Raw genomic sequence first — 56,988 nt, 5'->3', positions numbered from 1 at the left:
TTCTTCACATTGACGGCATTGCAGATCCAGCCAATGTCCAAACCGTTAAGGAACGGATAAAAAGTATTCAATTCGATGCGCTTACCGATAGTTCCTACATCGTCCAATTAATATCCGATAATAAAAATTCACCCTTTCCGCAGCTTCTGGATTCGGAGCGTCCGGACAGGGTAACAGCCATTTTGGCAGAAGGGAAAATTGCCATACTCGTTGATGGGTCTCCGCATGCGCTGATTGCACCAACAACGCTGGTTGAATTCTTTAGTTCCTTTGAGGATTATTTCCTAAATTGGATGTTATCCTCATTTTTCCGACTGATTCGGCTGTTCGCCGTTGCGTTTTCTATTTTAATTACGCCTATTTATGTTGCAACCTTATCGTACCATTATGAACTCATACCAAAGGATTTAATGAATACCTTAGTAACCTCCCGGCGTGAAATTCCGCTCCCTCCCATTTTGGAAGCCTTATTTTTGGAATTGACCATTGAACTACTTAGGGAAGCGGGTGCACGTCTTCCGACCAAGGTTGGCCAGACGATCGGTATCGTAGGCGGTATCGTTATTGGAACGGCCTCTGTCGAAGCAGGGCTGACTAGTAATGTCCTCCTGATTATTGTGGCGCTTGCTGCACTGGCATCTTTTACAACTCCTGTTTATAAAATGGGTAACGCCATTCGTTTACTGCGTTTTCCCTTTTTGTTTTTTGCAGAACTTTGGGGGCTGCTTGGAATCGTTTTTTGTTTTTGCTTCTTAATGGCACACTTAATACGGCTTACTTCTCTCAATAGGCCTTTCTTAGAACCAATATATCCACCAAGAGTAAAGGATCTTAAGGATTCTCTTATTAGGCTCCCATTCAGCAAACAATCTTTAAGACCGGATTATTTAAGGACACAAAACCCTGTTCGTTATACCGTAAAAGAAAAAAAAGAAAAAAGAGATATTGACGAATAGGAGGCGGGTGTTGGGCTATGGAACAAGTAGTACCTGAAAAAGCAAAAATATCGCCTTTTTTAGTTTTTTTTCTAGTTCACACTATGCAGGTAGGGGTCGGCGTCCTTGGCTTTCAGCGCATTATCGCCCTGACCGCTGGATATGACGCATGGATATCGATTATTATTGCAGGTTTAAGCATCCATATCATTCTTTGGATGATTTACAAAATTGCAGAAACCGTAGATGGGGATATCGTATCAGCTCATACTTTCGTATTTGGCAAGAAATTGGGCAAACTCCTGTCCCTGCCATTTGTTTTATATTTTTCCCTTCTCGCTGTCACGCTGCTACGGACCTTTATTGAGGTCATACAAGTATGGATGTTTCAAGATCTTAGTCCCTTTTGGTTTTCCCTAGCTTTTTGTGGTTTAGGGATCTACATTGTTTTCGGAGGATTTAGAACCGTAACAGGGGTAGGATTCTTTGGAGTCGTTCTTCCAGCCTATTTATCGTTCACTTTTTTGTTTACCATTCCGTATGCTGATTTCCGAAATTTACTTCCTATCTTTGATCACTCGATCAAAGATTTGCTTTTGGCAGCTTATCAAATGTCTTTCACTTATCTTGGCTATGAAATATTGTTGTTTATTTATCCGTTTATCAAGGAACCGAAAAAATCTAAGAAATGGGCACATCTAGGCGTCCTTTATACTACTTTACTTTATACGTTGCTTAGCATTATAACTTTTGCCTATTTTTCAGAGGTACAGCTGCAAAAGAATATTTGGTCAACCTTAACCATGTGGAAAATAGTAGAAATGCCTTTTGTAGAGAGGTTTGAATACATTGGCATTGCCAATTGGAATATCGTTATTCTCCCAAATTTTTGTATTGCTATTTGGTGTGGGAGCCGGATTTTAAAAAGAGTGACCAATTTAAAGCAAAAAAAGGGAGCTATTATCATTTGTCTGGTCATTCTAATCGCCATAAATATTTTTAATACACGGGAAGTCATTAACACCCTGACTACCTATACTGGAAGAATTGCTTTTTTCATTAATTATGGATACATCCCTTTACTCTTTTTTCTGGTGCTTCTCGTGAAGAAGGTGAAGCAAAAATGAATAAAATCATGATGTCCCTTATTGTCGTTACCATTGTTCTTGCCGGGTGTGTTCAAAAGGAGATCTTGGACGATGTCAATCTTGAAACTGGAAGCGCCTATGATTATGTTGGTAATAAGATCCGCGGAACGGCATTAGTGCCTGTCTATTTACCAGATAAACACGTGGAAAATAAAACCTTCACGGCCTCTTCTACATTAAGCAGAGACTTTTTAAGAGATGTGCAGCGCCAATCTCCAGATCCGCTCGTAACAGGAAGCCTTAAAGTGGTCCTTTTTGGTGAACGGCTTTCAAGAAAAGGAATTTTAGAACTTATGGATGCATTTCAACGCGATCCTAGCATAGGTGCAGGTCTTTACCTCGCTGTAACAGAGGGTGAAGCAAAGGATATAATTGAAGGTAATTATGGAAAAAGAGGAAATGCTGTTTATTTATCCAATCTCATTCGTCATAATATGCTAACAAAAGATGTTCCCAAAACAAACCTTCAACGTTTTTTATTTGATTTTTATCAAAAGGGGAAAACACCTTATCTTCCACGAATAAGAAGCATTGAAGAGGATCAAATCGAAATAAGCGGAATGAGCTTTTTTAATATTGGCCGTGTCGTGGATACCGTTCCAGCTTCGAAAATGTTCTATTTCAAGCTGCTTGTGGACAACTATAGTAAAGGAACCTTAAAGGTGAAAGTGGGCAAGGAAAGTGCAGCAATTGAAAGTATCCGTTCTAAATACAAAATGCAGCTTGCAGCAAGAAATCCATTAACAGTAAATGTACAGCTTAAGGTTAAAGCGGTGTTAAATGAATACTCCGGCGAACGCGTTACTTCAAAGGAAATTAACCAAATAGAAACAAATCTGCACAAGAACATTGAAGTTGAATGTGAAAAGTTAATAAAAAGGTTTCAGGCAGAAGATATTGATCCTGTAGGATTTGGACATTTTGTAAAAAGCCGGACAAGAGGATTTAATTTTAAAAAATGGGAAAATGTTGACTATCAACATCTAAAAGTGAACGTCCATGCAGATGTATCGATTACGGAATCAGGGGTCATTGAATAATCATTGTGTTAAGACCTTTTAGAAAGTGTAAATTATAAACGTTAAAACATATATGTGTGAAAATAAAGCTGTCCTATATTTTTATTATTAATTTTGTATAGGACAGCTTTTTACTCTAAATGTAATTGTCTTTTTTAAAGTTATAGTCGAGCAAGCATTTAATATATTGCATGTCCCTTTCATTTTCGGATAAAAACCTCATTTACTTATGATACGGTTCACATGCCTTAATCCTCATCCTTCACATCTAAATCCTCAGGAATCGGTTCGCTTAGTATTTCTTCTATTAAATGTTTATACTTTTCCATCTGTTTTAAATGGGTGTTGAATTGCTCTTTAAATATCAAATAGTTCTCACCATCATATAGAGTTCGAATCTTCTTCTGTTGGATCAGGCTTTCGACCGTCGCCTCCGGAACAGACAAATATTCTGCTGTTTCTTTTATCGTTAGATACAAATGTAATCAATCCTTCTATTTAAAATAAAATTCGCTGAACCATCCTGCCCGCTCTTCCTTTTGTAGTCACCGCCTGTGACAGCGAGTTGAGGATCGCTTCCTCTGCAGCCTCAGCCGCTCCTGCAAAAAGCTGATTCATGATTGGATGGTCTTCGCGAAGCTGGATTCGGGATTCTAAGCCATCCACTGAAAAATGTTCGATTTTATGAGCTGTTGAAAATGCAATCACAATATCTCCACTGCCATGGCTAAAATGACTGCCTGTCCGCCCAAGGCCGATTCCGCAGCGTTTGGCAACGCGCCGCAGCTGGCGGTCACTTAGCGGGGCATCGGTCGCGAGGAGCATGATAATGGAACCATCGGAGGTTTCAGAAAGTCCCTTCTCTTTTGCATTTCGAAAGGCTACTAGCTCTTCCTTTTTCCCGAAATTGCTTAATACAAGACAGCCAATCGTATAACCTTCAACCTTTCGTGATGAAGAACCGATGCCTCCTTTATAGCCAAAGCAAATCATTCCTTTGCCTGCGCCAACGGCCCCTTCATCTACTTGACGGTCAGATGCACCTTTTATTGCTTCGATTGCATGCTCCGGTTTGACAGGAAATTGACGGATGGAATTTAAATAGCTGTCATTACATTCTCCAACCACGACATTTATCGTTCCAGTGGTATCGCCAATTTCCGGATTCTCCGCTAGCATATACTCAAGCGTTCCTTGTGTTACCGCAGGCACGGCAAAGGTATTTGTTAACATGATAGGCGATTCGAGCACACCTAATTCATTTATTTGCACGAGACCTGTTGTTTTTCCAAAACCATTAATCACATAGCTAGCCGCTGTTACTTTTTCTTTAAATACATTCCCTTTATGGGGCAAAATCGCCGTTACCCCTGTACAGGCATAATTCTCTCCTGACTCATCAATGGGGAAGTCCAGTGTAATATGTCCCACTATGACACCTTCGACATCCGTAATACAGTTTTTCAACCCCGTTGAAAGCAAACCAATTATTTTTCCGGCTTCCCTAATTTTCATCGTCCAACCCCGGGACGCCGGTCGAGGAAGTTTTGGCAGGCAAATCCTCTTACCTCTTCTTCGGAATAGTATTTTAAAAGTTCATTAATAAGGTTTTGGCTTTTGGATGCATCCTCTAAATCCGTAATAAAGGTAGCAATTCCATCAAAATCCGAACCTAAACCAATTTGCTTTTCACCGCCTAACGAACAAAAATGATCAATATGCTTCACAAGATCAGATATCGATGCTTTTCCACTTTCATTAATAAATGGCGGATTGTAAACAACATGAATCATGCCGCCTTTTTTAAACATGGCAGTTGCTTGCTCGTCTGTTAAATTGCGGGGATGGTTACAAAGCTTTTTGGTATTCGAGTGGCTGGCAATTGGGTATTTAGCGATCTCGATCACGTCCCAAAAAGCTTTTTCGCTTAAATGGGATACGTCTGTGAGAATTTGATGCTCATTGTTAGAATGAACAATTTCTTTCCCAAACAGAGTAAGACCGCCTCCGCGCGGCTCTCCTGCCCCATCTGCAGCAAGATTGGCGTTGTTCCAGGTCAGTCCGACGGAACGGACGCCAAGCCGGTAAAGAATGCGCAGCTTAGTCAAATCATTGCCGATTGCATCAACGCCCTCGAGTGTAAGCATCGCACCGATTTGCCCAAGCTTTAATTGATCAAAATCAGACCAATTTTTCATATGCACCATATCCGGGTTTTTCCCTAAGACTTCCGTATAAAAATAATCGATTTGTTCAAGAACCACTTGGAATTTTTGCTCTGAATTAATCTCCGGTTCGATAAAGATGGCAAAACATTGAACCTTGATTTTCCCTTGCTGTAACCTGGTTTTATTGGTTTCTAATTCAGGGGCATCACTATATCGTAAAGATCCTCTTGCTTCCTGCAATTTCATTAAAGCATCACAATGCAGATCAATTATGTACATTTTCGGTAAACTCCTTTTTTTAAAATATTATCATATCTAAAAGGTAATGGCTAAACTATCCAATGACCGACATTCTTTATTAAAAAGCAAAAAGCTAGCCCTTTTTGTGAAGGCTAGCAGCTTTATCAATTCCTTAATTTAATATTTTCTAAGAAACACCTGCTCTTTTTCAAACAATTTTCCCCTTATACTCTCGTGACAGAGGTTCATTAGTTTTTCTACTTCCTGTGTTGTATTTCCTAGTACCCTGAGGGCAAACCCTGGAACTGACAATTTTGAAAGACCAAATCTGAGTCCTGACAGAGAGTGAAAAATTTCATGAAGTTCTTCTAAAAATAATCGATCCACTCGATAATCAATGACCAGCATTGTACCAAAATGAGTATACCCCTCCATATACCCAATCCCTGTAATATCCTGATCGGGCTCTATCTTGATATGATCAAATACAATTAATTGATCTTCTTGATAAATCTCTAATTTGGATTGAAGCAAATCATACCGAAAGAGTGTCCCATCCGGAGCCCATCCCGGGGTTAAAATATCTGCAAAGATTAATGATGCCCCGTGCTCCATCCTAATCACAGTCCGCTGCTTAAAACGTGCCTTTTGGTAGGCAATAATCGGATCGGGTAAATATTCTAAAATACTTCCTTTTTTCAAGAAAATCTCCATTTCTTGAAAAGCAGGCAGGTCACGGGTTTTATATATCTTCGTTGAAGATTGAGTTGTAACTACGGCTTCAGCTCCTTTTTCCAAATGGATTTCCATTTTATAAGAATCGCCTTCAAGGTAGCCCCCGCCAGGGTTCATCACGTAAAGGTACGCCTCTCCGCTCCGTGTTAAATAAACAGGTCTCGTAATTTTAAAAGCTCCTTCAGAATAGGATTCTCTTAAAATCGTTTTCTCATCTTTCCTCTCACAAACTAGCTTTAAATATCCTGTACGCTTCTCCACTTATCCTAATCCTGCCAATAAAGCATTTTTCTTAATCCAGTCAATGACATCATGAACACCGATATCCTTTTTTAAATTCGTAAAAATATAAGGCTTTTTCCCTCTAGCTGCCTTTGTATCTGCCTCCATTACTTCTAAGCTTGCCCCGACATATGGTGCTAAATCAATTTTGTTGATGATAAACAAATCAGATTTAATCATCCCTTGGCCGCCTTTTCGAGGAATTTTTTCCCCTTGGGCTACATCGATAATATAAATCGAAAAATCGACAAGTTCCGGACTAAAGGTAGCTGCCAGATTGTCTCCTCCGCTCTCAACAAAAATAAGCGACAAATCCGGATGTTTTTCCTTTAATTCATCTATGGCAGCAAAATTCATCGAAGCATCTTCCCGAATCGCTGTATGCGGGCAGCCTCCGGTTTCGACACCGATAATTCGCTCCTCAGGCAGGACACTGTTTTTTATTAAAAATCGGGCATCTTCTTTTGTATAAATATCATTCGTAACAACCGCAATTTTACATTCATCATTTAAATATCTCGTTAATCTTTCAACGAGCATGGTCTTACCCGCGCCAACCGGTCCGCCAATGCCTATTCGGATTGGTTCCATCTTCATTCCTTCTTTCTCTCATTTTATGACATAAACAACCGAACAAGCAGTTGTTCGTGACGCATTTGCGCGATTTCCAGTCCCGGCGCAACAGCCCCAAAATCGTCTACATCCAACGTTTCAATTTTTTCTATTGTTTTTAGCAAATAGGGCTGCACTTCTACCAGAATGCGCTGCCCGTCTGTTTGTCCGAGCGGAATTCCACGAACGCCATTTTGAACAAGTGTTACAATCGTAGAATGTAGGTAAGTCAGGATCGCTTGTTTTTTATCGATTTGTAAAAAATGGCTGATCATGGCAAATGCAATCGCGGGATGGCCGAAAGCTTCCTTCATTCGAATTTTCCCTATATATTCACCCAATAAATGAATTGAATATAAATCAATCCCCATGCGAACCAGCCTCTCCCCGATCCGTCTGTTTGCTTCCCGAGCCTCTTCAGGCATATTTTGAACAAATAATTTACGATCCAATTTCCATATTTCACTTATTTCATTAGTAGACATCGCTTCAAAGGTCAATCGGCAGGCGAAACCATCCGTAAAGGTTAGTTGTTTTTCCAAAAAAATACGAACCCACTCAAAAAAGGTTTTCTTATTATGGACCGCTTCTTCCTGGATATAGGTTTCCAATCCAAATGAATGGGAAAACGCACCGGAAGGAAAATTGGAATCACCTAATTGCAATAAAGATAAAAGCTGATTAACCATGATGATGACCGATATGTCGAAACGCCTGCTTAACCGTTCGTTTTTCTCTAGCATAAGGGATTGCTAATTGTTGCAGTAGTTCCTCGACTAGATAATCATACTGGACGAGCATTTCCTCACCTTCAAATTGAGCAGGCAAATGGCGGTTGCCCAGCTGATGAGCAATTTCTCCCATTTGTTTCATACTCACCGGTCTGAGGACAAGCAAGTCGTCGGCCGTAACATTAACAATGATCATGTTTCGGTCATCCCTATACAAAATATCGCCATCCATCAAGTCCTTCGGTTCATTTAAACGGATTCCCACTTCCTTGCCATGGTCGGTTGTTACCCTTTGAATTCGCTTTACTAAATCATCACTTGTTAAATAGACTCTTTCAATATGCAGGCCATTAGAGCTCATTTTGGCAACATTTCCAACTATTTGTTCAATGATCATGGTTCTCCCCCTAAAATAAGAAATAGCGCTGCGCCATTGGCAAGACATCCGAAGGTTCACAGGTGACAAGATTTCCATCTACTTTTACTTCATATGTTTGCGGATCGACCTCAATCCTTGGCATTTCAGAATTGAGCTTCATATCTTTTTTCGATAATTGCCGGATGCCGTGAACCGGTTTGATTTGCTTTTTCAAGCCCAACTTTTCAGGAATACCAAGCTCAATCGCTGCTTTTGACAGAAAGGTTATTGATGTAGCGAACTTTGCTTTCCCAAGGGCGGCAAACATCGGGCGATACAGCACGGGCTGCGGTGTTGGGATTGAAGCGTTTGGATCCCCCATTAAACTGTGGGCAATCATCCCGCCTTTGATGATCATTTCAGGCTTAACACCGAAAAAGGCAGGATCCCAAATCACGAGGTCTGCCAATTTCCCCACCTCGACCGAACCGACCTCATCGGCAATGCCGTGGGTTATTGCGGGATTAATGGTATATTTGGCAATGTAGCGTTTCACTCTGAAGTTATCGCCGATTTCCTTATCTTCAGACAGTTTCCCTCGTTGCTTTCTCATTTTATCTGCCGTCTGCCATGTACGGGTAATCACTTCTCCTACTCTGCCCATCGCCTGGGAATCTGAGCTAATCATACTGAACACCCCCATGTCGTGAAGGATATCCTCAGCAGCAATTGTTTCTTTACGGATACGTGAGTCGGCAAAGGCAATATCCTCTGGTACATCAGGATCCAAATGGTGACAAACCATTAGCATGTCGAGATGTTCGTCTAAAGTATTTTTTGTATAGGGCCGTGTGGGGTTCGTTGATGATGGAAGGATATAAGGATGGCCGGCTACTTTAATAATATCGGGGGCATGCCCTCCCCCGGCGCCTTCTGTATGGTAAGTATGAATCACTCTTCCTTTAATGGCTGCCAAGGTATCTTCTACAAACCCGCCTTCATTTAAGGTATCGGTATGTATTGCAACTTGAATATCATATTGGTCTGCTGCCCGGAGACTAAAATCAATGGCGGAGGCAGTGGTTCCCCAGTCTTCATGAAGCTTAAGACCGATGACTCCTGCATTTATCTGTTCGATTAACGGGGCTTCGGCAGAAGCATTTCCTTTTCCTAAAAATCCAAGATTCATAGAAAATTCCTCAGCTGCTTCCAGCATCCGATGAATATTCCATTCACCCGGTGTACAAGTGGTGGCATTCGTTCCGGTAGCAGGACCTGTACCACCGCCAATCATTGTGGTAATCCCGGAGGCCAAGGCCGTTTCGATTTGTTGCGGGCAAATAAAATGGATGTGTGCATCAACACCGCCAGCTGTCACAATCATTCCCTCGCCGGCGATTACCTCTGTTGAAGCCCCTATGATCATATCGACTCCTTCCATGAGCAGCGGATTCCCACTTTTGCCAATTCCACAAATCCGCCCATCACGGATGCCAATGTCTGCCTTATAGATCCCTGTATAATCAACAATAATTGCATTTGTAATAACGGTATCCAAGGCACCCTCTGCCCTTGTCGCCAATGGATGCTGGCCCATCCCATCACGGATGACCTTACCGCCGCCAAATTTCACTTCATCTCCATAAACGGTTAAGTCTTGCTCGATTCCAATAAACAGATCTGTATCGGCAAGACGAACAGCATCCCCGGTTGTGGGGCCGAACATGTCTGCGTATTGCTTTCTCGACATCCGAAAACTCATGATTTGTTCTCCTTTCTTTCGTCCAACCAACCATCTGTTTTATTGTTTAACCCGTAGACCTCGCGCTTCCCTGCGAACGGAACAAGTACTATTTCTTTCACATCACCCGGTTCGAAGCGGACAGCCGTGCCTGCAGGGATATTCAAATGCATTCCAAACGCTTGGTCGCGTTCGAATTCAAGTGCGGAATTCACTTCATAAAAATGAAAATGCGATCCTATCTGAACGGGTCTATCTCCCCGATTTAACACCTTTACCCTAGTTGCGGTTCTTCCCTGATTACAGACAATTGCTTCATCCTTTAATCGATATTCACCCGGAATCATAGAATCATCTCTTTTCTTTTAAAAATAAAATCTATCGAATTGGCTGATGAACAGTTACAAGCTTAGTCCCGTCCGGAAAGGTAGCTTCTATCTGTATCTCTCGGATCATTTCCGGTATCCCTTCCATCACATCATCGGCTGTGAGGATTTTTGTTCCCTCACTCATTAATTGAACGACCGATTTTCCATCTCTTGCCCCCTCCATGATTTCAGATGTAATCAGGGCGACAGCTTCGGGATAGTTTAGTTTTAATCCCCTTTCTTTTCGTCGTCTCGCTAAGTCTCCTGCGACAACAATTAATAATTTTTCTTGCTCCCGCTGTGTTAATTTCATTTCGTTCCTCCTTTTTCGATTAAACTTCACACTTGATGGTAGTTATTCTAACACCGACCGTTCAAAAGTTAAAGGGAATTTTCTGTAAATTTTAAAAACTACCTATTTTTAATTATTTTAGATTTATCAAGTTATCACATACTCTTTTTATCTATATTTAACCAAGGACAACAAAAAAACAATGTTAGATTTAATAACATAAAACTATTGCTTATAAGATTTTATTTATAAAATTACTTGAGGTTAAGAAAAGCTGATGATGATTACATGAATATAACAGAGAGGTTTATTCATATGGTTACTATTAGAGAGTTAAATAGATTCGTTAAACGGGACAATTACGGATGAAAGGAAGATCATGATGGAAAGAGCCATGTACTATGGAAAAGGTGACGTTTTCGCATATAAGACTTACGTTAAACCCCTTCTCGGCGTTCGAAAGATTCCCGAATCCAACTTTAGCGGACGTAATAATATCGTGTTTGGATTGAATGCTAAAGTGAGTGTGGGCGGGAAGGACTTCCTTCCTTCTTTTACAAAAGGAGACAATTCATTAATTGTAGCCACTGATTCGATGAAGAATTTTATCCAACGCCATCTGGCAAGCTATCAGGGAAGCACCATCGAAGGTTTTTTGTCCTATACGGCAAAAGCTTTTTTAGAAAAATACCCGCAAATGGAGACCGTAAAAATTATCGGTGAGGATTTGCCTTTCGAGACCGTTTCCGCCTCTTCTTCAGCAGGGTTAACAGAAAGTGACCTCGTCTTTAAGAGGTCGTTGAATGAAGCATCAAAATCCATGATTGAGATGGTCCGTACAGAAGGAGGTACCATGATTGCCAACCATTCCAGCAGCATTATTAAGCTTCAGCTAATTAAAGTACGCGGTAATTCCTTTGTAGGCTTTGTGCGGGATGAATATACTACTCTCCCTGAAGATAGTAACCGGCCTTTATTTGTCTATTTAAATATTAGTTGGAAATATGAGAATGTGATAGACTCATATGGCGAAAATCCTTCTTTATATGTGGCATCTGAACAGGTTCGCGATATTGCCGCTTTCGTTTTTCATGAAACAGAGACTCCTTCTATTCAAAATCTTATTTATCTTATCGGCTGCCGTATCTTAGAAAGATTTCCTCAATTAATCGAGGTAATGTTCGAATCGCAAAATCACACCTGGGATACCGTTGTCGATCATAGCCCTGACACTTTAAGCAAGGTATACACTGAGCCGCGCCCTCCGTATGGATTCCAGGTGTTTTCCGTACTAAGGGAGGATTTGGATAAAGATAAGGCCGACGAAAATTCGCTTAAAAGTACGCCGCAAGGAAGCTGATACCATGAACGGTTTAACAACTCACGTTCTTGATTTAGCCCATGGCAAGCCGGCAGCAAATATAAAAATTGAATTATACCGTTTAAATAATGGCACTAGAAATCTATTAAAAGAAGCGATGACGAATGCAGATGGCCGAATCGACCAACCCCTTTTATTAGTTGATCAAATGGTGTCAGGTGAGTATGAGCTTTTATTCTATGTAGGCGATTACTTTCATCAAAAGGGATTGCCGCTGCAGGATCCGCCTTTTCTAAACAAGGTGTCTGTGAGAATTGGTCTTGCTGATTCATCCCTACACTACCATGTACCGCTTCTGGTATCACCTTGGGGATATCAGGTATACCGTGGAAGCTGACATAATCCGGATGGCCAATCATGACCATCCGGAATTTTCCCTTGTTGCGAATAGCAGGCGCAGCAATATTTCTTGCCGCCTCCATTAAAAGCGGATACCCTTCCAGAAGGACAGAAGGATATCTGCACTTATCTATTGTGGTTAACACGCCAAGGCGAATGACGGGATGGCTGCCATCCGTTTCTATGCTGCAGCCTTGCATTTCCTTTATTCGTTCCAAACTAATTAAATGGTCCGGGCAGTCCAATCCTTTCTCCCATTGAGTTTGCAGCAGCGTCCCCCCGGCAATATAACAAGCATCAGTGCCAAACTTCTCCTTTAATCGCCATGCTTCCGCTAATTTTTCAGGCATCCACACTGTCGGTGAGAATTGTGTTGCAGATTCCTTTCTAATCATGGTCTTGCACAGCCCCTTTCACCCTATAATAATCCTCCATTGTGTCAATATCCCAAAAATCGCTTTCGCTTTCATAGTTCACGAGCAGACTTTTTAATGATGCTTGCTTTTTAAATAATTGGCGTGCTCCTGCATCACCTTCAAGTTTCAGCAATTCCGGGAAAATCTCAATCGAGAAGATAATCGGAGGTCTAGGAATACCTTGGAAGCTTGCTGCAATGAACGGGAAATTTCTTTGTTCTTGGCGAAGCTTTCCAAATCGTAAAATTAAATCATTAATAATAGTGAAGGAAAGAGAGGGTTGATCTGCCAAAAGGATCATAATCCCGATTGGCCTCAGCTCCATCGCGGCTCGAAGACCACATTTTAAAGAATTTGATTGTCCTTTATCTGCATCCGTGCATTTGATTTGGGACCATCGATCTCGATATGAACCCCGAAAAAGCGAGGCATCGATCCAATTTAGAGAATCCTCTTCCCTCGTCACCACGATGATATGATTAAGTTGGGAATTTACTGCCGCTTGCAATGATGAATTCCCAATAGTAGTAGAACCGAACGGAAGGCCAAGCTTATCGGTCCCCATTCGCCTGCTCATCCCCGCTGCAAGATAAACCGCAATGATTTCATTTTCACTCATGAAATGACCACCTTATCATCTCTACTATTTTCTTTTGTATTAATTCCGCTAGTACCGGTGAATTTTTTGAAACGGAACTTCACTTTGCCATTTATCAAATATATGCTAAACTCTTACAAAAAATCAGAAACATAGTATACATCGGTAAATTTTTTGGCCGTCGTTTTACCGGTTTCCACTCTAAAAGCTCCAATAGGAATGATATATTTATCCAGCTCCAATTGTGTCCAAACAAAAAAACTCAGTAAGTAATAGATACCTACTGAGCTTTAGTTATTGTTATTAAATTTTGGAAAACGGATCAAGTTTATTCCTTCAATATTATATAACTACCGATTCTTGTTTTTTTATCTTTCTATTATAATATCGTTCTAAAACATGTCCATTTAATGAGGCTAACACTTGTTGAAACAGCATGCCGACCACTACAGGGACGGCTACAGCTGCGGGAAAATAGGAAACAGCAATGACTGCCCCGGCACTAATGTTTCTCATTCCGCCGGTAAAGGTCAGTGAAATAACGGTGTCCCGATCGCCATGAATAAGGCGTCCAATTAGAAACGAAAACAAATAGCCCGTCAAAGCGATGAAAAAGACGACCAATGTGATACTTACCAATTTTAGATTAATATGTTTTAAATATGGAGCCACAACAGCCCCATTCAGCAAAACAACAAAGCCAATGCTAATTTTTGAAAAAGGAGCGAGTCTTGACCCTAGAGTGTCTTTAATTCTCCCTCTTGTCAGCTGATTAAGGAACATGCCAATCAGGGATGGGATGACGACCATTCCTAATAGCCCCTTCATGATGCTGAAAATGTCCATTTCAATTCTTTGACCGATAAAAAGCGAAAGCGAATAGGGAACGATGATGGGGGATAGTAGCGTATCGATTAATATAATCGATAAGGTCATCGGAATATTCCCTTTGTAAATCGAAACCCAAATGAAGCTAGTCACGCCGGTCGGGATAACCATAGCTAATGTCATCCCTGTAATGGTGTAAAGGTCACCTGTAAAGGCAATATGCCCAACACCCATAGCCCAGATTGGCATGACCACATGCAGCAGGCCCATCGCCATTAGTACAGGAAAAGGATGGGAGACGACCTCTGTCAGCGATTTGAAATTTGAGCTTAAACTTCCGGCAAAGGTCATAAAGGCAAAGATCCATGGTATGAGAAAGGATAAGTCCTTTAGATAGCCGGTTAGCAAAACTCCAAGTACAACGCTGACAGGAGTAATCAAGGGCATTATTTTTTCTAGTTGCTTATTTAACTTTTGCAGCATTTATGTCACTCCGGCTTAATTTCACAGTGTTTTTTATATTCCTTCCAAGCAGTAAGACCGCCCTCAAGAACCCTCACTTTATAACCGAGGCCATCCAGGATATTGGCGCATTTTGCCGCTGAATTCCCGGTTGTACAGGTCACGATAAATTCATTCTCCTTAGGTAAGGATAATGGTTCACCTGTTTCTTCAAGACCAAAAATCACGGTTTTGGGGATATTTTTAGAGCCCTCAATATGGAATTCTTGAAACTTCTCGTCTGCTCGTACATCAAGAATCTCAAGCTTACTATCCTCAGTTAATTTTTTCTGCAATTCCTTCGGCGTAATTTTTTGTATGGTCAACGTAAACACCTCCACTACAAGAATAACACAAATGCCAATTAATATTCGTCCATCAAAACAATTAATGGCGTTGAATTATTCAACTTTTCCACAACCGGATAGTAGAAAATATCGTAAAAAATTGGTATTATCATAGGAATACAGTTTCAAAGGTTGAATTGAAAAATTTGTTAAATCTACGAAAGAAGTGGGGAATTTGGAAAAACAACAGAAGTACCGGATTTATTTACTTTTAGTTTTCGTTATGATGGCATGGGGCATAAATGTCATTATGACGAAGGTAATCGTGGCAGAATTCCTTCCGGTAACGATTACTTCCCTTAGAGTATTTACTGCAGGAATCAGTGTATTTATTATTCTTTTCTTTTTAAAAAAAGTAAGGATTCCGACCAAAAAGGAATTTCTTTATATCGTCTTTGGATGTTTTTTTAATGTGGTCGGCCATCATTACTTTTTATCGATCGGCCTCTCTAAAACCTCTGCCTCAAACGGAGGACTTATTTTAGGCCTGGGGCCCTTGCTCACGACCATCGTTGCTTTCTGCTTTCTAGGAAATAAAGTAACCGTTTGGAAGATGTTAGGGATTATCCTGGGTTTAACGGGTGTGTCCTTTATCGTGATGGAAGGAAGTGGCGGTGTTAGCGGAATTTCACTTGGTGATTTATTTGTTTTTTTAGCCATCCTTTCACAAGCGATTAGCTTTGCAATCATTAAAAAAGCTTCCGCCACCTTGGACCCCCGCCTGATGACCGGCTACATGCTGGTTTTCGGCTCGATCATTCTGTTTATTATCAGTTTATTTAAAGAACCACATGGTTTACAGGGGATAACCCATGGATCCATGGGAGTTTGGCTCATTTTCCTGGCCTCTGCCATTTTCGGCACAGCCATTAGCCATACAATCTATAACTATTCTCTTGGAAAAGTAGGTGTATCTGAAGCAGCTATCTTCATAAACCTAAATCCTTTCTTTGCACTAATAGCAGCAGTTATGTTTCTTGGAGAAAAAATCACTTTACCGCAAATATTGGGTTTTGTTTTTATTATTATCGGCGTTTTGTTTGGTTCAGGGGCTTTAGAAGAATATTTCCTGCAATCCAGGCAAAAACGAGAATCAGTTTATTTGAAAAAAGTGAAGAGCTCCTCCTAAAACGCCTGGACTCTAGGCGTTTTTTTGCTGGAACTCAACTAACCCAGTTGTCATATCGTATAGTGCCTTGTGTTTTTATTGTGGAAGGAGTGTTTACGTGTATTACAACCATTACCCTTTTTCTTCCTACCCTCCTCCGGCCCATGGGTATGTTATTAATCAGCCCTTCCTGAGAACCTATCCACCAGCAGATGTTAAAATTTTTTCTCATTCAGTTAAGTCTTTTCGGTTTTTAATGGAACAAGGAAGTCGTTTGTTGGACCGCTTAGAAGATGAAAGGTTCGCAAAGAAAATCATGAGTGCGGCCCAGCAGGGAAAAAAAGCCGAAGTAGATCATTTAATCAAGTCCATCGGCTTAAAGGCTTTTATAATAACAAGGTTTACTCCTACCGGTGTCATTTACGAGCTTAGCACCCATCCAAACTCAAGCAGCCCTGTCAGCTGCTGTACATTAACCGTATCGATGAAGTGGGGAACTTAACCTTTATATGCCAACAGACAATGTAGTGATTCGACTTGTCTGTTGTTTTTTTGTCTATACAGTTTTAAAAACATGGGAGATTTTCTTCCAAAAAGATAGAATTTAATGGCTTGATAAAGAATAATGTATTCCAAGATACACAGTTAGCCAATACTGGAGTGATATAGATGACAGATTTTCTTTTTATGGAAAAAGCGGTTCAAATCGCATTAGAAAATGTGTTAACGAATCATGGCGGGCCTTTTGGGGCGATTGTAGTAAAAGACGGAAGAATAATCGGAACGGGGCGAAATGAGGTAACAGCATCAAATGATCCGACGGCACATGCCGAGGTGCAGGCAATCAGAGCTGCCTGCGTCTATCTAAATGACTTTCAATTAAGTGATTGTGAAATTTATACCAGCTGTGAGCCTTGTCCGATGTGTTTCGGCGCTATTTATTGGGCAAGACCAAAGGCCGTTTACTATGCCTGTACGAAAGAAGAGGCTGCAAAAATTGGCTTTGATGATCAGTTTATTTATGAACAGCTCTCCCTTCCAATGGAATCGCGTGATATAGTAATGAGACAGCTTACCCCAAAACAAGCTGACTTACCATTTAGAACTTGGGAAAACTCCCAAATCAAGATTGATTATTAATAAAAAGGATGTTGCCCATTGGAGAAATTATCGAGAAGAATTGCTGTAGCATCAGGCAGGGAACCTGCTGATATTGTGATTAAGAACGGCAAAATTATTGATGTTTTTAACCTGGAGATCATAGATGGGGACATAGCGATTGTGGACGGATATTTTGCAGGAATCGGAAAATATCCGGGAAAAACCATCATTGATGCAAAAGGCAGTTATATTTCACCTGCGTTCATCGATGCCCATGTTCATATTGAATCTTCCATGGTAACCCCGATTGAGTTTGCAAAAGTACTCCTGTTACATGGAGTAACCACGGCTATTTGTGATCCGCATGAAATTGCCAATGTTCTAGGGGTCGAAGGCATACAATATATACTCGACTCTTCAGAAAACCTCCCATTTGATTTTTACATGATGCTTCCTTCCTGTGTTCCGGCAACTGAATTTGAAAATGCAGGTGCCAATCTTAAAATAGAAGATTTAAAGCCTTTCTATGACCACCCGCGTGTTCTTGGATTAGCCGAGGTAATGAATTTCCCGGCTGTAAAGAATACTGAAAATTCCATGATGAAAAAATTACTCGAAACCCAAAATGCGGGTAAAAAGATTGACGGCCATGCTGCCGGTTTATCCCCCAACGACTTAAATGTCTATATGGCAGCAGGCATCCGGACTGACCATGAGAGTACGACTGCGGAGGAAGCAAAGGAACGGCTGCGAAAAGGAATGTATTTGATGATTCGCGAAGGTACCGTTGCGAAAGATTTGCTGCAGTTAATCAGTGCTGTGAATGATCGGAATGCCCGCCGTTGTTTATTTGTCACGGACGATAAGCATTTAGATGATCTGGTTCACCAAGGAAGCATAGACCATAACGTACGGTTAGCCATTGCTGAAGGAATTTTCCCGCTTACCGCCATTCAAATGGCCACTCTCAATGCGGCAGAATGTTTTGGACTTGAAGAAAAAGGGGCGATTGCACCGGGATACAAAGCCGATTTCTTGTTTATTAATAACCTTGAAGCACTTCAGATCACGCATGTTTTTCAGAATGGAAAAACGGTTGTCGAGAATGGCAGCTTGGTTCATTTTTCCAAAGGGATCACCCTAAAAGAAAACCCGCGATTAAAACAGACAGTCAACTTTCATGATCCAATCGAAAACGATTTATCCATTCATTTAAAGACCAATAGAGCAAATATTATTGAAATCATACCGAATAGCCTTGTCACACGACATATTATTGAAGAAACGGACAGATGTGAGAGCGGATTTTTTCAGTCATCAATAAAAAAGGACCATTTAAAACTGGCGGTCATTGAGCGCCATCATATGACGAAAAATATTGGCTTAGGGATTGTGAAGGGATTAGGATTAAAAACAGGAGCGATTGCGACGACGATTGCTCATGATTCTCATAATCTCATTATTGCAGGTACGTGTGATCAGGATATGATTGCAGCAGCGAAAGCTATTAAAGAAATACAGGGCGGTCTTATTGTTGTAAATAATGGGGAAATTATCGGGGAGCTGGCATTACCAATTGCCGGTTTGATGACAGACTGTTCCTACAAGGAAGTTTATTCAGGTCTAAATGATATCAATCGAGCTTTAATGGAGATCGGAGCCAGCGGCCAATTCAACCCCTTCTTAACCTTATCCTTCTTAGCACTTCCGGTAATTCCGGAATTGAAGATTACGGATAAAGGATTATTCCAGGTTTCTAAATTTAAACACATCAGCATTGATTGTATGTAAATGTTTACTTAATATTTATTTAAACTGTTTAAAAAAAGTGGTTTCCCTATTGAACAGGGATACCACTTTTTGTTAGAAATTCCTTCATCTGATCCGCCGGTAACGGTTGACTATAGAAATAGCCTTGTCCGATCTCACACTCATTTTGCTTTAAAAAATTCACCTGTTCTTCCGTCTCGATTCCTTCTGCAATGACATTAAACTGCAAATTCAGTCCCATATCAATAATCGTTTTGACCATCATTCCTTGATTGGAATGATAGATAATATCATCAACGAACGATTTATCAATTTTGATTTTATCAATTGGAAGATGTTTCAAGTAGCTTAAGGAAGAATAACCTGTTCCAAAGTCGTCAACTGAAAGGAGTACACCTATCTCCTTCAATTGATTTAGAATAAGGGCTGACCTTTCAATATTTTGCATAATACTTTCAGTAATTTCTAATTCCAAATACTTTGCCTCAAGGCCAACTTGATCAAGAATGCCGGAAATATAATCGATGAGATGGTCATCCTGGAATTGTCTCACGGATACATTTACTGCAATAGGAATATGCGGTAACCCTGCATCCTGCCAGGCTTTAATTTGTTCACAGGCTTTACGCAATATCCACTTTCCAATTGGCACAATGAGCCCCGTTTCTTCAGCAAGCGGAATAAATTCTGAAGGAGGAATAAAACCGTGCTCGGGATGCTGCCACCGAATCAAGGCTTCGATGCCTACAATCTCCCCAGTTCCTATAGTCACCTGAGGTTGGTAATAAAGGGTAAATTGATTTAGCTCAAGTGCTTTTCTTAATCCGTTTTCAAGTTCCATATTTCGAATCGAAAATCCGTTATGATTAGACGAATAGAAGCGAAAATTATTTTTCCCTAGCTCTTTAGCTTGGTACATAGCAGTATCTGCATGTTTTATCAACGTTTCCTCATCGGTCCCATCATATGGATATAGACTTATTCCAATACTTGGTGTGACGAAAAACTCCTGATTATTTATTTCAATCGATTTTGCAAATTTATCCAAAATACGTTGTGCTATATTTGTGACGATCTCCTTAGTGGTTTCTTCCAGTAAAATAATAAACTCGTCACCACCCTGGCGGGATACAAGTCCATCTTTTCCTACCGTATCCTTTAACCGCTTACCTACTTTTTGCAGCATTAAATCTCCGATTGTATGCCCCTTTGTATCATTTATCATCTTAAAACGATCTAAATCTAAAAACAAAACGGCTAGATTTGGGGGATCCTGTTTGTTCAATAGTTCATTTAGATATTTTCTAAAGCGGTTTCGGTTAGGCAGTCCTGTTAATGTATCATAATAAGCCAGATTTTGAATGGTTTTCTCTGTCCTCTTTCGCTCTGAAATGTCTCTTCCAACTACTTGAATGGCAAATCTGCCTTCATAAAGGATACGCGTAGCAGCCATTTCCACATCAATACTTTCTCCGTCCAGTCGTTTAACCTGAAATTCAAGGCGGATTTTCTCCTTATTATGATGATCAATCGTATTTAGCTTATTTTTTATGTCTTCTACGACATGCATTGGTGCAAAATTCAACGAGGACTGGCCAATTAATTCTTCCGGACTGGCAGCACCTACCAGAATGCCTCCGGCTTCGTTAATATATTCAATTTTGTCCCGGCTGACAACCGCAATGATATCCGGTGACATCTCTACTAAGCTTCGATAACGGTCTTCACTTTCTTTCCGGTCCGTAATATCAAATAATACACTATTAAAATCAACAAAGTTGCCCTTATTATCAAGAGTTGGAAAACCCCGGTCCCGAATCCACCGTACCTCCCCGTCTGGTCGAATAATACGGTATTCACTTGTGACTGCCTCTCCTAATGCTATTTTTTTCTCTCTTTCCTTAACAATGTAAAGATCATCAGGATAAATCACTTTTTTCCATAAGTTAAGGTCTTCATAAAAATCATTTAAAGAGTAGCCATACAATTTTTCAATTCCAGGGGTGATAAGGAGCGTATCCGTTTTTAAATCGTGAGACCAGATGGCTACATCGAGAGTATCAAAAATATTTTTCAATTTTAACTTATTTCGTTGAAGCTCATCGTTTGTCTTTCCCATCTTATTTAAAGTGAATATTAAAAGCAGCAAGGTTCCAATTAATACCACGATAGAAGTAAGCTCAATGAGCTTGGCAGACGGAAACAAGATTGGACCTACCTTATCCAGCAAAACCGAAAAGAGGATTAACCCTAAAATGAGTATCCAATTAAGTGAAATTTTTATATTTGTGGTCCTCATTTAAGTTCCCCTCTTATTTTTACATTTAACGAGATTTTTCGACTAATGAAAAAGATTGTTTATCTTTAAAATATCAAAATTTAATCGACTTAACAATCGTATGATTTGATATAAAAAGAGATTCTGATGTTCTACCACTCTAACTTAATGATTAAAGAAGAACCAAAAATTCAACCGAATTTCTACCGCCAATTGAGCGCTTAAGGACAAGATGAATCCGTAGCGTTACGTGACATGTAATAACTGAAACCGATATAGGCAACAGTGTGCCATTAATTTTTACCTCCTGTATCTCAATAAACCATATCTTTGCTAGTTTAAACAACATTGGGTAATCTATAAAGGTTACCGTTATTGTCGAAATGCAGCAAGTTTTAACGAGGTGGAAGTAATGAATAAAGGCTGGATATACGTCATGTTAACCTGTCTGTTTGAATTAATTTGGGTTTACGGATTTAATGAAGCACAGAACTGGTGGCAGTGGGGAATTGTTATTTTGATCATCTTTCTCGACTTTCACATTCTCCCGAAAGCATGCAAAAACCTGCCTACAGGTACGGTATATGCCGTTTTTTCAGGTGTGGGGACAATCGGAACGGTGTTAATGGATATCTTTCTTTTTGGAGAAAGCTTTACTACTAGAAAGATTATATTTGTTGCGATTATTGTAGTAGGTGTTATTGGGTTAAACCTGGCAGATAACAATGATGAAAAAGAAGCAGTGAAGGGGGCCGCTTAGCATGGGCTGGTTGTTTGTTATTCTAGCCGGAACATGTGAAATTATCGGGGCTGCCGGGCTAAAATTATATAGTCAACGAAAAACAATACGAAATGGGATTCTTTATATCGGAGGATTTGGTACTTCCTTTATCTTTTTATATTCATCCTTCCATTATTTACAAGCAAGTATCGCCTATGCCGTTTGGATTGGAATCGGGACAGCCGGTGCTGTGTTAATCAATATGTACCTTTTTGGAGAATCAAAAAACGTAGGCCGTGTTTTCAGCGTCATTCTGATTTTAATTGGTGTAATGGGGTTAGGGGCACTTTCGTAATGGCTTACCACATAGGCGGCACTCTTCGATAGGTTATCATTCGCCAGATCCATTCTAATGGACCGAAATAGAAAAAACTCAGCCATACTTTACTGAAGATGAGCTGGATGGCATAGATGGCTAAGCATACATACAATGTTTGTTGATAAGGAATGTGTCCGAACCAATTAAATAGTTTCCCAGCTAACAAAATCAGTGCTGTCTGTGAGACATAGTTAGACAATGCCATTCTTCCATAGCTTTTCAATGGGGATAATACTTTTTGTATGACGGAAAATTGCAGCAATAAGATTAGTATTCCTGCATAAAATGCAGAAATGAATGGACCTGCCATGATTCCAATCTGTAGAAATCTCATTGTCGGTATTGAGTTAGTTTTCCCCGCAACAAAGGGAAGGTTTGGGACATACTGGTACTGGCAGCATAGGCCGGCGATACTTAACGTAAACATAATCACCGTAAAAATAGTTACTTTCCTTACTTTTTGTGAAATGTCTTCAAATACCTGGTATTGTCCTGCAGCAAGCCCTAATAATATCAATGGCAGGGCCATAAAAACCTTTGCAGCGAAAATGGCCAAAACGATTAAAAGTATTCCCCCTAAAACGAGATTCACCTCTTTTTTTACTTTGTAAAATGGTAAGATCATCAGGCCGCAGCTTGCGTAAACCGTCAATGCCTCGCCCGGATGAAAAAGGAGGTGAACAAATCCAAAGACAAATAAGGCTAGAATTCTCCGTAAAAACAGTAAATAACCATTTTCCCCTTTCGCATTAGCTCTTGAAATAAAAAGATAAAAACCAACACCAAACAAAAAGGAGAAAATAGGATAGAACCGGCCTTCAACAAATAAATATAAAAAGCGTTGGTAAACGGCATCGGACGAATGTGGACTCGGAGACATAACCGATAGCAACGGAAGAATATTAACGAGAATAATCCCAAGCAGGGCAAATCCTCTTAAATAATCAAGTATTTCGATTCGTTTGTTTCGTTCCGTTGGAATCATGTATACAGCTCCTTCCCAAAAGTTATCATAACTCATTTTCAAACTCTACTCAAAAAAAGGGACGGATATTCAAAAATATCCGTCTCTCATTTGTGTTCGTGAAAGTTTTTATATTCCTCTCCCACCATCTACATTAAGGATGGTTCCCGTAATTTTTTGCGAGTGCGGGGAGCAAAGGTATAGGGCCGCTTCGGCAATATCTTCGGGTTCGATCAGTTTGCCAAGCGGAATGCTGCTTAGGAAAACATCTTGTTTTAGCTGCTCCCTTTCACCTTCGTTAGCTGAGATGAATTTTCCCAGCATCTCCGTGTTGGCCGGTCCCGGGTTGATGGCATTGACTCGAATGCCAAACGGGGCAAGCTCTAAAGCGAGTGATTTAGTTAACACCACAACTGCTCCTTTAGAGGCACAGTATGCATTTAAACCAGGGCGGGCCCGTTCTGAGGCAATCGAGGAGATATTCAAAATTACACCTTGATTTTGCTTTTTCATATAAGGTACAGCGTATTTGGCTGTCAGAAAAATGGACTTTGCGTTTACATTCATCAGTCGATCCCAATCATCCTCTTCTAACTCTTCAATTGGAGTGAAGGCTTGCGGTAATCCCGCGCAATTAACGACGATATCAATTTTCCCTTCTCTTTCCCCGACATCATTAATCAGTTCTTGCACTGATTTTGCATAGCTGACGTCAACGCCATGGACGAAAGCTTTCCCGGTATTTTGTTCTTGAATAAGCAGGACAGTTTCAATCGCAGCATTTACGTTGATATCGGCAACAGCAACGGTTGCCCCCTCTCTTGAAAAAGATAATGCCATTGCTCGGCCCATTCCCGAACCTGCTCCGGTAATAATTGCTACTTTGTCTTGTAAAAGCATTTTGTAACCTCCATTTCGTTAAAAATTAAGGAAAATTTTCAAACATTTTTTCTCTTTGAGCTTTTTTGCAAATGTAGGTGTTTTATTTGCAAATCCACGTGTTTTATTTGCGAATCCACGTGTTTTATTTGCGAATTATTTCATTTACCGATTTAAAATAAATTCAGCACTACCATCCGCTCTTCCGTCATTTCTTCAATCGCATAACGCGGTCCTTCCTTGCCTAAACCGCTATTTTTCACACCGCCATACGGCATTACATCATTGCGATATGTAGACACATCGTTGACAATCACGCCGCCATACTCCAATTCTCTCGATGCCTTTAGGGCTATATTAATATCCCTTGTAAAAATTCCTGCCTGTAGCCCGTACTCAGATTGATTAGCTAAAGCAATCGCTTCATCAATCGTTTGATAAGGAATAATCGTAACAATCGGCGCAAAAACCTCCCTGCAAACAACCTTCATCTCTGGACTGACATTCGTTAATACAGTAGGATAAAAAAGAGCTCCCTCTCGCCGACCGCCAAATAGTAATTTGGCACCGGCAGCAACCGCCTCTTGAACCCATTCTTCCGACCGCCTTGCTTCCCGCTCCTCAATCATCGGGCCGACATCCGTTTCAGGATCTTTTGGATTACCTACTTTTAACTCTCTAACAATAGTAAGATATCGATTGGTGAATTCATCTAAAACATTCTGATGGACATAAATACGCTGAACAGCAATACAAGCCTGTCCTGCGTTATGAAAGCTTCGTCGTGCTGTCTGTTCCGCGGCCAATGCTAAATCGGCATCGTTATGAATAATGTTAGGAGAGTTATTCCCGAGCTCGAGTGCCACAGGCCTCAACCCGCTTTTCGCTTTAATTGATGCGCCGACTTCACTCGAGCCGGTAAAGGTATACATCGCAATTCTTTGATCAGCCAGCAGCCAGTCACCAACATCCTTGCCTGAGCCGGTGATGACTTGAATGCAGCTTTTTGGAAGTCCTGCTTCATGGAGTAGATTTACTAAATGGAAGGATGCAATCGGCGTTACAGTCGCCGGCTTTAATACGACGGTATTTCCTGCCGCCAATGCCGGGGCGATTTTGTGGGCGCCCAGTAAAAGTGGATAGTTAAAGGGTGTAATCGCTCCTATGACACCTTTTGGAACGCGGATTGTGAAGCCAAGGCGATTCTCAGAGCCGGGAACACCTTGCAATGGCACCATTTCGCCTGCAATTCTTTTTCCCTCTTCCGCCGAAATTCGAAATGTACTAATGGCCCGGTCCAGCTCGCCTTTAGCATCTTTAACGGTTTTCCCCACTTCCTGCACCAACGAATATTCCAAATGCTCCCGCCTTTGTTCCATTAACTCCGCTGTTTTTAATAAAATTTCATATCGCCGGAAGGCAGACAGCCTGTTTTCCTTAAACGATTTCTGCGCCGCCGTTACCGCTAGGTCAATATGTGATTTCGTTGCTTTGGCAATCTTGGCGATTGTTTCGCCGGTGTACTTATCATGAACATCGGTATATTCATCCGTAACTACCCATTCCCCATCAATAAGCAAATGATAAACAGGAATTTCCGTTGCCATAATCCCGCCTCCCAATCTATATTTCTCCTAATCATTTAAAAATAACAAAGTAGTTTGCGCATAAATCCGCGATGCTTCTACTAATTCTGCTAAATCAATATATTCATTGATTTGATGGGGAATATGACGATCTCCTGCCCCGGTGGTGACAATCGGAATTCCTGCAAGATGTAAAAATGTCCCATCCGTGGCCCCAGGGACACCGTTAAAAATAGGCTCCTTCCTTACAACTGCACGATAAGACGCTATACTCGCCTTTACAATCGGATCGGCCAAATCAGTCTCCGTCCACGGACGGCTCTCAATCACTTCCATCGACGCCTTAAAATCACGGTCCTTTGAAGCCAGTTTTGCTAAAATATTTTCGATATCAGTTCTCAGTTGATCATGGTTCTGCCCGGGGACTGTTCGAATATCAAGGGTTGTCATGCAATGGTCAGGAATCACGTTGATTTGCGGTTCCCCTTTTTCCGGCCCTAAAATAATCGTCGGCGTAATACTCGGCCAACCTAGATACCGGTGCTCCCCGACCCGCTGTTTTTCCTGTTCCTCGAGCACCATCATCTCACAAATGAGTTGCGCCATTCGGGTATTGGGGTTCACACCGGCGAGCGGCATCGCTCCATGCGCCATTTTTCCAAATGTCCGAAGAACGGCCCTCATCGCTCCTTTTTGCGTGATACAAATTTGGTTTTCCTCCGGCTCACAGATAATCGCCCCATCTACACCCTGAGCCCAGCCCCGATTAATAAAATGCTTGATGCCAATCATCATGCCTTCTTCATCGCAAGGAATGCATAATATAATTTTTCCATTCCATTTCAACTTGCTTTTCTTGATTGCATGAACAGCTGCTACTGCTGCCGAGAGGTTCCCTTTTGTATCATTAGTGCCGCGGCCGAACATCCTTCCGTTCTCGATTGTTGCTCCGAATGGGTCATAGCTCCAGGCATCCCGGTCCCCTTCAGTTACCACATCGGTATGTCCTTCAAATAGAATCGTCTTCCCCGGCCTGCCTGAATCAAGGATTCCAATTACATTCGGCCGTCCGGGAACCACTTCTTCAATGTACACTTCAAAACCTAAATTTTTCAGATATTCATAGACAAATTGGGCTGCTCTGCTTTCATTCCCCACGGGGTCATTTGGACGGTAAACACTCGGAATCTGAACTAACGCTTTCGTTAAGTTAATTACTTCCTTGTCATCGACAAAATCACTGACATTCACAGCCACTTAAACCCCTCCTTTTTGAAAAGCTCTCCTATTTGAAAATGACAAAGAACTATATTAATAAATTCGCTGATATATGACCCACAGCAAACATTATGTCCGTCAAAATTTCGAAAACAGCTATCTTATTTGAAAAAATGAACCTGATTGGGTTTTTCTGAATTGTTTCGATTTACCTACCAGGTTCATTTTTCTACATTTTGTTTAAATCACGGTAAGCAGGAATTCCCGCAATGCTTTCAGCGGATTCGACGGCATTCTGAATGGCCTTGGCCATCACCTTTGCTGCCAGTCCGCCAATGACGTCAACAGGAATCCTTTCTCCTCCGGTAGCAACCGCAAAAATGGTATCACCGTCATACATCGTATGGGAAGGATAGATGGTCCTTGCATAGCCATCCTGGGCCATTTGCGCCACCTTCGTTGCTTCTCCTTTTGTTAAATCAGCATTCACCGCGACCACCCCAATCGTGGTATTTGTACCGGTTGGAATCGTCGGCCGATAGTTTTGTTCCAATAGCTTCACGCTATCAAGTAACGTACCGGTTTCTCTCACATAAGGACCGGCCATTATTTCACCGGTTGAGGGGTCCCGGACGTCGCCGGCGGGGTTGACAGCAACAATTGCGCCAATCACGACTCCATTTTCCAAACTCAAGGAAGCCGTTCCAAGTCCGCCTTTCATGCAATTGTTTAAGCCGGCAAGCTTCCCTACGGTCGCCCCGCAGCCGGCACCCGCATTGCCTGTTCGGAATGCGGAGCTTGCGGCTTCAGTAGCAGCTTCATATCCCATTTTTTTATCAGGCCTAACGGTTGGGTCTCCGTGAACAAGATCGAACAACACAGCGGCGGGAACAATCGGCACCTTTGCCACCCCAACATCCAGGCCTATTTCCTGTTCCTCTAAAAATTGCATCACGCCTGAAGCGGCGTCCAAGCCGAAGGCACTGCCGCCGCTTAAACAAATTCCATGGACTTGATCGACAAGATTGACCGGATTCAAAAGATCTGTCTCCCGAGTTCCGGGAGCAGATCCGCGAACGTCTACTCCCGCAACACCGCCATTTTCAAAAAGAATAGCCGTACAGCCTGTTAATGCGTCGTAGTCCTCTTTATTTCCTACCTTTACTCCGGGTACATCGATTATTTGCCCATACATTATAAATCCTCAGAGATCTTTGATTTCTTGTTTTTTCCGATTTGTTTCCAGCCTAACACAACCGCCAACGTTACAATCGTACCGACTATCGCTTCAGGAATTCCGTTTGTTAACCCAACCGTCCAAGCAACGCCGGCAGTTAAATAGTGTCTTAAGACCGCCATTGTTAAAACAAGAATGGTATTTGTCAATGTTCCTAAAAAGGCAGAAACAGCGATGGCCAAATATTCGTTTTTACGGCGAAGGCCGGAATACACAAGCCAGGCGACAACCCCGATAAAAAGGCGCGGCAGGATGGCTACCAGTGGATCTTTAAATAATGGAACAGTCGCATTTAAAAAAGACGAGATCCCAAAAATAGCCCCGACAATTAATCCGACAACCGGCCCTTGCATGATCCCGCCAATGATCGCGGGAATGTGCATGATCGTCGCATTCCCTGCAGCTGTTGGAACCGGAATATAGCCTAAACGAGTTACGCCCAAAAGAATAGCCACGGCACCCAGCACACCGGCGATAACGATATCACGAACCGTTAATGACTTTTTCATTCTTTTTCTCCCCTTTTCTTTATTTTATTTTTCCAAATAATATTAAAAATTCAAGACATTCGAAAAAATGTACAAAACTCTTGAAAAAAAGTACAAAAACCTAAAGAGGCCCTTCAATTAATAAGGAAACGGATAAAAAAGTAATAGAATTGAGAATAAAAGGCCAATCAGTAAAGCGAAATAATCTTTTGGCAGTGCTTTATACACCGAAAAGGTGCTTCGGTCATTTCCAGGTGTGTAGCAGCGTGATTCCATGGCAAGAATCAGGTCCTCTGCCCTTGATAAGGCGATATTAAATAACGGGATAATAATTGGGAACATGTCCTTTGTTCGTTGGACGATTCTCCACCAGCTTCCCGAGCCAAAGTCAGCTCCACGGGATGCTTGGGCCTTCATCATTTTTTCCATTTCCATCGCAAAAGTCGGGACAAATCGGATCGAAATCGTAGTAATCAGCGAAATTTCGTGGACCGGAAAATGAATTTTTTTTAAAGGACTTAACAGACTTTGAATGGCATGAGTTAATTCTGTGATCGAGCTTGATAGTGTCAGAACGCTGCTTAAGAAAATAATTTCCACAAACCGAACGGCCGAAACCACCACCAGGCGAATGCTTTCGCTTGTAATCAGGACAAAACCTGAATGGAAGTAAACAGTACCTCCTGAAAAAAGCTGCCCCTGGAACAAAAGCTGCAGCACAGCCAAAACGATGATAAACGGTATAGCCGGTTTCACGCCGGATAACCCATAGCTAATCGGGATTCTAGAAGCCCAAAATAAATAAAAAGATAATAAAAGACCAATGGAATTTCCAAAATAAGACGTATTAAAAGCAATCGCTAAAACCAGAATGACAAAGCTTAATAGTTTAACTCTCGGATCTAAACGATGGATAAATGAACCTGTCGGGACATACTGGCCGATTGTAATATTTCGAGACAGTTCAAACTCACTGGACATGGTTCCCCTCCTCTCTACCGGCCAAAACCTTGATAATTTCATCCGCTGCTTCAGAAATCGTAAAGGCCGCAGTATTTACACTGTATCCAAGGTCAGTAAGACGGTATAGGACCTGTACCGTTTCAGGGGTTCCGATTTGGTAACGTTGAAGTTTTTCCTTGTCGGAAAAAATGTCTTTAGGAGTGCCTGTTAACACATCTGTCCCGCCTGCCATGACATAAATTCGATCGGCTAAATATGCAACCTCTTCCATATTGTGTGAAACGAAAACAACTGTTAGTCCCTCTACTTTATTTAAAAATTTAATTTTATCCAGCAGCTCATTACGGGACCGTGGGTCTAAACCTGCAGTTGGTTCATCGAGCACTAAAATTTTCGGCTTCAACGCAAGGATTCCAGCTAAAGCCACTTTGCGCTTTTGTCCGCCGCTTAAGGCAAACGTTTGTCTATCCTTCATTTCTTCAAAATCCAAACCGACAACCTCCATCGCCCATTTTACGCGCTCCCTCACCTCCTTTAATGGCAAGCCTAATTTAAACGGCCCATAAGCAATATCGTCGCCAATTAATTTTTCAAAAATTTGGTCCTCAGGATTTTGAAAAACAAGTCCGACTTTCCGCCGCAGTGATTTCAAATCAAGCTTTTTTTGCGATAAGTCTTCGCCACCGATGATCACCTTTCCCGTTTCCGGTCTCATCAGGCCATTGAAATGCTGAATCATTGTCGATTTTCCCGAACCGGTGTGACCGATAATCGCGATACATTCCCCTTCTTCAACATACATATTCGTACCTTTTAAGGCAGTATGCTCCATCGGTGTTCCCTTCATATAGGTATGAGATAAATTTTCTACTTCGATGATAAGGTTTTGCGGCATTAGATCACCTCCTTCGGTTTCGCCCTTTCGAATCTTTTAATTTCAGTAAGAAGCTCGTCTTCTTGAATTAAGTCCCTTGAAAAATCAGGATACTGTTGGTGGATGATTTCCGCGATTTGACTGACAGCAGGTACATCTAATTGCAGCTTATCTAACTCCTGCTTATGTTTAAAGATTTCACGGGGAGAACCATCCATTACAATCTGGCCACCCTCGATCACGATGATACGGTTCGCTTCGGCTGCCTCCGACATGCGATGGGTGACTGTTATTATCGTCATACCCATATCGTTCATTTTCCTCATCACCTGAAGCACTTCTTTTCGGCCAAAGCTATCGAGCATACTCGTTGCCTCATCAAACACGATTGTATCCGGATGCATCGCAAGGACTCCCGCAATCGCAATCCTTTGCTTTTGTCCTCCGGATAAGTGATGCGGCGGCCTGTTTCGAAACTCTGACATTTTTACCGTTTCCAATGCTTCATCGACCCGTTTCTTCATTTCTTCACGCGGAACGCCGATATTTTCCAGACCAAATGCCACGTCCTCTTCAACAATAGTCGCAACAATTTGGTTATCAGGATGCTGAAAAACCATCCCGACTGCTTTACGGATGTCTCTCTTGTTGTCAGTTTCTTTTGTATTTAAACCGTGAACCCATACATCTCCTGACCCAGGGGTTAAAATCCCGTTAAAATGCTTGGAAAGTGTGGATTTTCCCGACCCATTGTGACCGATAATCGCAACATATTCACCCGGGAAGATAGAAAAGGAAACATCTTTAAGAACGGAAACAGACGTCTTTTCATTGATTTTGTAGGCAAATGATACATTTTCTAAGCGAATTATTGGTTCCATTTATCTCCCTCCCTGCTTATTTATAATATTCAGAAAACTACATATGCATGTCTTAGATTTTAGCAGGTAATCCCCCTATTGGAAAGTCTACCCTTTTTTCATTATACCAATTTATTAAGTTTCCCTAAAAGAAAAACGATGTAAACGTATAAAAGCAACGGGAGGGGTGACCACCGTTGCCTATAATATAAAATATTTTTTAAAATAGTATTTTCGAGACGGCTTCCTTTGGAATTTTCCTGCCAAACCTTGAAAACCATACATAAGTACCGATTTAGTCAAAAATATCAGTAACATTTGAGAGCAGAAACATTTTATTATTTTTCATTATAGACAATCCTTTTTTTCATTTAGAATGCACGAATTGGAAAAATTTTATGAATAAATTTTTGAATAATTTCCCGAATGCTAAAAAAACTCCCCAATTATAATGAGGAGTTTGCACTTGCTGAATTTACTTGGTGCTTATTTGCGTGATTTAGGTAAATTTTGAAAACGTGTCTTATGCAAAGAAGCAGTTCAATTAACACAAGAACGAGGATGGCCCAAATTCCTGCCAAGATGACCATTTTACGAATGAGCGCAAAATAGAAATAGTTCGGATTATTTAAATAGGTGAACGTATAAAACATTCCAAAAGTAAAAACTCTGCTCCACTGACTGACATCATAAATGAAAATCCCTTTTTTTAAGCCGTAGCTTTTTATCCGCTTAACTAGACGATAAACCTCAAGTACTTCAACGATCAAGAAAACAGCGGCAGCACAAATCCAAATCACCATTACGCCCTGTTTACTCGCTGCATGTGAAACCAGGCTTGCAAGGCCTGTAATCGACAAGGCCCCATGCAGAATGCAATTGGTATTATTCCACTCTGTTTCTATTAATCTTGAATCATCTTTGGTACAGTACCGTCTTATAATCAAAAAGGTGCTTAAAATGTAGAAACTCACACCTAAAGAGATAAATAGAATATCCAATTTGATAGGTATATGCTTAAACACAGTACTAATTAAGAGGACAATCGATTGCGTGCTAACAGTTGTTAACAGCAGAATACCATGAACGTTTTTTGAAAGCTCTTTCCTATAAATATCGTAAAAAGCTTTTACACATAAGCCAATGTATATTAGCCATAAACCTAGATTAAAATAGGATATTAACCTGGCTATTAAAACCCATTCATGAAACTGTTTATAAATTAATATCCCACAAATCGATGTACCCGCCACCCACGTTCCCATCCCAAATCGATTAATGGGACGGAAATAATGGATTTCTCTAAACTTTTTATTAAGAAATGACAATATAAAAGAGAAGGAAAATGAATTCCATAAGGCTAAGTCAATGACTGTGAGGATTTTTCCGAAAACTCCATGAAAAAAGTGAGTGCCAAAAAAGTTTAACAGGACACCTTGTGTAATAATGCCTAATGCCATTACAACCGCCATTGTGGATGTATGAATATAGATTTTGTTAAAGAACAGAAAAGCGACCATACAAGCACTAAAAACGATAAATAGAGAAAAATATAACACCGTTTATCACCCTAAAAACATTTTTCCATTGTTCACTTAATTGTAACATTTATCACAGACAAAAAGATTATTTTTTCTCATAGAAAAAAATGTATACCTTAGTAACGCATGATGAGTCTTGTTTTTCAAGCACAGATATTGGGGCTTTCCTGCCAGCAAATGATTGGCTATAAATATTTTTATAGACGATCATTTTGTAATGTTTAATTGCGAAGGTTTTGTAGGATTGTTGTATTAGCAGCATGCGGGAATGGTGCGATGGATGGTTCAAAATCCAATAATAGTATGAAGCAAAGTGAAATACAGAAAAACAAGGATAGTATGGGTAAAGACGATAAGATGAAAAATCAAGATATGAAAGATAAGAACGATATGAGCAATAAAGATAAGATGGATAACAATAAATGATGCACACCGATTAAAAAAGTGAAAACCTGTTAAACTTATTACTTTTCTATTGGAAGTGATAAAATAATAGTAAATTTCTTTAAGGATGAATATCTGTGGTAAATCGGATTTTACTAGTTGATGATGAACCCTCCATTTTAGATGTTTGCACACGGAAAAGAAGAAGATTGAAATGAAAGTTGACTTACCTAACCAGATTCCAGCTATCTATGTCGATCGACACGATAGCAGAAAAATCATGACGGATTAATCGTTGTCACAAGCGACCTCGGTGAGGGAAGTACTTTTACTATTGTTAACCCCATTCATAAACGTAAGGGAGGAGAGACAGATGAATTATAGACTCTTTTTTCAAAGGAAATTAAATTTTGGAAAAAGACTTATTCGATTGCATCATTCAAATGCACTATTATTTCTGGTGTTAAGTGTTACAGGATTTATCTTATTTTCTTCTACATTTCGATCCATATTTCCGTCAGTCAGGGTATGGATAAGAGATTTTCACATTTGGGTCGGAGTATTCCTTTGTCTTCCATTGCTATTATATCTTCCTAAAATGAAACAGCATATAAAGACACTTCAAAAAAAGAAAAATAACCGGATCAATCTTTACTTTTTCTTAGTTATCTTAATTTTATTGATTGTCTCTGGTTTCTTGTTAACTTATCATAGACTATTCCCACCTATTGTAAGCTCATGGTCCCTTTTCATCCATGATTTATCTACATGGTTCGGGGTGCCGTATGCCATTTATCACAGCATTACTAGAAGCCAATGGTTTAAGCAGATCGTGAAAACAAAACCTGAAAAAAGAGTACAAGAACCGTTCATAATTGATGATCAAAATCCTATTTACAAAAGAAGGACATTTTTAAAGGTGTTAAGCGGAAGCATCATTGCACTTGCTTTTTTACCTTCTATGACAAAATGGCTTCGGGCTTATCTTCCCGCTGGCGGACCGACAGAAACTTTAACAGATGGTAATCAACTTACGCCTTTACCACTGCCTTCTGCAAATTCTTCCCCACCAATAGGAGGCGGTAAAAAGGGAGAATTTCGGTACTATACGGTAACAGAAATTCCAAAACTAACGAATGAAAATTGGAGCTTCACCCTTGATGGTTTAGTCGAACAGCCAAAACATTATAATTGGAGTGAGTTTGTTAAGCTTCAAAGGAATGTTCAAGTAAGTGATTTCCATTGTGTAACAGGTTGGAGTGTATACGATATTACGTGGGAAGGGATTCCATTGAAAAAGCTTCTCCAGGACGCTGGTATTAAAAAAGAAACAAAATACGTAAAATTTTATTCAGCTGATGGAGTTTATACAGATACCTTAACAATAAAACAAGCATTGCAGGACGATATAATGGTTGCTGTTTTATTGGACGGAAAGTTAATAAATCAAAAGAACGGCGGTCCAGTTCGATTAATCGTACCTAAAATGTACGCTTACAAATCAGTTAAATGGTTAAACAGGATTCAACTTATCAAAGAGGATCATATCGGATATTGGGAAGAACGAGGGTATTCAACAGATGCCTGGGTCAACACATAAGGAATGGTAAGGAAGGGAAAGCAAATTGGCAGTAGAAAATCGATTATCGTCATTATGTTACCTGCGGACATTGCCCTTTGGGGCTTTTCCTTTTGCTCAAGCGAAATGTAAGCGGGCAAACCATTCAGCACCTTAAACGAGTCATTTACAATGTTTTCTATTCTTGAAATATCCCGCAATGGATTGTACCACCTTTTTTAGGTTATCTATCAGAATTATAGACATACTCTCAAACTATACTATAATACTACAATTAATCTTCCAAAAATTTCATTAACCAAACCACTTTTATCTATGTGAACATTATGAATAATATGGCAGGATTGGTCTGCGGGTGGTTATAATTAAGTAAAGGGTTAGCAACCGTCATCCTTTGCAACATGTTGTTTCACCAGAGATGGTTTATTTTTTAAAATGGCCGTGGTTCCGAACGACATTAACTTAATCGGAATCGATGTGCGAAAATGGAAGGGAGAGAATCACATGTTACAACGTCCAAATCAAAACGAGTTTCCTGAGTATTATGTTCCTTACGTTCAACTAGTTCCGGAAGGTGACCTGTTACAGACTTTAGAAAAAAATCTTGTAAAGATGGAAAACCTTTTTGCGGGGATTTCTGATGAGGATAGTCTTTTTCGCTATGCGGAGGGGAAATGGAGCATCAAAGAGGTGCTGGGGCATATAACAGATACGGAAAGAATCATGAGCTACCGCCTGCTCAGAGTTGGTCGCGGTGATCATACACCATTAGCGGGATTTGATGAAAATCTTTACGTTAAAGGCTCCCAAATCAACAAGATTCCAATCAAAAACATCCTAAATGACTTTATCGCAACAAGAAGGGCCACTATCACCCTCATTCAAAATATGCCAGAAGAAGCGTGGTCCTATAAAGGCATCGCAAACAACTTAGAAATTACAGCAGGTGCCATCGCCTACATCATCGCAGGACATGAAATGCACCACCGAAAAATAATTAATGAAAAATACTTGTAGTGCCTGTCACCGTTCGTGGACAAAACACGACTTTGTCCACGTGTTGAGGACACACAAAAATCCTGTTGCGAACAAACGTTCTTTGTTTTATAATCAATTTATGGGGTAATAATAGGAGGTATGCTGTTTTCTTTGACAAGTGGCATTAGGAGACCTGTCATTCAGAGATTCGTGCATCGTAGGAAAAATAAAAATACTTATAAACCAAGGAGTTGTTTATTTATGACATTGAAATTAATTCCTTATTTAGTAATGAACGGAAATGCAAGAGAAGCAATCAGCTTTTACGAAAAAGCTATGGATGCCCAAGTTCTCTTTGTTCAATCATTCGGAGAAATGCCCGAAAACCCTGATTTTCCATTACCAGCAGAAGCAAAGGACCGTGTGTCACACGCAACTGTAAAAATCGGCGAATCTGAACTTATGTTTTCCGACACATTCCCAGGACAACCGCACCATAGTGGAAATCAAGTGACGATCTGTATTTCTACTGATGACGAAGAAAAATCAAGAAAAATTTATGATGCATTAACGGATGGCGGACAAGTAACCATGCCGCTTCAGGAAACTTTTTTTAGCCCTGCTTACGGAAGTGTAACTGACAAATTCGGTGTGAACTTCCAAATTTTCACTGAAGGCAAACCACATCAATAATTATTGATGTTGATACTACTCTGATTGGAATTTTTCCCTTGAGGGCATACCTGCTGAATACATCTATTTTGTGAAGTTAGCTTGTTTGAATCAGCAATTCGATTCCTTATATTCACCCATACCCTTTCATCATTCGAATTTACATACGGGAAACATGAAACAAAAAGGCCCTGTTCGCATCACATGATGCGAGCAGGGCCTTTTTTCTTGGGTTCATCAAAATACAGCCATCCTATGAAAACATAATAAATATCTCCTTCTCTCGAAATAGAGGGCTCATCCTTCTACAACCTATAGTTTGAAATAAACTTTAAAAATTCCTTTTGCGTAGAATGCTCATATTTCATAACTGCGTACGTGTTAGCTTCCGGTAAGTTAATGGTATAACAATTTACCTCTAACAGCCTCCCTTCCAATAATTCCCTTCTGACTGTCGCTGTCGGGAGGAAGGAAACCCCTAGGCCTTCAATAATAAATCTTTTTGTAATGTGAATTTGTGACACCTTCATCATTCGTACACTTGGATATTTACTTTTTACTATCGTGCAAAGATTTTCCCAATACCCTGGATGATTGTGGGTTAAAAGATAATTGGTCGTCAACACCACTTTTTCATCTAATGGAGGCGCTGTTTCGGAATCTCTTCCATCATGGGGTGCAACCAGTATAACTCGATCTTTGGATAAAGGCCCGCAAATCAAATTGGGATTGCTGCTGTTTAAACAAGAAAGCCCGATATCGACTTCTTCTTTTAAAACTGCCTGCTCAATATCGATGGATTCGATAATTTTGACGGAAATCTCTACTTCCGGATGCTGTTTTGTATACCTTTTTAAGACAAACGGCAAGATGGTATCTGCTATCAGCGGTGAAATGGCGATTGATAATTTTGCTGTGTACCCTTGGTTAAAAGAGTGTAAATCCTCGAGGCCTCGTTGATAAACCTCCAGCAATCTCTTAGCATGAACCAGGTACCTTTTCCCTTCTTCGGTCAGTTTTACTTTTTTCCCTTCCCGATGGAACAGAAGGATACCAAGCTCTTTTTCAAGCTGTTTTATATGGACCGTAACGGAAGGCTGCGAAATATATAAAATATCTGATGTTCTTCGGAAATTCCCGCAATCTGCAGCCGTAATAAAAGTGTTTAGCCACTGAAATTCCATATTTTTCTCCTTATTAAAAATAGTAATCAATTACTTTAAAAATATTCAATATTCTTAATTATATTTATTTTATAGAATATTACTAAATAAAGAAAGGAGCGATTTTTATGATTGAAAAAGGCTTAAAAGGCATTGTCGCGGCAGAAACTTTAATCAGTCATATTGATGGAGAAAAAGGCAAGTTATATTATCGGGGATATGAAATAAGGGACATAACGAAGAGATATTCATTTGAGGAGGCCGCTTACCTCGTCTGGTTCGGCCATGTTCCTGATGTGACCCAGTTAAATACGCTTAAAAAGCAGTTGAAGGACAACCGTGATCTGCAAGAAAATTTAAGGGTTATCTTAGACCAGCTCCCGCCAAGCATGGATTTGATGAGTGTCATTAGGACCGTTATTTCAGCTGAGGCCGGCAATTTAGATTATGGCTGGAAACCGACAACCTCACAGGCAATCAGGTTAACAGCCCTGGTACCTACGATTATTGCTTATCGAAAAAGACAGTTAGAGGGAAAAGAGTTTGTTTCTCATCGGAGTGACTTAGACTTTGTTGCAAATTACCTTTATATGATGAATGGAAAAGTGCCTATAAAAGCACATATTGAAGCACTCGAAACGTATATGATCTTAACTCTTGAGCACGGCATGAACGCATCTACCTTTTCAGCCAGGGTAACGGCATCTACCGAGTCGGATTTAGTTTCAGCCGTCACGGCAGCAATCGGTACGATGAAAGGACCCCTTCATGGCGGTGCTCCTTCAGGAGTTATCGAGCTACTAAATGAGATTGCTCTGATTGGTGATGCAGAAAAAGTAATCCGTGAAAGGTTAGCCAAAGGAGAAAAATTAATGGGGTTTGGGCATCGAGTCTACAAAACTCGCGATCCCCGGGCCATTTCTTTAAAAGCTAAATTATTGGAAATGGCGGGAGAAGATCAGTGGCTCGACTTGGCCATGGAAGTTGAAGACACTGCGATAAACTTATTGGCAGAACTTAAGCCTGGCCGCTCCCTCTACACAAATGTTGAATTTTACGCTGCAGCCATCATGAAAGCAATCAATATGGACGCAGAACTATTCACCCCCACCTTTACCGCAAGCAGAATGGTCGGCTGGACGGCACACGTTCTCGAACAGGCCGAAAACAACACAATATTTAGGCCTCAATCTAGGTATGTTGGAACATTTCGGTGACAGGCACCGTTCGTGGACATTTCGACCATTTGTCCACCCTGAAAAGACAAACCTCCAATGCGTAAGAATATCCACGCATTGGAGGCTTTTGATTGCTATTATCCCATTTTCTTTCGAGAAGTGGCTGGCTGATATTTTCTCATCGGGCCATATTCGAGGACCTCTTGAAGATAGAGATTGCCGTTCGGGCTTGATTTTTTGAGCAGTTCCATCAGGTATGTAATATCGTCAAGTGCTCTATGTGTTTGGTAATTTGTGATGTTATGAGACTGCAATAGTGTAAGGAGTTTTGCATTAGCAAAGCCATAGTTTTTCCAAGGAACACTTTTCATCGTGCAATACCACTTTAACTCATTAACCTCCGGATACATTTGATAAAGAAAGCTGCGGTCAAATGAGGCATTGTGAGCAAATACCGTGTCGGCCCGATGGAAGTATGTCTTGATTTTTACATCATAAAAGCTTTTTCCCCTAACTGATTCATAAGGGATTCCATGAACACGAAATGCGCGGTCATAATTGTTCCGTGCGGAGGATGAAATTGGTTCTCTTAAAAAGGAATCCTCCTCAAGCACCTCGATGATCTCTCCCGTATCGGTTCGATATGAAAATAATTTTAAAGCGAGTTCGATAACTTCATCCGTTGTCGGCCCGAGCCCGGTGGTTTCAACGTCGAGTACCAATCCTAGTTTTTCTGATTTCCGCAAAGTGATCACCTTTTTATCCTAATGTTACTTCTATTATAGCAGAGGTTAACTTCCTATCCTATTACCAAAAAGCCCCAAGGATGGCATGAGAACCTTAAGGGGAATCGTTTTTTTTATCTAAATCTCAACTTTTGTTTTATTTGCATCCGCGGATAAACTATCAAGATTCGCGGATAAAATGTAATTTCCCGCTGATAAAGGATTATAAGAGAGGACTGTGATCGTTAAACAGCATCAAAATGGTTTCGAAAACAGTCGATTTAATAAAAATAGACTCAAAACCTGCTTAAAACTCAACTTTTTGCAGATTTTCCAATAATTTTTTATTTAAATCAACGATCTGCCCAATTTCTGTTTCTTCCATTTGTTCTAATGCAGTAACCATCGCTTGATAGGAATAAGGATTTTGCGTGGAGCTTTTGGATACTTTTTCTCCCTCAGATGTTAACCGCAAATTAATTTCTCTGCGGTCCCCGGTTGATGTCTGCCGTTCTACAAAACCAAGCTGAACAAGGCCCTCTACACTGACACTGACAGTACTTTTCGCGGATAAAAGTCTTTGGGTAATTTCTTTAAGAGTTATTCCCGGAGTGAATTTAAGAAGATTTACGATTGATAATTGCTGCAACGTTAGGCCCAAACGCTCCGCATTTTGCTGTGTGAATTTGGCAGTAGCTTTGTTAATTGCCCAATAAGATTGCAGCACTTCGATTGCCTTCTTAACTTTTTCATCATGATAATCCATTTAGTATCAGTCCCTCCTAAAAAAATAGTTCATAAATGAACTGTTCATTTATGAACTATTTTAACGCAATGGCAAATAAAAATCACTATTGATCAGCCGGTAATCCCTATTAAAAATGCCCTAACCGTCATCACCAAACTCTCATCTAAATCCAGTTCCATGTTAAATCCGTGTTTTTGTTCCAGTGAGGAAAAACCGTGTAAAATACTTCGTAATCCTCTTACTGCGTGTATTGCTTTATCGCCCTCTAATTTAAATGCCTGCAGGATACGAACCGTTAGATTTACGACCTTCTCCCCTGCCAGCTGGACATCCATATCTTCCGGGTCAGGTGCCATTAGTGTCGCCTCATAAATCCCCGGGTGCTTTCGGGCAAAATTGATGTAGGCTTTACTTAGGGCAATCACGGCCTCATCACGTGCCACCCCGATTGCTGACTGTGCTAATTCAGCATAAAGAAAGTCTATTCCAAAGATCGCCAATTCCTTCCTTAACCCCTGTAAGCCATCAAAATGGTTATATAATGAGGGAGGACGGATATTTAGTTTTTTGGCCAGGTTAGCTAATGAGACCTCTTGCATTCCATAATCGTCGGCCAGCTCTCCTGCTGCTTCAAGTATTTTCGTAAATTCGAGTCCAACTTTTGGTCTGGGTGACATGTTTTAAGCTCCTTATTTTAATTTCCTCTCCAAATTGTTAATCGCTTGTTCCATTACCTTTACAGGGTGTTCCACCATTTCGCCATGCCCGACAGCAAGCAATTTCGGGCCATACCCCACTAACTTTTTCGCACTTGCTAAGGATGTATTTTTACTCCAAGTACCAAATGCCGGGAAGGGAAACCACGGTTTCACGTCTCCCGCAACAGCAATCCCTCCTCTTGTTTGCAAGGCATCACCAGCAATCAATGCATGACTCCGCGTATCTAAAAACGACATCGATCCCGGTGTATGGCCTGGAGATTCGATGGCTGTTAACGATCCGACCTGTTCTCCATCCTTCAATAATACATTGGCTCTTGTTTTAAGTTTTTTAGGAGCACCGCCTTTTATCGGTGTTTGATCCTCATTTGGGTCAAGAGTTCGGTCCCCATTCATTAATCTGTTATCTCGGTTCGATATATAAACAGGTACATCAGGACAACTTTCTTTGATAGTATCCAGAGCACCCACATGGTCCTCATGGGCATGGGTCAGCACAATTTTGGTAATCGGTTTTCCGATTTTACCGGCTGCCTCTAAAATACCCTTTGCACTATAAGGTAAAGCCGCGTCAATCAAAGTTAATCCATCCTCTTCCTCCACCAAATAGCAATTCACCGGAAAAACATTGGGCATAAACGTCACCTGATACAAGAAACCTTTTTTAATCATTCTCATTTTGCCTCATCCCCTTTTAACTAATATCATTAGTTTTATTTTAACTAATAATATTAGTTTTATCAAGTCGTTTTGGAAAAAATTTCTTCCTACTTTAAAAAACATGGAACATGTGCTTATAAATTATCTTATTTTTCCAAATGATACTTATGTGAATTTAAATCTCTCGTTATTTAAGTTGACACTTAATTAAGCATGTGCTAAATTAACATCATGATTGAAAAAGTTATTCAAGCTATTGCAGAGCCAAGACGTAGAGAAATCCTTAATCTCGTTCGTGGTGGAGAGCTTACCTCCAGCGCGATTGCCTCACATTTTGACATTTCCGCTCCTGCAATCTCTCAACATCTCAAAGTTCTCGAAGAATCCGGTCTTGTTGTGGTACGAAGATCTGGAACAAAACGGTATTACAGTATTAGAAGGGAAGGTTTTGCAAAAATAAAACAGTACATTGACCGTTTTTGGGATGATAGTTTACATCTATTGAAAGAAGCTGCAGAAGAAGAAGAAAGGAGAAATCATGAATCAGGCAGACAATGAAATAATAAGGAAAGAAATTTTTATCGAATGCCGTCCGGAAACATTGTTTTCGTTCTTTACCGATCCCGAAAAATTGGTGCGATGGATGGGCAGGCAGGTTCTGCTTGAACCAAAAATCGGCGGTAAATATCGGATTGATGTCAATGGCTCCGATATCGCTATGGGAGAATATATTGAAATTGTCCCGTATGAAAAAATCGTGATGACTTGGGGCTGGGAGAAATCGAAGGTGGTACCTCCCGGGACAAGCACCGTTAAATTTCAACTGACTCCGAAAGAAAACGGAACTAATCTAGTCTTGACCCATTATGATTTACCACTTGAACAAATCCCGTCGCATCAACAAGGCTGGGCACATTACATGCCACGCATTAAGCAATTCGCGGAAGGACAGAATCCCGGAGTGGATCCATGGTCCGTTATACCCATGCATTAAACACTAAATTATATTTAAAATTAGAGGAAAAACAATGTCTACTACCATTCATCAGGAAGTTGAATTCTCAGCTACAGCGGATCGCATTTATGCAGCACTCACCGATGGGAAGCAGTTCGGCGAGCTAACAGGGGCACCAACTGAGATTAGTCCCGAAGCAGGTGGCACCTTCTCTTGTTTTGGCGGCATGATTTTAGGAAGAAACATTGAATTAGTTCCAAATCAGCGAATCGTCCAAGCTTGGCGAGTTGCCAATTGGCCGGAGGGTGTGTATTCCATCGCTAAGTTCGAGCTTAAAGAGCAAGGCTCCAAAACACTTTTAGTTTTCAGCCAAATTGGTTTTCCTGAAGAAGAAGGAAAACATTTGGAAGCGGGCTGGCATGAGAATTATTGGAACCCTTTAGAAAAATACGCAGGTTAACAGATTAAAGCGCCGGGAGAATGTCCCCTGGCACTTTTTTCGATTATATTAAAAGCTATTATCTTCCTCGCCTTTTTCAAATCCTTCCCTGTTCTCGTACCAATTTGTGAGTTGTGTCAGGAAGGAAAAAACCAAGAAAAAATTCATTGCCCATATGTTGATAAAGGGAACTAATCCCCCAAATTCAATCGTTTGGTATCCTTTAAAATACATAACAATCATTGCCTCTACAAATATCAGAATAAAACCGACAACACCCGCTACAGCCATTCTAATCAAATCGTTTCCCCTCCAGACGTATTCACTTTATCAATAGTAAAAAGATTGTAATTTCAACAAATTTGTGAATATCCCTACTCCTAGTATACGGCAATTATCGTCATACAACATTTATTATCCTTAATAATTAAGAGCTTAATTATATTAACCATTTTGCAAAAAAGAGCCAAAATTTGCTATAGTTATGGCGTGATTCAGAATAGTTAAGAGGAGCGTTGACAATGGAACTTCTTTATTTTGTGGGACGTGCTATACCTAAACGGGAAAATTTCGTCCAAAGTATGACACCGGAAGAACAGGCAATTTTTGCCCGGCATTTTGCCTATTGTGAAAAGCTGCATTCAGAGGATAAACTGCTTTTGTCAGGGGCGTGCTCAGACGGGGCCTTTGGAATGGTCATTTATAAAGCTGAAACGGAGGATGCAGCCCGCAGCATGTTTGAAAATGATCCTCTAGTTCAATCAGGAATAACTGATACAGAATTCCATCCATTTAAGATTGCAAGGCTGCAGCATCTGTAAAAAGCACAAAAATAAATTACCGCAGTATCCATTTTAAAGCACCGGTGACAATACACCGGTGCTTTAAAATATCGAGTCATCTTCACAACTTCCACATAACTTCCCCCTAACTTCTCCACAAGTTTCTTTTAATATAAAGGTAACTTAACTAGGAAATAGGTTCGAGGAACTCTTTTCTTAAAAACTTCCCATAATTTGATTGGTGCTGACACCAATCTTTTTTTTGCCCTCTTTTATGTTAACTAAAATCAAATATAAGTTGACACAACTCGTATCCCCTTTTACAATTAAAATTAGAAAAATAAGAATCTACTACATATAATCAGGAGATGGGTTATGAAGATTTTAGACATTACGTTAATCGCTTTATTTGTTGCTTTTATGGGGGCGCTAGGCTTGGTTCCGCCCATCATGCTTTCGTTCACACCTGTTCCGATTACCCTGCAAACATTAGGTGTTCTTCTTGCCGGCGGAGTGTTAGGGGCAAGACGCGGAGCGTGGTCAATGATTGTGTTCCTTCTCGTAGTTGCAGCGGGAATTCCACTATTATCCGGGGGCCGCGGGGGCATCGGAGTATTTGTCGGACCGAGTGCCGGTTACCTACTTTCCTATCCGCTTACCGCTTTTTGCATTGGCCTTCTCATTTCGCGTTTTCACCAATTGCGCTTGTGGAATATACTTTTAGTAAACCTAACCGTTGGCATCTTCTTAATCTACCTAATTGGGATTCCGGTGCAGGCATTCGTGATGCATATCCCATTATTTAAAGCGATCCAATTAAGTCTTATCTATATTCCAGGCGATGTATTGAAGGCATCAATCGCTTCTTATCTCGTTTTCCGACTCTTGAAGTCACCAGTCATTTATCGTACACTACAGAAAAACGCTGAGACACTTTAGGTGTCTCTTTTTTTCAAAAAAGGAGAATTCACGTGGCGACGATTACTGATACATATGCAGACCAATCCCCTGAAAAAATTGCCCTGCAAACCCTGCATGAAAAAATCACCTATAAAACATGGAATGAAAAAGTTTGCCAAACCGCAAATTGGCTTGATTCTCTTAATCTCGCAAATCATACATTAGGATTTTTACTGCCAAACGGAATCCCATTCCTGCAGCTGTTCACAGGTGCTTCGCTGGCAGGCTGGACTTCGGTTCCCTTTGACCCGAAGTGGACAGAAGCGGAACTGCTCCAGCGACTGAGCCTTTCACGCCCTTCGGTATTTATCACAACGCAAGAGCTGTATCCCAATGTAAAACATCTTCATCATCATGTATTGCTTTGGGAGGATTGTTTTCGAAAAATAAACCTGTTCTCTAAAGCCCGAACACAGCCGGCCGACGGGAAACTGCCATTCTATATGGGGTTTACCTCCGGCACTACCGGTGTGCCGAAAGCATTTATTCGCTCCCATGACTCATGGGTGGCCAGCTTTGATTGTAATCGTGTTGATTTTCATCTTGATGAATCCGACCAGGTTCTTATTCCCGGGGCATTAATTCATTCTCATTTTCTCTACGGCGCCATAAGCACCTTATATTTGGGCGGTAGCGTTTACCTGCTTGAAAAATTCTCTGCTACTCAGACACTGTCAATCATTGAATTGCAGCCGATTACCACTATTTACGTGGTCCCTACCATGCTGGCAGCCTTGCATAAACTGGAACGAGCCATTGAAAAACCGCTAAAAATCCTATCATCTGGAGCAAAATGGGAAGAACATTCAAAAGAATTAATGAAATTTATGTTTCCCAATATGTCGATGTATGAATTCTACGGGGCAAGTGAGCTTAGTTTTGTTACCGTTTTAACCGAACATCAAAAGCCCGGTTCTGTCGGAAAGCCGTGTCACAACGTAGAAATCCAAATCCGGAAGGAAAACTCGGAGCCGGCTCTTCCCAATGAAACGGGGAAGATTTTTGTCAGAAGCAAGCTGACGTTTATCGGATATCTAAATGAAGGCACCCTCCAAACCATTCATGACGAACATGGCTGGATTACAGTTCATGATATGGGCTATTTGGACGAAGACGGTTTTCTTTTTATCCAAGGCCGGGAAAAGAACATGATCTTATATGGTGCGATCAATATTTTTCCCGAAGAAATTGAAAAAGTGCTAAGTGGGCATCCGGGAGTGGAGGAGGTAGCTGTAATCGGCGTTCCTGACCCCTATTGGGGACAAATCGTAGCCGCTGTTGTAAAAGGCAATGCTCGCAAGAAGGAGTTAAAAAGACGTTGCAGGCAAACTTTATCCTCCTTTAAAGTCCCCAGAAAATGGGTGTTTGTCGACGAAATGCCGCATACAACGAGCGGGAAAATCGCCCGCCCTCAAGTGAGAGAATTAATCGAAAGCAAGGTGAACAGACATTAAAAAAGCAGTCATCGTAAAAGCAAAACGGACCCCGATTGGCAAAAGGAATGGAATGCTCCAAGCCCTGGAGACCCATGAGCTGGCCTCACCCGTCCTTAGCGAGCTTGCAAGCTGTATCGAAGAATTGGTTGATGATGTTATTTTGGGAAATGTGACAGGACCCGGCGGAAATGTTGCTAGGGTTTCGGCCCTTCAAGCAGGATTGCCCCTTTCGGCAACCGGATTAACACTTGATCGTCAATGCAGTGCCGGACTTGAGGCTATTCGGATGGCATGCTATTTGATTCAAGGCGGTGCCGGTCAGTGCTATCTTGCAGGCGGTGTTGAAAGTACGAGCACCTCCCCCTTTCAAAAAAGAGCGCGATTCTCTCCTGACAGCATTGGAGACCCGGATATGGGAACTGCCGCCGAGTATGTGGCGCGGGAATACGGAATCACCAAAGATATGCAGGATCAATTTGCACTACTAAGTTATGAACGTTCCCGGGCAGCTTTTAAAAAAGAACTTTATAAGGAAGAAATCGTTCCGATTGAGGAACAGGACCAGGATGAAGAGCTTCTAAAGGAGCGAAACATGCCGGCCCTGCTAAATCGGGCCAAACCTATTTTTATCAAAGGAAATGGCACTGTCACGGCAGCCAACAGCTGCGGCATTCATGACGGGGCCGCAGCTGTCTTGGTGATGGAGGAGGAAACGGCGGAACGCCTTGGCTTTCCGCCCGTGCTTCGTTTTGTCGACAGCGAGGTTGCAGGCGTGCATCCTCAGTTTCCGGGAATTGCCCCTGTTCCCGCCATCCGGACTCTTTTAAAAAGAAACCGGCTGACCATTGAGGATATTGATTTGTTCGAAATCAATGAAGCATTTGCTTCGAAAATAGCTGCCTGCGCACAGGAACTCCGGATTCCATTTGAAAAACTGAATGTGTCGGGCGGTGCCTTAACAATTGGCCACCCCTATGGTGCGTCCGGTGCAATCCTTGTCACACGGCTTTTCTATGAAGTTCAACGAAGAAAGGGAGCAAAGTACGTGCTCGCTGCGATTGGAAGCGGCGGCGGAATTGGCGTTGCGGTGCTGTTTGAAGTGATGGCGGAAGGTTCAAGTGAAGTGATTGGTTAATAACGGTACGTTGTTGTAGTAAATGAGGTTATTTATTGTACAAAAAAGGATAGAAAAAGTATTTTGTTTGGTCTTATCTATCCTTTTTAATGTAAGACATTATATTTATGTTTTTGAGGAACTCACTTATAATCTTAAATTTAAAATAACATTTTTAAGTATGCTCTTTTGAATGGTTATTTGAAGCAATTACTGTAATCTCCTTTAATCAGTTAACATACTTTGTAGGTTGTAAGTTTCAAATTCCCAAATCTTATTTTTGATACGTTCTAAACATATTTGAATGTTCGTCTCTTTATTATAGTTAGCAGGATCATCACAAGCAGTTGATTCGGTAATAATAAAACCATTTTGGAGCTTAACAGCTACCAGTGTACATTTACCAAACAGTTCGAAAATTTCCATTTGTGATTTTTCTAAAATCGTATCTATATCCTTTTGTGTTAACTTCTTATTCAACACTTTGGTCTTTTCTTTTTCATTTGCTGCAACTGAGTACACTGTTGCCTCAAATGCCATTTCAAAGGCATGCTGTGTTGTTTCGATTATTTTATTGGTTCCTAAATCTCTTAATTTCACCATCCCATTAGGTGTATACTCCAACAATTCCACTTTATTACCCGGTATTCCTATTACTTGAAAAAATCTCATCTTCCACTCCCCCATTAACTATTCTTTATTTTAGAAACCCAACACGTAAATAGTTTATTCATTAAATATTTATGCTATGAAACTTATTCAATATATGAAAGCATACATAACAAAAAAAGGACGGGTCATTTAAGAACCGCCCTTTTCAGTCAAACATTTGATTAATAATTTTTACTTTCCAAATCATCTCTTTTTTATATTGAATAGTCCTCCGGTATAAACACCCGCAGCTGTTTTGGTTTCACAAACACATCCTCACCGGGTTTCAAATGTAAACTGTGATAGCGTTCCTTCGTTAACTCTGCTTCTAAAAATTCACCTGTATCTTTGCGGATCAATTCCAGCTGAACGGAAGCTCCCACAAAATGAATATGACTAATTTTAGCAGAAACAGCATTCACACTTGTCTGGCGCTCGATACTGATATCATGAGGACGGACATAACCAACTGCTTCTCTATTTTCCGCTCCCGCAAACTCCGTTGCATCCACTTCAAAATTGCCCTGTTTTAATTTCCCATTATGCAGGCGGCCTTTAAATAAATTTACATTTCCTAAAAATTGATAGACAAACGGACTTTTAGGAAATTCATATACTTCCTCCGGGGTGCCGATTTGTTCAATCCTTCCATCATTCATGACGACAATCCGATCAGCAACATCCAGTGCTTCCTCCTGATCATGAGTAACAAAAATGCTGGTAATCTGATAATCATCATGGAGCTTACGTAACCATCTGCGAAGATCTTTTCGAACTTTTGCATCTAAGGCCCCGAACGGTTCATCTAATAAAAGCACCTTCGGTTCAACCGCTAATGCTCTTGCCAGCGCAACCCGTTGCCGCTGCCCTCCGGACAAATGGAAGGGATAACGATGGGCAAAAGCCTCCAGTTTCACTAGCTTAAGCAATTCATTTACCTTCTCCTCAATTTCCTGTTTCGAAGGGCGCGTTTTTCTAGGCCTCACTTTTAATCCATAGGCGATATTTTCAAACACCGTCATATGCCGAAACAAGGCATAATGCTGAAACACAAAGCCGACTTTACGCTCCTTTGTGTTAATATGAGTCATATCCTTCTCTCCAAACAGGATGGATCCCTGATTCGCCGCTTCCAATCCCGCAATAATCCTTAAAAGTGATGTTTTCCCGGACCCGGACGGTCCAAGAAGGGCGATGAGTTCACCTGTTTGAATATCAATTGTAATATTATCAAGCGCATTAAAGGTACCGAACGATTTTGAGATATTTTGAATTTTAATGCTCATCTTACACTTCTCCTCCAAAGGACTTTTTGGCTTTCCACTCAACTAAATTTTTCACAATTAACGTGATGATCGCGAGCAATGACATTAACGAAGCAACGGCAAAGGCCGCGGAAAATTGATATTCATTGTATAAAATTTCAATATGAAGCGGCATTGTGTTCGTTACCCCGCGAATATGACCTGATACCACCGACACGGCACCAAATTCTCCAATCGCTCGGGCACTGCACAAAATCATTCCATACAATAGGCCCCATTTAATATTCGGCAAGGTCACCAATAGAAACGTCTTCCACCCGCTCGCCCCCAACGTCAATGACGCCTCTTCATCTGCTGTCCCTTGTGTCTGCATTAACGGAATCAGCTCTCGGGCAACAAATGGCAATGTCACCAAAAGTGTCGCCAGGACAATCCCGGGTACGGCGAAGATAATTCTTAGATTATGGTCCAACAGCCATTGTCCAAACAAACCGTGGGAACTGAATAATAAGACAAATACCAATCCCGCAATTACTGGCGAGATGGCAAATGGAAGGTCAATAACCGTAATCAAGAGATTCTTTCCCTTAAATTGAAACTTGGTAACCGCCCAGGCTGCTGCAATCCCAAATACCGCATTCAGAGGAACCGTAATTAGAGCAACTAAAAAGGTTAACTTGATCGCTGATAAAGCGTCGGGATTGCTGATGGCAGATAGAAAAACTTCGCCGCCCTTTTCAAACGCTTTGATAAAAATGGCCACAAGCGGCAGCACCAAAAATAAACCTAAAAATGCTAGGGCAAGAATAATAAGTATCCAGCGCACCAGTCGCGGTTCAGAAGGTTTGACCGTGGTTTGGAGCTGTGTATTGGAATATTGCAAAGAAACACTTCCAGCCATAATGACACCTCATAAAATTTTTTTGTTAGTCCACCATTGTAATAGATTAATAATGAATAACAGGATAAACGAAAATATAAGCATAACCGCTGCAATCGCCGTAGCTCCGGCATAATCGTATTGTTCAAGCTTTGTCATGATTAACAGCGGGGTAATTTCTGTACGCATCGGCATATTTCCTGCGATAAACACAACCGACCCATATTCCCCAAGAGCCCGGGCAAATGCAAGCGCAAATCCTGTCAGAGCTGCGGGAAGCAATTCAGGCAGAATAACTTTTACAAATGTCTGCATCCGGTTAGCTCCTAAACTAGCAGAAGCTTCTTCTATTTCGTGATCCAGGCTTTGCAATACAGGCTGAACTGTTCGAACCACAAACGGCAAGCCGATAAACGTTAAGGCAAGTGTGATGCCAAGAGGTGTATAGGCGACTTTGAAGCTGAGGAACTTGCCAATCCAGCCATTTTGCGTATACAAGGTGGTTAAGGCAATACCCGCAATCGCTGTAGGTAAAGCAAACGGCAAATCTACTAGTCCGTCGATGATGCGGCTGCCTAGAAACCGATAGCGAACCAAAACCCAGGCGATTAACACCCCAAAAATCACATTGATGAGTGCGGCGGTGAAGGAAGCGCCAAAGCTAAGCCGATAGGAGGCCACCACTCTAGGGTCAGAAATGGTACTCCAAATTTTTGACCATTCAACGGTGAAAGAATTTAAAAAAATCATCGATAATGGCAGAATAACCAGGATACTAATGTAAAACATCGTAAATCCAAGCGATAATCCAAAACCCGGTAGGACGCTATTTTTCTTTAAACTTTGGAATCGAGCCATGGAGTTGACTCCTTTCGTATGAGCTGTTTAGATTTGCGGATAAAATGCCCCTATTTCGGCTGATAAATTTGATCAAAGGTTCCGCCATCATTAAAATGCTTCTCCTGGGCTTTTTTCCAGCCGCCGAAATAGTCATCAATCGTCACTAAATTCATTTTTGGAAATTGATCTTGATACTTTGCCAGAATCGTTTGATTTCGCGGGCGGTAATAATTTTTTGCGATAATTTCCTGCCCTTCATCTGAATAAAGATAATTTAGATAGGCTTCTGCTACCTTTCTGGTACCTTTTTTATCCACATTTTTATCAACAACGGCTACCGGAGGTTCCGCCAGAATACTAAGGGAAGGAATCACAATTTCAAATTTGTCCTTTCCTAATTCATTAAGCGTCAAGTAGGCTTCGTTCTCCCAAGCAATTAAGACATCTCCAATTCCCCGTTCGACAAAGGTAGTCGTAGCACCACGTGCTCCTGAATCTAATACCGCGACATTTTTATATAATTGACTCATAAATGAGTTAATTTCTTTTTCACTGCCTTTATATTTTTCTTGCGCATAAGCCCAAGCCGCCAGGTAATTCCATCTTGCTCCTCCTGATGTCTTAGGGTTTGGAGTGATAACGGAAACGCCTTTTTTGGTTAAATCATCCCAATCCTTAATGCCCTTTGGGTTTCCTTTTCTAACGAGAAAAACAATCGTCGAAGTATAGGGAGTCGAATTATCCTTCAGCTTTGTCTGCCAGTCCTTCGCAAGCAGGTTCCCTTTGTTTGCGATCTCATCGATATCATTGGCGAGTGCTAATGTCACAACATCGGCTTGAAGGCCGTCAATGACCGCACGTCCTTGGCTTCCCGAACCGCCATGCGACTGTTTAACCGTAACAGGCTGGCCTGTTTTACCTTCCCAATATTTAGAAAATGCCTTATTGAACTGTGAATAGAGCTCCCTGGTTGGGTCGTATGATACATTCAATAATTCAACCGAGGTTTTCTTTTCTGTAGTTTTTTGGCTTGTTACTCCCTTATTACTGCTGCAGGCTGCGAGGAGAACGGTCAATAAGATTAAAACAAGTGTAAATTTGAATAGATTTTTTTGATTTTTCAACATTTTATTTCCCCCTTTTTTATATACAAAAAGGCTGCTTATTTTTTTGAAGCATGCGGAAGAGCTTTGCCCGAATTTAACCAAATCGCAAATCAATACGATTGAAGATTCAATGAACAAGCTCTTTTCACATTCAAAAAATAAGCAGCCTTCAGTACGACTGATCGGCTATTTTTGGTTAAGTAAAAAAGTTCCGGTGTTGTCACCTAATTTTTATGAAGAGGTTTTTTAGCCCCGAAACGGGTTTTCTCTGTTTTATCAATTTGCGTGATAGTACCATCATGAACCGTAATGATGACAGAACCGTACTCCATATTTTTTAGAGTCGATAAAATGAAATTCACTTTCGCTTGATCAACTACCGCCATTTAATCATCTCCCAATTTTTAAATTCTTAATATCTTATAAGATTACTAGGTTTTTATGATGAAAAATTTTCACTGTGCAACAATGCGGACTGCACTTATTAAGAGGATGGGTCATACTGACCAGGCTCCTTTCGACTAAAAAAGGCTTATACTCACGTTAGTGAGTATAAGCCTTTGGTTATCCAATCAGCTAATTATTAAATATTTTACTAGGCTTCCGTATCGTAATTGGGAATCCTTTAAATTATTTACATTTTATTCTGACTTTTCCTACGTGTCAAGTAGGTTTTTTAATTTTCTTGAAAAGGTTCTTTTAATAATCTATCTTTTTAAAAATTAAAAATTTTACCTAAAGCTTTCATTGATTCCGGGCTGCACATGGTAGCAAAATGATTCCGGAGATCCTTTTTCGCCTCATCCGGATCAATTATAGATTGATTAATAGCATGATTTTTTGCCCAATGTTCCATTGTTTCAAAGGACGTACTGCTCCAGCCGTTCTTCTCGCCTGATTCGTTTGTTTTCTCCTTGGTACCTGACACCACAATATCCATGGATTCTTGTAATTCTAACAGGGCGTTATCAAATGCTTTTTTCTTTTCTTTATCCTTCATCCCTGCTTTAACTCTTAATACTCTAGTGTCAATTCCTTCTTCCTCACAGATAAGCGAAAACAATTCCAAAGCCTCTCTTGAAACCAATCCATCCTGATATCGCTCCTTCACCGAGCGCTTGGAACCTACTATTGCTCTGATTATAGGAAGCAGATCGGCAGAAATTAGAACCGATTTTTTCTTTACGAATTTGCCGTATGCAGCAGCTCCATCCACCGGAAATTGCGCACGCCACATCCAAGGGTCGAATTCCGAGCCCGTATGCCACTGCTCCTTCGACGTAATGCTATCAAGTGAAGGATAGTTGGGGATTAAAGAGGAGAGCGGAAGAAAACCGACTTCCTTAATCACATTTATTGCTTCATCATAGCTACTAATCTTATATTCCTTCAATTCAACCATACCAACCATTCTCCTTTAAACTAAATCGCTTTAAATCACCGGGATACTGTAACCCGGCGATTTAAAGCATGAAATGCTACACTTTTTCGCCATTTTCCAATACCCTAGGAGCCCGCTTAAAAAGCGGCACGAGGGCAAGAACACCGATAAATAATAACAGTGCCGAGGTTTCATACATTGCTAGAAGCGAAAAGGATTGTTTCAGCCAGCCGCTGGCACTCATGCTGATGACCATCGTCCCCATAAACAACGGGTTTAAAATACCGTTGACCCTGCCAATAAAGGCTTCTTCTGTGTTCTGCAAAATCATCGTATTGATGCCGATGTGTATACAAGGCATAAACAATCCGCTGATAAATTGTGCTATTAAGGTGATCCATAGTTGATCTGATAGCCCCACCACAATCAACCCGACAGCATTGACGGCCATACCAACTGCTAACAGAATTTGCGGAGGTGTTTTTTTCGCCAGACCTATCGTAAGACCGCCTCCCAAAATCATCCCGATTCCAAAAGCAGCCATCAGCCACTGCAGTTGCTCTTTCGGTAACTCTAATCGCTCGGTAATAATGAAAACCGCAAGCGGCTGGGTTAGCCCCAATGCCAAACCTGCAGCGGCAAAACAGCCGCCAAGCAATGTCAGCGCCCTGCTGTTCCAAACATAGCTGAATCCGGCTTTCATTTCCTGCATCAGGGTTGTTTTCACCTGACTATCCTCGATTTCCCGGTCAGGAGGCAGCATAAATAAAATAGCTGCCGAAAGCATAAAGGCAATTCCCATGATGGCAATGGCTGCACTAATGCCATAATGCTGATAAATAAAGGTTCCGATAATTGGACCAAGAATCATAAATACAGCAAATAATGTTTGATACATTGACATACCGAGCTGAATCAATTCTTCTTTTACATGAAGCTTGAACAGTTTCATGCCCGATGGCTGTGAAAACTGCGAAAGAATCGATGAAACAAGTGTCGCGAAGAAAATAACCTTCCAGTTTCCAAACAATAGTGTAATCAATACGACAAAAATCGAAACTCCACTAAGGAAATCACACCAAATCATCGTTCGTCTCGGGCGCCACCTGTCCGCAAATGTCCCACCGATAAATGAGAATAGAAAAATCGGGGCAAATTCGGCAACAGAAATAAGCGAAACTGCTACGGGATTTTCATGTGTTTGTTCAATCACGTATAACAGAATTGAGTAATTTCGCACCCATATGCCAATTTGGAGAAAAAATGCTGACAGCAAGATGGTGCGGATCACCGGATTACGGAACAATGCCCCCATGTTAATTTCTGAATTTGTGTTCGTCATAAAAAAACCTCCTTATCCATCATTCTGGACAGGAGGCAGGCAAAAGAATCACAAAAAGGTAAAATGCACCAAATTTTCTGTAAATTCTTTTATATTAAAAAAGCCCGCACTAATCCTATCCAGAAATATGTTCGTTTTTAATACGAATTTTTTTCTAAAAATAGGATTAGTAGTTCATTGGCTTAATGGTCACCCTTTCAAAGCTTCGTCTTTTCATCTTACTTTATTTAATTTCAAGTTTCAAGGAAATTTTATCATTTATGGAAAAATTAAGTTTATTTATTTGTGGAGTTATTGTCGGATAAACTGGGTTTACTGGCGGATAGCTGCTTTCACTTTAAGGTGAAGCATACTTAGACTTTATTATCCAAGAACTGAAACCACTAATCGACCATAAGTATCGAACTCTCGAAACCAATACCTCAATGGCGGGAATTTCATTAGGCGGGCTCATTACTACGTATGCCGCTTGCCGCTATCCGCAGATTTTTTCCAGAGTGGCGATTTTGTCTCCTGCGTTTTATCGCAACCAGGAGGATATTGAGAAGCTATTAAGAAATTCCGATCTATCATCAATCGAACGATTTTATATGGATTGCGGTACGAGGGAAGCCGGTGAAGAAGAGCGAATCAGTGAGGCGTTCCTCAACTCCAGTAAAGCCATCTATGAAATTTTAAGTGAAAAAGCGATCAATACGAGATTTGAGATTTTAAACGATTACGAACACGACTATTTATTTTTTAGAAAAAGAATCCCTGAAATCGTTTCCTATTTATTTACTGAAAGCAATGCAATTCATTAGATTGCATTGCTTTTTTTTTCCAAAGCATTTATTCTATGATTTTGATAATATCCTGGTCGAAGCTTTCAACACCTTTTGTAAACGTGAGTTTCGTCTTAAAACGATACGATATTTTTTCCGAAGAAGCAGGAACTGAACGAGGCAGCTGAAAAGTAAACTCAACTTTATTCGATTCCTCAGGATCAATACGAGTCGTTAACAAAATAGTAGTCGTATCAATTACTTCTTCTTTCTTCTTCACTTTGTCGATTAAGACCAATTCACATTCAATTTGTTTGATTTGTTGTTCAATCGTCCCGCCTTTGATCAAAAAATATCCTTGAACAGATTCACCAGGCCTGTATGTTAGCTTTTGAAGGATAAGATCAATTTGTGCTGACCCAATTCCTAAAAGAGACAAATATTTTCTAAGTATCAATGGGTAACCTCCTAGTTAAACTTTTCTACTGATTTAACATTTATATGGCTTAACATTTATTTCATCCCTGTACTTTTTGATTTTTTTTAGCTAAAGGAAAATAGGCCCACAAAAAACCCTTTACCGGTGTTCGATAAAAGGTTTAATAAATATAAAAGCCTAGTAACGCCTACCGCATGTAATCGATGTTTTCATTTTCATGAATCGATACATTAAAGCTGCATTCCTACCTTTTTGTGTTTGGGGATTCATTTTCCTGCGAAGGCATTCCATAAATTCGTAATCACAGCTGCATGGTGCATTCCCTCTGCTAAGGCAGAGATCATGCATCTGGCAACAAGCATCAACATCATTAATTGGAGCACCCGGTCCGCTGCATCCCGGACCACACCATCGGTATCCAGGGAAAATACAGATAGGGATCGATTTTCTTCTTCGCACTACCCAACACTCCTCCTAAACAATTCTTACTATATAAATATGAACTATGTAGGAAAGTGAATTGGTAATATACCCATGCTTGTACATTAAAATAGAAAATCACAAAACCAACTTCCATCAATTTGGAAATCCAAAGAATAAGGCCTTTCGTATGGGGTAATTTAAATTAAAAAGGAAAAATTTATGATAGGACTTATCATTGCAATTATCGTATTTAACTTAATTGCTTTTAAGACAAACAAAATACCTACAACGAACCAAATTGTTCATATTTGGTCATTTACAATTGCTTTCCAGACGGTCTTTGATGTGTTTGTAGAATTCAAATACCATGGATAGTGGTATTTTGCCAAAGAAGCGGAT

The 56,988-nt window shown here is 40.7% G+C and carries 62 protein-coding genes and 3 pseudogenes (1 of these 65 cut by a window edge); 24 read left to right on the top strand and 41 right to left on the bottom strand.

The window, feature by feature from the left end:
• The 3 genes in view from J2S10_RS18380 to J2S10_RS18370 are tightly spaced (at most 17 nt apart) and all read left to right on the top strand, a layout consistent with a single transcriptional unit that may run on beyond the window.
• On the top strand, positions 1–956 hold the 3' portion of the coding sequence (locus J2S10_RS18380) for a spore germination protein (RefSeq protein ID WP_307410949.1). Its footprint begins 532 nt before the window's first position; the window shows 956 of its 1,488 coding nt (coding positions 533–1,488); the start codon falls outside the window, past its left edge; it ends in the stop codon at positions 954–956.
• Positions 957–973: 17 nt separating this feature from the next.
• Positions 974–2,062, top strand: coding sequence for a GerAB/ArcD/ProY family transporter (locus tag J2S10_RS18375; protein WP_307410445.1), 1,089 nt, complete (start codon positions 974–976; stop codon positions 2,060–2,062).
• Positions 2,059–3,123, top strand: coding sequence for a Ger(x)C family spore germination protein (locus J2S10_RS18370; protein WP_307410443.1), 1,065 nt, complete (start codon positions 2,059–2,061; stop codon positions 3,121–3,123). The genes J2S10_RS18375 and J2S10_RS18370 overlap by 4 nt, the downstream gene beginning before the upstream one ends.
• Positions 3,124–3,350: 227 nt before the next feature.
• Here the strand turns inward: J2S10_RS18370 and J2S10_RS18365 are convergent, their stop codons facing one another.
• The 10 genes from J2S10_RS18365 to J2S10_RS18320 all read right to left on the bottom strand — a co-directional run bounded on the left by J2S10_RS18365 (position 3,351) and on the right by J2S10_RS18320 (position 10,650).
• Positions 3,351–3,581, bottom strand: a complete 231-nt coding sequence (locus J2S10_RS18365) for an excisionase family DNA-binding protein (protein WP_307410441.1) — start codon at positions 3,579–3,581, stop codon at positions 3,351–3,353.
• Positions 3,582–3,600: 19 nt separating this feature from the next.
• The gene (locus J2S10_RS18360; RefSeq protein ID WP_307410439.1) at positions 3,601–4,617 is read right to left on the bottom strand and encodes a DmpA family aminopeptidase; all 1,017 of its coding nucleotides are present in this window, start codon (positions 4,615–4,617) and stop codon (positions 3,601–3,603) included.
• A complete protein-coding gene (locus tag J2S10_RS18355) occupies positions 4,614–5,549 on the bottom strand; it encodes a dipeptidase (RefSeq protein WP_307410437.1) in 936 nt (311 codons plus the stop codon). Before J2S10_RS18355 ends, J2S10_RS18360 begins: the two co-directional genes overlap by 4 nt.
• Before the next feature lie 138 nt (positions 5,550–5,687).
• A complete protein-coding gene (locus J2S10_RS18350) occupies positions 5,688–6,506 on the bottom strand; it encodes an urease accessory protein UreD (RefSeq protein ID WP_307410435.1) in 819 nt (272 codons plus the stop codon).
• On the bottom strand, positions 6,507–7,118 hold the full coding sequence (gene ureG, locus J2S10_RS18345) for an urease accessory protein UreG (protein ID WP_307410433.1): 612 nt from the start codon (positions 7,116–7,118) through the stop codon (positions 6,507–6,509).
• 23 nt (positions 7,119–7,141) lie between these two features.
• The gene (locus J2S10_RS18340) at positions 7,142–7,828 is read right to left on the bottom strand and encodes an urease accessory protein UreF (protein ID WP_307410431.1); all 687 of its coding nucleotides are present in this window, start codon (positions 7,826–7,828) and stop codon (positions 7,142–7,144) included.
• Positions 7,821–8,267, bottom strand: coding sequence for an urease accessory protein UreE (gene ureE / locus J2S10_RS18335; protein WP_307410429.1), 447 nt, complete (start codon positions 8,265–8,267; stop codon positions 7,821–7,823). The genes J2S10_RS18340 and ureE overlap by 8 nt, the downstream gene beginning before the upstream one ends.
• Positions 8,268–8,277: 10 nt before the next feature.
• The gene (ureC, locus tag J2S10_RS18330; RefSeq protein ID WP_307410427.1) at positions 8,278–9,990 is read right to left on the bottom strand and encodes an urease subunit alpha; all 1,713 of its coding nucleotides are present in this window, start codon (positions 9,988–9,990) and stop codon (positions 8,278–8,280) included.
• Positions 9,987–10,316, bottom strand: a complete 330-nt coding sequence (locus tag J2S10_RS18325) for an urease subunit beta (protein WP_307410425.1) — start codon at positions 10,314–10,316, stop codon at positions 9,987–9,989. Before J2S10_RS18325 ends, ureC begins: the two co-directional genes overlap by 4 nt.
• Before the next feature lie 31 nt (positions 10,317–10,347).
• On the bottom strand, positions 10,348–10,650 hold the full coding sequence (locus J2S10_RS18320) for an urease subunit gamma (RefSeq protein ID WP_307410423.1): 303 nt from the start codon (positions 10,648–10,650) through the stop codon (positions 10,348–10,350).
• 337 nt (positions 10,651–10,987) lie between these two features.
• Here J2S10_RS18320 and pucL point away from each other — a divergent pair.
• Both pucL and uraH read left to right on the top strand, forming a co-directional pair.
• Positions 10,988–11,989 (top strand): annotated as a pseudogene (pucL, locus tag J2S10_RS18315) (factor-independent urate hydroxylase); the annotation flags it as partial.
• 4 nt (positions 11,990–11,993) lie between these two features.
• Entirely contained in the window at positions 11,994–12,347 is a 354-nt protein-coding gene (gene uraH, locus J2S10_RS18310) for a hydroxyisourate hydrolase (RefSeq protein WP_307410421.1), read from the top strand.
• A gap of 49 nt (positions 12,348–12,396) precedes the next feature.
• Here uraH and J2S10_RS18305 read toward each other — a convergent pair.
• From J2S10_RS18305 to J2S10_RS18290, 4 genes and pseudogenes are all read right to left on the bottom strand, one after another.
• Positions 12,397–12,699, bottom strand: a pseudogene (locus J2S10_RS18305) (FAD binding domain-containing protein); the annotation flags it as partial.
• A 37-nt stretch (positions 12,700–12,736) separates the two neighbouring features.
• Entirely contained in the window at positions 12,737–13,384 is a 648-nt protein-coding gene (locus J2S10_RS18300) for an NTP transferase domain-containing protein (RefSeq protein ID WP_307410419.1), read from the bottom strand.
• A 321-nt stretch (positions 13,385–13,705) separates the two neighbouring features.
• Positions 13,706–14,674 (bottom strand): bile acid:sodium symporter family protein, encoded by a 969-nt coding sequence (locus tag J2S10_RS18295; RefSeq protein WP_307410417.1) that lies wholly within the window; start codon positions 14,672–14,674, stop codon positions 13,706–13,708.
• A 5-nt stretch (positions 14,675–14,679) separates the two neighbouring features.
• Positions 14,680–15,018 carry a rhodanese-like domain-containing protein gene (locus J2S10_RS18290; protein WP_307410415.1) on the bottom strand — a complete coding sequence of 113 codons (339 nt, stop codon included), beginning with the start codon at positions 15,016–15,018 and terminating at the stop codon, positions 14,680–14,682.
• A 196-nt stretch (positions 15,019–15,214) separates the two neighbouring features.
• On the opposite strand from J2S10_RS18290, the gene J2S10_RS18285 reads away from it, so the two are divergent.
• The 4 genes from J2S10_RS18285 (at position 15,215) to ade (ending at position 19,039) form a co-directional block, all read left to right on the top strand.
• Positions 15,215–16,168, top strand: coding sequence for a DMT family transporter (locus tag J2S10_RS18285; RefSeq protein WP_307410413.1), 954 nt, complete (start codon positions 15,215–15,217; stop codon positions 16,166–16,168).
• A 97-nt stretch (positions 16,169–16,265) separates the two neighbouring features.
• Complete coding sequence (locus J2S10_RS18280; RefSeq protein ID WP_307410411.1) at positions 16,266–16,649, top strand: hypothetical protein; 384 nt, start codon at positions 16,266–16,268, stop codon at positions 16,647–16,649.
• Positions 16,650–16,816: 167 nt separating this feature from the next.
• On the top strand, positions 16,817–17,287 hold the full coding sequence (locus tag J2S10_RS18275) for a nucleoside deaminase (RefSeq protein ID WP_307410409.1): 471 nt from the start codon (positions 16,817–16,819) through the stop codon (positions 17,285–17,287).
• Between the two features lie 18 nt (positions 17,288–17,305).
• Positions 17,306–19,039, top strand: a complete 1,734-nt coding sequence (gene ade / locus J2S10_RS18270) for an adenine deaminase (protein WP_307410407.1) — start codon at positions 17,306–17,308, stop codon at positions 19,037–19,039.
• A 46-nt stretch (positions 19,040–19,085) separates the two neighbouring features.
• Here ade and J2S10_RS18265 read toward each other — a convergent pair whose 3' ends face one another.
• Positions 19,086–21,317 carry a bifunctional diguanylate cyclase/phosphodiesterase gene (locus tag J2S10_RS18265; protein ID WP_307410405.1) on the bottom strand — a complete coding sequence of 744 codons (2,232 nt, stop codon included), beginning with the start codon at positions 21,315–21,317 and terminating at the stop codon, positions 19,086–19,088.
• A gap of 391 nt (positions 21,318–21,708) precedes the next feature.
• Between J2S10_RS18265 and J2S10_RS18260 the strand changes: the two genes are divergently transcribed.
• Both J2S10_RS18260 and J2S10_RS18255 read left to right on the top strand, forming a co-directional pair.
• Positions 21,709–22,056 (top strand): DMT family transporter, encoded by a 348-nt coding sequence (locus J2S10_RS18260; protein WP_307410403.1) that lies wholly within the window; start codon positions 21,709–21,711, stop codon positions 22,054–22,056.
• Position 22,057: 1 nt separating this feature from the next.
• Entirely contained in the window at positions 22,058–22,372 is a 315-nt protein-coding gene (locus J2S10_RS18255) for a DMT family transporter (RefSeq protein ID WP_307410401.1), read from the top strand.
• 4 nt (positions 22,373–22,376) lie between these two features.
• Here J2S10_RS18255 and J2S10_RS18250 read toward each other — a convergent pair whose 3' ends face one another.
• From J2S10_RS18250 to J2S10_RS18205, 10 genes are all read right to left on the bottom strand, one after another.
• Complete coding sequence (locus J2S10_RS18250) at positions 22,377–23,381, bottom strand: DUF418 domain-containing protein (RefSeq protein ID WP_307410398.1); 1,005 nt, start codon at positions 23,379–23,381, stop codon at positions 22,377–22,379.
• A 108-nt stretch (positions 23,382–23,489) separates the two neighbouring features.
• Entirely contained in the window at positions 23,490–24,260 is a 771-nt protein-coding gene (locus J2S10_RS18245; protein WP_307410395.1) for an SDR family NAD(P)-dependent oxidoreductase, read from the bottom strand.
• 152 nt (positions 24,261–24,412) lie between these two features.
• Positions 24,413–25,846 (bottom strand): aldehyde dehydrogenase family protein, encoded by a 1,434-nt coding sequence (locus J2S10_RS18240; protein ID WP_307410393.1) that lies wholly within the window; start codon positions 25,844–25,846, stop codon positions 24,413–24,415.
• 27 nt (positions 25,847–25,873) lie between these two features.
• Complete coding sequence (locus J2S10_RS18235) at positions 25,874–27,082, bottom strand: M20 family metallopeptidase (RefSeq protein ID WP_307410391.1); 1,209 nt, start codon at positions 27,080–27,082, stop codon at positions 25,874–25,876.
• Between the two features lie 190 nt (positions 27,083–27,272).
• On the bottom strand, positions 27,273–28,238 hold the full coding sequence (locus J2S10_RS18230) for a P1 family peptidase (protein WP_307410390.1): 966 nt from the start codon (positions 28,236–28,238) through the stop codon (positions 27,273–27,275).
• The gene (locus tag J2S10_RS18225; RefSeq protein ID WP_307410388.1) at positions 28,238–28,789 is read right to left on the bottom strand and encodes an ECF transporter S component; all 552 of its coding nucleotides are present in this window, start codon (positions 28,787–28,789) and stop codon (positions 28,238–28,240) included. The genes J2S10_RS18230 and J2S10_RS18225 overlap by 1 nt, the downstream gene beginning before the upstream one ends.
• A 117-nt stretch (positions 28,790–28,906) precedes the next feature.
• The gene (locus J2S10_RS18220) at positions 28,907–29,749 is read right to left on the bottom strand and encodes an energy-coupling factor transporter transmembrane component T family protein (protein WP_307410386.1); all 843 of its coding nucleotides are present in this window, start codon (positions 29,747–29,749) and stop codon (positions 28,907–28,909) included.
• On the bottom strand, positions 29,739–30,626 hold the full coding sequence (locus tag J2S10_RS18215; protein WP_307410383.1) for an energy-coupling factor transporter ATPase: 888 nt from the start codon (positions 30,624–30,626) through the stop codon (positions 29,739–29,741). The genes J2S10_RS18220 and J2S10_RS18215 overlap by 11 nt, the downstream gene beginning before the upstream one ends.
• Positions 30,626–31,486 (bottom strand): energy-coupling factor transporter ATPase, encoded by an 861-nt coding sequence (locus J2S10_RS18210; protein WP_307410381.1) that lies wholly within the window; start codon positions 31,484–31,486, stop codon positions 30,626–30,628. Before J2S10_RS18210 ends, J2S10_RS18215 begins: the two co-directional genes overlap by 1 nt.
• Positions 31,487–31,911: 425 nt before the next feature.
• Positions 31,912–33,024: a TDT family transporter gene (locus J2S10_RS18205; RefSeq protein ID WP_307410379.1), complete on the bottom strand. Its 1,113-nt coding sequence runs from the start codon at positions 33,022–33,024 to the stop codon at positions 31,912–31,914.
• Positions 33,025–33,282: 258 nt separating this feature from the next.
• On the opposite strand from J2S10_RS18205, the gene J2S10_RS18200 reads away from it, so the two are divergent.
• From J2S10_RS18200 to J2S10_RS18185, 4 genes are all read left to right on the top strand, one after another.
• Positions 33,283–33,432 carry a hypothetical protein gene (locus J2S10_RS18200; protein ID WP_307410377.1) on the top strand — a complete coding sequence of 50 codons (150 nt, stop codon included), beginning with the start codon at positions 33,283–33,285 and terminating at the stop codon, positions 33,430–33,432.
• A gap of 331 nt (positions 33,433–33,763) precedes the next feature.
• Positions 33,764–34,990: a molybdopterin-dependent oxidoreductase gene (locus J2S10_RS18195; RefSeq protein ID WP_307410375.1), complete on the top strand. Its 1,227-nt coding sequence runs from the start codon at positions 33,764–33,766 to the stop codon at positions 34,988–34,990.
• A 483-nt stretch (positions 34,991–35,473) separates the two neighbouring features.
• Positions 35,474–35,986: a DinB family protein gene (locus J2S10_RS18190; RefSeq protein ID WP_307410373.1), complete on the top strand. Its 513-nt coding sequence runs from the start codon at positions 35,474–35,476 to the stop codon at positions 35,984–35,986.
• A gap of 222 nt (positions 35,987–36,208) precedes the next feature.
• Complete coding sequence (locus J2S10_RS18185; protein WP_307410371.1) at positions 36,209–36,640, top strand: VOC family protein; 432 nt, start codon at positions 36,209–36,211, stop codon at positions 36,638–36,640.
• Between the two features lie 284 nt (positions 36,641–36,924).
• Here the strand turns inward: J2S10_RS18185 and J2S10_RS18180 are convergent, their stop codons facing one another.
• Complete coding sequence (locus tag J2S10_RS18180) at positions 36,925–37,803, bottom strand: LysR family transcriptional regulator (protein ID WP_307410369.1); 879 nt, start codon at positions 37,801–37,803, stop codon at positions 36,925–36,927.
• 107 nt (positions 37,804–37,910) lie between these two features.
• Between J2S10_RS18180 and J2S10_RS18175 the strand changes: the two genes are divergently transcribed.
• A complete protein-coding gene (locus J2S10_RS18175) occupies positions 37,911–38,999 on the top strand; it encodes a citrate synthase/methylcitrate synthase (protein WP_307410367.1) in 1,089 nt (362 codons plus the stop codon).
• A gap of 98 nt (positions 39,000–39,097) precedes the next feature.
• On the opposite strand, the gene J2S10_RS18170 is transcribed toward J2S10_RS18175, so the two are convergent.
• The 4 genes from J2S10_RS18170 to J2S10_RS18155 all read right to left on the bottom strand — a co-directional run bounded on the left by J2S10_RS18170 (position 39,098) and on the right by J2S10_RS18155 (position 41,830).
• Positions 39,098–39,715: an exonuclease domain-containing protein gene (locus tag J2S10_RS18170; protein ID WP_307410365.1), complete on the bottom strand. Its 618-nt coding sequence runs from the start codon at positions 39,713–39,715 to the stop codon at positions 39,098–39,100.
• Positions 39,716–39,992: 277 nt separating this feature from the next.
• Entirely contained in the window at positions 39,993–40,451 is a 459-nt protein-coding gene (locus J2S10_RS18165; protein WP_307410363.1) for a MarR family winged helix-turn-helix transcriptional regulator, read from the bottom strand.
• Between the two features lie 92 nt (positions 40,452–40,543).
• Positions 40,544–41,110 carry a TetR/AcrR family transcriptional regulator gene (locus tag J2S10_RS18160; protein ID WP_307410361.1) on the bottom strand — a complete coding sequence of 189 codons (567 nt, stop codon included), beginning with the start codon at positions 41,108–41,110 and terminating at the stop codon, positions 40,544–40,546.
• Between the two features lie 12 nt (positions 41,111–41,122).
• Positions 41,123–41,830: an MBL fold metallo-hydrolase gene (locus J2S10_RS18155; RefSeq protein WP_307410359.1), complete on the bottom strand. Its 708-nt coding sequence runs from the start codon at positions 41,828–41,830 to the stop codon at positions 41,123–41,125.
• Positions 41,831–42,043: 213 nt separating this feature from the next.
• On the opposite strand from J2S10_RS18155, the gene J2S10_RS18150 reads away from it, so the two are divergent.
• From J2S10_RS18150 to J2S10_RS18140, 3 genes are read left to right on the top strand one after another with little or no spacing between them, the layout of a single operon-like run.
• Positions 42,044–42,370 (top strand): ArsR/SmtB family transcription factor, encoded by a 327-nt coding sequence (locus tag J2S10_RS18150; protein WP_307410357.1) that lies wholly within the window; start codon positions 42,044–42,046, stop codon positions 42,368–42,370.
• Entirely contained in the window at positions 42,351–42,806 is a 456-nt protein-coding gene (locus J2S10_RS18145) for an SRPBCC family protein (RefSeq protein WP_307410355.1), read from the top strand. Before J2S10_RS18150 ends, J2S10_RS18145 begins: the two co-directional genes overlap by 20 nt.
• A gap of 34 nt (positions 42,807–42,840) precedes the next feature.
• Positions 42,841–43,227: an SRPBCC family protein gene (locus J2S10_RS18140; RefSeq protein ID WP_307410353.1), complete on the top strand. Its 387-nt coding sequence runs from the start codon at positions 42,841–42,843 to the stop codon at positions 43,225–43,227.
• Between the two features lie 48 nt (positions 43,228–43,275).
• Here J2S10_RS18140 and J2S10_RS18135 read toward each other — a convergent pair whose 3' ends face one another.
• The gene (locus tag J2S10_RS18135) at positions 43,276–43,497 is read right to left on the bottom strand and encodes a hypothetical protein (protein WP_307410946.1); all 222 of its coding nucleotides are present in this window, start codon (positions 43,495–43,497) and stop codon (positions 43,276–43,278) included.
• A gap of 230 nt (positions 43,498–43,727) precedes the next feature.
• Between J2S10_RS18135 and J2S10_RS18130 the strand changes: the two genes are divergently transcribed.
• The 4 genes from J2S10_RS18130 to J2S10_RS18115 all read left to right on the top strand — a co-directional run bounded on the left by J2S10_RS18130 (position 43,728) and on the right by J2S10_RS18115 (position 47,519).
• On the top strand, positions 43,728–44,027 hold the full coding sequence (locus tag J2S10_RS18130) for a YciI family protein (protein ID WP_307410351.1): 300 nt from the start codon (positions 43,728–43,730) through the stop codon (positions 44,025–44,027).
• 336 nt (positions 44,028–44,363) lie between these two features.
• Positions 44,364–44,927, top strand: coding sequence for a biotin transporter BioY (locus J2S10_RS18125; RefSeq protein WP_307410349.1), 564 nt, complete (start codon positions 44,364–44,366; stop codon positions 44,925–44,927).
• Between the two features lie 32 nt (positions 44,928–44,959).
• A complete protein-coding gene (locus J2S10_RS18120; RefSeq protein WP_307410346.1) occupies positions 44,960–46,402 on the top strand; it encodes an AMP-binding protein in 1,443 nt (480 codons plus the stop codon).
• Complete coding sequence (locus J2S10_RS18115; protein WP_307410943.1) at positions 46,398–47,519, top strand: acetyl-CoA C-acyltransferase; 1,122 nt, start codon at positions 46,398–46,400, stop codon at positions 47,517–47,519. The genes J2S10_RS18120 and J2S10_RS18115 overlap by 5 nt, the downstream gene beginning before the upstream one ends.
• 204 nt (positions 47,520–47,723) lie before the next feature.
• Here J2S10_RS18115 and J2S10_RS18110 read toward each other — a convergent pair whose 3' ends face one another.
• The 8 genes from J2S10_RS18110 to J2S10_RS18075 all read right to left on the bottom strand — a co-directional run bounded on the left by J2S10_RS18110 (position 47,724) and on the right by J2S10_RS18075 (position 54,963).
• Positions 47,724–48,170 carry a Gp49 family protein gene (locus J2S10_RS18110; RefSeq protein WP_307410344.1) on the bottom strand — a complete coding sequence of 149 codons (447 nt, stop codon included), beginning with the start codon at positions 48,168–48,170 and terminating at the stop codon, positions 47,724–47,726.
• Between the two features lie 194 nt (positions 48,171–48,364).
• The gene (locus J2S10_RS18105) at positions 48,365–49,435 is read right to left on the bottom strand and encodes a sulfate/molybdate ABC transporter ATP-binding protein (RefSeq protein ID WP_307410340.1); all 1,071 of its coding nucleotides are present in this window, start codon (positions 49,433–49,435) and stop codon (positions 48,365–48,367) included.
• Between the two features lies 1 nt (position 49,436).
• Positions 49,437–50,315, bottom strand: coding sequence for a sulfate ABC transporter permease subunit CysW (cysW, locus tag J2S10_RS18100; RefSeq protein ID WP_307410338.1), 879 nt, complete (start codon positions 50,313–50,315; stop codon positions 49,437–49,439).
• A 9-nt stretch (positions 50,316–50,324) separates the two neighbouring features.
• A complete protein-coding gene (gene cysT / locus J2S10_RS18095; protein WP_307410336.1) occupies positions 50,325–51,152 on the bottom strand; it encodes a sulfate ABC transporter permease subunit CysT in 828 nt (275 codons plus the stop codon).
• Between the two features lie 50 nt (positions 51,153–51,202).
• Positions 51,203–52,261 (bottom strand): sulfate ABC transporter substrate-binding protein, encoded by a 1,059-nt coding sequence (locus J2S10_RS18090; RefSeq protein WP_307410334.1) that lies wholly within the window; start codon positions 52,259–52,261, stop codon positions 51,203–51,205.
• A 203-nt stretch (positions 52,262–52,464) separates the two neighbouring features.
• Positions 52,465–52,626: a YezD family protein gene (locus J2S10_RS18085; RefSeq protein ID WP_307410332.1), complete on the bottom strand. Its 162-nt coding sequence runs from the start codon at positions 52,624–52,626 to the stop codon at positions 52,465–52,467.
• A gap of 329 nt (positions 52,627–52,955) precedes the next feature.
• Positions 52,956–53,642, bottom strand: coding sequence for an AlkZ-related protein (locus tag J2S10_RS18080; RefSeq protein ID WP_307410330.1), 687 nt, complete (start codon positions 53,640–53,642; stop codon positions 52,956–52,958).
• Positions 53,643–53,718: 76 nt separating this feature from the next.
• Positions 53,719–54,963, bottom strand: a complete 1,245-nt coding sequence (locus tag J2S10_RS18075; protein ID WP_307410328.1) for an MFS transporter — start codon at positions 54,961–54,963, stop codon at positions 53,719–53,721.
• A gap of 356 nt (positions 54,964–55,319) precedes the next feature.
• Here J2S10_RS18075 and J2S10_RS18070 point away from each other — a divergent pair.
• Positions 55,320–55,766: pseudogene (locus tag J2S10_RS18070) on the top strand (alpha/beta hydrolase); the annotation flags it as partial.
• Between the two features lie 28 nt (positions 55,767–55,794).
• On the opposite strand, the gene J2S10_RS18065 reads toward J2S10_RS18070, so the two are convergent.
• Positions 55,795–56,184, bottom strand: a complete 390-nt coding sequence (locus J2S10_RS18065; protein WP_307410326.1) for a sporulation protein — start codon at positions 56,182–56,184, stop codon at positions 55,795–55,797.
• A 159-nt stretch (positions 56,185–56,343) separates the two neighbouring features.
• A complete protein-coding gene (locus J2S10_RS18060; protein WP_307410323.1) occupies positions 56,344–56,625 on the bottom strand; it encodes a phospholipase in 282 nt (93 codons plus the stop codon).
• Positions 56,626–56,988: the final 363 nt, after the last annotated feature.

This window comes from Neobacillus ginsengisoli, assembly GCF_030813055.1.
This window is presented reverse-complemented; position numbering and strand designations above follow the sequence as displayed.

What these genes read in the sequence shown, in the direction of transcription:
- J2S10_RS18215 (WP_307410383.1), bottom strand. Translation starts at nt 30,626, where the DNA reads ATGCCGCAAAACCTTATCATCGAAGTAGAAAATTTATCTCATACCTAT.
- J2S10_RS18265 (WP_307410405.1), bottom strand. Translation starts at nt 21,317, where the DNA reads ATGAGGACCACAAATATAAAAATTTCACTTAATTGGATACTCATTTTA.
- cysT (WP_307410336.1), bottom strand. Translation starts at nt 51,152, where the DNA reads ATGGCTCGATTCCAAAGTTTAAAGAAAAATAGCGTCCTACCGGGTTTT.
- J2S10_RS18090 (WP_307410334.1), bottom strand. Translation starts at nt 52,261, where the DNA reads ATGTTGAAAAATCAAAAAAATCTATTCAAATTTACACTTGTTTTAATC.
- J2S10_RS18260 (WP_307410403.1), top strand. Translation starts at nt 21,709, where the DNA reads ATGAATAAAGGCTGGATATACGTCATGTTAACCTGTCTGTTTGAATTA.
- J2S10_RS18220 (WP_307410386.1), bottom strand. Translation starts at nt 29,749, where the DNA reads ATGTCCAGTGAGTTTGAACTGTCTCGAAATATTACAATCGGCCAGTAT.
- J2S10_RS18165 (WP_307410363.1), bottom strand. Translation starts at nt 40,451, where the DNA reads ATGGATTATCATGATGAAAAAGTTAAGAAGGCAATCGAAGTGCTGCAA.
- J2S10_RS18185 (WP_307410371.1), top strand. Translation starts at nt 36,209, where the DNA reads ATGACATTGAAATTAATTCCTTATTTAGTAATGAACGGAAATGCAAGA.
- J2S10_RS18135 (WP_307410946.1), bottom strand. Translation starts at nt 43,497, where the DNA reads ATGGCTGTAGCGGGTGTTGTCGGTTTTATTCTGATATTTGTAGAGGCA.
- J2S10_RS18240 (WP_307410393.1), bottom strand. Translation starts at nt 25,846, where the DNA reads ATGGCAACGGAAATTCCTGTTTATCATTTGCTTATTGATGGGGAATGG.
- J2S10_RS18225 (WP_307410388.1), bottom strand. Translation starts at nt 28,789, where the DNA reads ATGAAAAAGTCATTAACGGTTCGTGATATCGTTATCGCCGGTGTGCTG.
- J2S10_RS18080 (WP_307410330.1), bottom strand. Translation starts at nt 53,642, where the DNA reads ATGGTTGAATTGAAGGAATATAAGATTAGTAGCTATGATGAAGCAATA.
- J2S10_RS18110 (WP_307410344.1), bottom strand. Translation starts at nt 48,170, where the DNA reads ATGAGATTTTTTCAAGTAATAGGAATACCGGGTAATAAAGTGGAATTG.
- J2S10_RS18150 (WP_307410357.1), top strand. Translation starts at nt 42,044, where the DNA reads ATGATTGAAAAAGTTATTCAAGCTATTGCAGAGCCAAGACGTAGAGAA.
- uraH (WP_307410421.1), top strand. Translation starts at nt 11,994, where the DNA reads ATGAACGGTTTAACAACTCACGTTCTTGATTTAGCCCATGGCAAGCCG.
- J2S10_RS18145 (WP_307410355.1), top strand. Translation starts at nt 42,351, where the DNA reads ATGAATCAGGCAGACAATGAAATAATAAGGAAAGAAATTTTTATCGAA.
- J2S10_RS18295 (WP_307410417.1), bottom strand. Translation starts at nt 14,674, where the DNA reads ATGCTGCAAAAGTTAAATAAGCAACTAGAAAAAATAATGCCCTTGATT.
- J2S10_RS18175 (WP_307410367.1), top strand. Translation starts at nt 37,911, where the DNA reads ATGATTGAAAAAGGCTTAAAAGGCATTGTCGCGGCAGAAACTTTAATC.
- J2S10_RS18250 (WP_307410398.1), bottom strand. Translation starts at nt 23,381, where the DNA reads ATGATTCCAACGGAACGAAACAAACGAATCGAAATACTTGATTATTTA.
- J2S10_RS18140 (WP_307410353.1), top strand. Translation starts at nt 42,841, where the DNA reads ATGTCTACTACCATTCATCAGGAAGTTGAATTCTCAGCTACAGCGGAT.
- J2S10_RS18370 (WP_307410443.1), top strand. Translation starts at nt 2,059, where the DNA reads ATGAATAAAATCATGATGTCCCTTATTGTCGTTACCATTGTTCTTGCC.
- J2S10_RS18340 (WP_307410431.1), bottom strand. Translation starts at nt 7,828, where the DNA reads ATGGTTAATCAGCTTTTATCTTTATTGCAATTAGGTGATTCCAATTTT.
- J2S10_RS18320 (WP_307410423.1), bottom strand. Translation starts at nt 10,650, where the DNA reads ATGAAATTAACACAGCGGGAGCAAGAAAAATTATTAATTGTTGTCGCA.
- J2S10_RS18200 (WP_307410377.1), top strand. Translation starts at nt 33,283, where the DNA reads ATGGATGGTTCAAAATCCAATAATAGTATGAAGCAAAGTGAAATACAG.
- J2S10_RS18300 (WP_307410419.1), bottom strand. Translation starts at nt 13,384, where the DNA reads ATGAGTGAAAATGAAATCATTGCGGTTTATCTTGCAGCGGGGATGAGC.
- J2S10_RS18195 (WP_307410375.1), top strand. Translation starts at nt 33,764, where the DNA reads ATGAATTATAGACTCTTTTTTCAAAGGAAATTAAATTTTGGAAAAAGA.
- J2S10_RS18160 (WP_307410361.1), bottom strand. Translation starts at nt 41,110, where the DNA reads ATGTCACCCAGACCAAAAGTTGGACTCGAATTTACGAAAATACTTGAA.
- ureG (WP_307410433.1), bottom strand. Translation starts at nt 7,118, where the DNA reads ATGGAACCAATCCGAATAGGCATTGGCGGACCGGTTGGCGCGGGTAAG.
- J2S10_RS18210 (WP_307410381.1), bottom strand. Translation starts at nt 31,486, where the DNA reads ATGGAACCAATAATTCGCTTAGAAAATGTATCATTTGCCTACAAAATC.
- ureE (WP_307410429.1), bottom strand. Translation starts at nt 8,267, where the DNA reads ATGATCATTGAACAAATAGTTGGAAATGTTGCCAAAATGAGCTCTAAT.
- J2S10_RS18355 (WP_307410437.1), bottom strand. Translation starts at nt 5,549, where the DNA reads ATGTACATAATTGATCTGCATTGTGATGCTTTAATGAAATTGCAGGAA.
- J2S10_RS18075 (WP_307410328.1), bottom strand. Translation starts at nt 54,963, where the DNA reads ATGACGAACACAAATTCAGAAATTAACATGGGGGCATTGTTCCGTAAT.
- J2S10_RS18130 (WP_307410351.1), top strand. Translation starts at nt 43,728, where the DNA reads ATGGAACTTCTTTATTTTGTGGGACGTGCTATACCTAAACGGGAAAAT.
- J2S10_RS18230 (WP_307410390.1), bottom strand. Translation starts at nt 28,238, where the DNA reads ATGTATGGGCAAATAATCGATGTACCCGGAGTAAAGGTAGGAAATAAA.
- J2S10_RS18375 (WP_307410445.1), top strand. Translation starts at nt 974, where the DNA reads ATGGAACAAGTAGTACCTGAAAAAGCAAAAATATCGCCTTTTTTAGTT.
- J2S10_RS18125 (WP_307410349.1), top strand. Translation starts at nt 44,364, where the DNA reads ATGAAGATTTTAGACATTACGTTAATCGCTTTATTTGTTGCTTTTATG.
- J2S10_RS18085 (WP_307410332.1), bottom strand. Translation starts at nt 52,626, where the DNA reads ATGGCGGTAGTTGATCAAGCGAAAGTGAATTTCATTTTATCGACTCTA.
- J2S10_RS18255 (WP_307410401.1), top strand. Translation starts at nt 22,058, where the DNA reads ATGGGCTGGTTGTTTGTTATTCTAGCCGGAACATGTGAAATTATCGGG.
- J2S10_RS18190 (WP_307410373.1), top strand. Translation starts at nt 35,474, where the DNA reads ATGTTACAACGTCCAAATCAAAACGAGTTTCCTGAGTATTATGTTCCT.
- J2S10_RS18360 (WP_307410439.1), bottom strand. Translation starts at nt 4,617, where the DNA reads ATGAAAATTAGGGAAGCCGGAAAAATAATTGGTTTGCTTTCAACGGGG.
- J2S10_RS18325 (WP_307410425.1), bottom strand. Translation starts at nt 10,316, where the DNA reads ATGATTCCGGGTGAATATCGATTAAAGGATGAAGCAATTGTCTGTAAT.
- cysW (WP_307410338.1), bottom strand. Translation starts at nt 50,315, where the DNA reads ATGGCTGGAAGTGTTTCTTTGCAATATTCCAATACACAGCTCCAAACC.
- ureC (WP_307410427.1), bottom strand. Translation starts at nt 9,990, where the DNA reads ATGAGTTTTCGGATGTCGAGAAAGCAATACGCAGACATGTTCGGCCCC.
- J2S10_RS18245 (WP_307410395.1), bottom strand. Translation starts at nt 24,260, where the DNA reads ATGCTTTTACAAGACAAAGTAGCAATTATTACCGGAGCAGGTTCGGGA.
- J2S10_RS18275 (WP_307410409.1), top strand. Translation starts at nt 16,817, where the DNA reads ATGACAGATTTTCTTTTTATGGAAAAAGCGGTTCAAATCGCATTAGAA.
- J2S10_RS18155 (WP_307410359.1), bottom strand. Translation starts at nt 41,830, where the DNA reads ATGAGAATGATTAAAAAAGGTTTCTTGTATCAGGTGACGTTTATGCCC.
- J2S10_RS18180 (WP_307410369.1), bottom strand. Translation starts at nt 37,803, where the DNA reads ATGGAATTTCAGTGGCTAAACACTTTTATTACGGCTGCAGATTGCGGG.
- J2S10_RS18105 (WP_307410340.1), bottom strand. Translation starts at nt 49,435, where the DNA reads ATGAGCATTAAAATTCAAAATATCTCAAAATCGTTCGGTACCTTTAAT.